We start from the raw sequence: 57,671 nt of genomic DNA on the forward strand, positions 1-57,671 counted from the left end.
ATATCGTTCTTCGAGGGAATAAGACCGCACAACTTTGCCCGAATATAGCGTACGGTGAGTTTCGCCAATTCGTCGTCCAGGCGATTGAAGGCAGCAATGTCGCTCATATGTTCGGCCGCAACAAAAGTTCTTAGCAACGGCTCACCGTCGATACCTTGGGTCGCAAACCAATAAGCATATGCTGTGACAAATGTCTCCTCAGTGGCCGAGGGCAGCAAACCGCCCTCTTCCAGAGCTTGAGCCAAATTGGCCAAACCTGCTTCGCTTGCTTGCTCTCGCACTCGGCACCAGTCGCACCATGCCTTGAGCTGTTCTTCCTGCTGTTGAATAGAGACTGAGGTGGCACGAAGGGCTGCAATGTTCGGTAGCATTTCGCTGCTCGTTGCAGCCAGTCCGGCGAATAGCCGGACTGCCTCGTCGTAACGGGACAAGGCCAGCTGCAACGTAGATAGGGCCGCACCTATTTGGTCGCCGGCCGCCAACATGTCATTGGCATCGATCACCAAACGCGCCACGGCACTGCGCAACGAAATCAAGTGATCAGGTGACTCGGCAAGCATACTGAGCTTGCTGCGCAGACGTTCCGCCAGAGTGACGGCCCGCAATGTACGTGCGGTATCACTGGCCAGCCCTTGCCAGCCTGGCATTGACTGCACGCCAGACGATAGGGTGTCCAACTCCAGTAGATGCGTGTGCAGACGCTCAAGGATCGCTAAATCGCTGAGTGTGTCTGGTAAACCCGTAGCGCCACCGACTGAGGCTAAATGTCTAGCTACTTTTTTCTTGGCGAAGGTGGCCAAGAACCAGAACTTACCCTCTGCCTCTTGCCACTCACTGTGCATTGCCTCGAAAGGAATGCGGCGACAGGCTTCATCGGCATAGGTCAACGACAGACCTTCTTCCAACTCGCGGTAATTCTCGATCAGTTGGCAGGCACGCCGGGCTCCGTCGATGCGCGTAACAGCGTCCGGGGCGAAAGCAAAGGAAAGGTTCAGGCCATGGCACTCGCCGAGCAGAGTGGCCAGCTCATTTAGCTGCTGGATGTGCGTCACTTCCGTCACCGGCAATGACAATTGTGTAAGAGCGATCAACCTTTCACTAGCGCTGTTCAGAGCGTCGAGGGCCTGAGGTAACTCACGTGAGGCGCTTGCAATCTGCGCCTGCCAGGCATTGGACCATTGTGTCTGCGCCAGAGTCCCGAACTTGCTCGACAGGTCTCGAGCGGCAGCACCGTTGAGTCCAAGCCGCCGGGAGATATCCAGCAGAAAGCCGTACTCCGCAGCATCGTGTTCAGTGCCTGTCGGCCACATCAATCGCGGCGTCAAGGGACCATGATCACGGACTACACGACCGATAGCTTGGTGCAGGGATAGACCGTTACGCCAACGCCGATGTAACACCTCGACCATTTGGTTGAGTCGCGTACGCAGTGTCTGCAATCGAGCCGCCTCGCGCTCCCAGTCCTCGGCGCTCAAGGCGTCGCGTACGTCCCAGGCACGGTCCAGCTGTTTGAGCACCTCGACCTTGGATGCCTTGCTTGAATGCAGCTCCAGGCAAAACTCGCCTAGGCCCTTTTCCGCCAGCCGGCGATAAACCACGTCGAGCGCTGCACGCTTCTCCGCCACGAACAGCACACGACGACCCAATGCCAGGTTATGGGCAATCATGTTGGCGATAGTTTGGGACTTGCCGGTACCGGGCGGACCGTCGAGCACAAAACTATGATTACCGGCAGATGCCACCACTGCTGAAAGCTGCGAGGAGTCTGCTGGCAGTGGGGTGAACAACTCTGCCGGTGTCACTGTCGCATCGAGACGCTCGGGCCGCGGAAACTCGTCTGAGCCAGAGAAACCCTCGCCCCCCGGATCACGTTCCAACAGATGCTTGACCAAAGGGCTTTGCAGCAATTGTGCTGCGTTGGCGTTCAGGTCTTTCCACATCAAGTATTTGGCAAACGAGAAGGTGCCCAACACTAGTTCGGTACTAACTTCGAATCCTGGCACATCGCGTACCGCGCGGCGCACCATGTTCCAGATGCCCATTACGTCGATGCCGCTTTCGTCGCTCGGCAATTCGCCGTCCAGCCCAGGGATGATGAGTTCGAAATCGTGGCGCAACAGCTCCAGAAGGGTCAGATTGAACCGCGGCTCCTCATCCAGCAAGCTCAGGGTCACTCCCGACAATGCGCTTTTTCGTTCGAGCTTGACCGGCAGCAAGATCAGCGGAGCGGAGTAAACTTTCGGGTCCTCTGCGCTTTTTTTCCACTTGAGAAAACCGATCGCCAGAAATAGGGTATTCGCACCACCCTCTTCCAGATCGCTGCGCGCCTTACGGAATAGCTCGATCAAGGTCGCTTCAAGCTTGGCTTTTTCCAGACTGGCGAGCACTTCGCCCCGGGCCAGGGCCTGGCGAGCAACTTCGTTGATCAGACTTTCATGGTTCTGCTGTTCATAAAGGGTAATGTCACGGCCACTGCTTTTTAGGTCAGGCACTGACACTACGCGGATCCGCTGGCCACTGGAAAGTAGGTCTTCGAGCGCCGCTGGATCCGCACATAGGAGACGCACACCTTTAGCGCTGTCGGGTAGATGTAGGAGGCGGTTGCGCGTAGTGAGATCCAGGAGCTTGCGCTGCCATAGCGTTAACTTGCCAGCAGGACCTTCGTTGCCCTCGCTGATTTCAACATCGAAACCAGGGAGTGCTGGTGCTTCCTCCAACCCTTCGGCAGCCGGTGGAGTGTCATCCGCTTCAACGGGCGCCTCGGGACCGGCCGCAAGCGCTAATGGGCGGATCTTTTGCATCCGCGCACGGTGCAGGTCGATAGCCATAATGAACTGGTCATCGTCAAGCTGCCGCTCAGCTGCGGTGACCGCCTGGCTGAAGCTAGGTGTCGGCACCTGTGTCGCCAGGGTGGTTTCGAACACCACCATTTCTTTCAGATCTAGGCGCTTGCGCACCGCCGACGCATCATCGGTCAACAACTGGGAAAACTCTTGAGGCTGCAACCAGACACCTGTAAACGCGTGCCCCTTGGTCATGATCAGCAGGGCATTTAATCCAGCCTGCTCCAAGGCACCAGCGAACAGCAGTGCAGTGTCAAGGCAGGTCGCCACGCCGTTTTCAAGAATCATGCTAGGTGGTCTGATCTTCTGCCCCTGCTGTTCGAAACTGGCTGGTGGCAAAGCGTAGCTCAGCTTAAAGCTACAAACACCGGACCAGATTGCGGATGCCAGCTCCCAAGTGCGCGTGCGTGACTTGCTTTCATAGCCATCGATGCCGTCTTTCTTCCCTGCGCGTCGCAAGACCTCAGACGCGGCCTTTAGGACACGGTCGACCGCTGGATCATTGGGCATGCAGAACGCAGCCAGCAACTCTGGCATGGCGCTCAGGCCGCCCCACTCAGTGCGAGCCAGAAGTTCGGTAGGAAAACGTTGCTCCACCAATAGGTTATTGCCCTGAGACAAGCGCAGTACTACTTCGGCGCCAAGGCTTTCACTCAGTTCAGCCAGATAACCCGCGTTCAGTTTGATGTCGCGTTCGTTGATACTCAGTCGATCACCTGGAAAGAGGCGATCAATATGCCAGGTTCGGGTTTCGACAAAGGCAGGATCGGTGCCGAGGGTCAGCACCAGATCCTGAAAGGACTGTTCGTCCTGGTTCCAGATGCTAAGTTCACGTACCAGAGGCACAGCATTCTGGTGGGAGGCAAAGCCGATCTTGCGGGCGATCAGCGCCTCAATCTTGATGCTCATTCATGGGCTCCTTGAGCTGCCAGCGCTCGCTTCGTGCCGAGGCGAGTAAATGACGCCTATAGTCCATGAGTCATCAATGATTTGGAATTTCTTTATCTAGTAAGTCAGAGGAGTCTGTATAGGACCTACACACCCGAGGGATTGCATCGTCCGCTCCACAGCGACGCCCGATATGCTTGCGCCAAAATCCTGCATACCTCGACTAGGCGATCTAGCTAAGCGACTCACTTCTATACACAGACCTCTTGCCCCCAGTCCTACACACCCGCCCTAATGGATCACTTCCGCGTAGCGGGTAAGTAGAGCAATGACCTGCTTCGCAGAAGGGATCCAGCCGGGACGAAATCACCTCCGCTGCGTCTGAGGATATGGGGGGTGATTCCGCACATCGCTATCGCATCGTGTGAAGATCAGCCTCAGCTGTATTGGCCGGAAGCTTACGTGTCGGTGGAGCATCGCAAGCGTTCTGCCTGTTTGCTACCCAACTGCTCCGGTCCGAGTAAGCACCAGGAAAAAATTGGTCATCCGTTTCCTCTCACCATTGAACATCATTTACATCGCAGGAATTCGCGAGGCCGGATCGCCAACCTACCGGTCACTCAACGCCAACTAACACCTCTCAAGCATTTAGAAACATCACCACTTCGATGGCACGACGCGGTGACACTGGGTAACCCATTTTTTCGTTTATCGAGGAATGAAAGTCTGGAAACCGCTTGTCTTTTCGAAGCTCATTCAACAAGTCCAAATACTTCAAATATCGACCGGTGGTTGCAAGTGCATGCGCTTCGTACTGGACTACGCCGCTTCATCGCGACATATTTTGTCGCGCTAGCAGTCAATCCTGCCTCCATGCTCACTGCGCTCAGGAGGTTGTATGTTTCCCTTGGTTTCCAGCTGTCACTTGAACTCCCAGGAGGGCGACACCTGTTCGTTGACCAAACACTGGATGTTTGCTCTGATCCTTGATCTCAGCGGACATCAGCAACTCATTAACGATCATGGCTTCAAGGATGACGCCATCGCTCGATACTTGGGTCTTAACGGCCTACTCGACGAACGTAGTGAGGAGGCACCAGAACGTCAAAAAAGTTTTCGTCAACGCGCGATGCGCTCGTTGCAGGAACAACGCCAGCAGATCCAACACGAGCACATAGCCGCTGAATACCCAGATCCATTGAAAGACAACCTCGCACAATTAGGACGCCTGATCGGCCTTGATGCTTTGGAACAGCGACTGCTTGGTTTTTGCGCATTGCTGCACACCGATGGGCTTCTCGAAGATGCCTGTTGTCTGCTGGAAGAAATAAGCTTCAACCGGGCCCTGTTGATACTTGCGCATTTGCTCGATGCGCCTTGTGACGCTATACGCCAGCGCCTGGCCAAAAAAGGTCTGTTGGTGTCGAGCGGACTACTCGACGTCGCCACTTACAGTGGCCGATACCGTCGAATGAGCGACATCCTAAACGCCGATAACAGCAGCATCCTGTCCCCCCTGCGCTATCAGAAAGGGACACCTGTCGAGCTATTCGCGAATGCATTCCGCAAGGCACTACCAGGCCATCTCGGACATGATGATTACCGACATATCAAATCGGCCTTGGCGATCGCTCGGCCTTATCTACGCCATGCCTTGGCGGCAAGAAGACCAGGAGTAAACATTCTCGTATATGGTCCGCCGGGCACCGGAAAAAGCCAACTGGCACGGCTGCTGGCCAAGGAACTGGAGGTGGACCTTTATGAGGTTGCCTGTACCAACTGCGACGGTGATCCGATTAATCGATATGGCAGGCTTCGAGCTTTGCGCTCAGCAATGCAAGTCCTGCGTGAACAACGCGCCTTGCTGGTGCTGGACGAAATCGAAGATCTGTTCAATGAAGGCAACCATGCGTCGCAACGGGAGGATGCAAGCGGCCAACAGAAAAACTGGATCAATCGAATGCTGGAGGAGAACCCGCTGCCCTGTTTCTGGCTGACCAACAAAATCCAGACCTTGGACCGTGCTTACCTACGCCGTTTCGATATGGTATTGGAACTGGGGAACCCACCTAAGGCGCAGCGTGAACAGATTATCCGCCAGAACGGCGGTGATCTCCTGAGCGATAATCTGATAGCCAAATTGGCTGACCACGAACAGGCTACACCCGCTGTTATCACACGTGCTCTGAGTATTGCAAAAACTCTGGCTAGATCGCCTGAAGGCCCCGCACTAGACACAACTGTCGAACAACTCGTAGATGCCACTCTCCAAGCTCAAGGCTTTAACAAGCTTGAACGCAGCCAAGCACAACAATTGCCTGAGTTCTATTCACCCCACTTGGTCAATGCTGACATGCCGTTAGAAACATTGCTGGACGGACTACGCCAACATAGTGAGGCGCGCCTGTGCTTTTACGGCCCATCCGGCACCGGCAAAACCGCCTTTGGCCAATGGCTAGCCCGCGAATTGGAAAAGCCGCTGCACGTAAAACGTGTTTCAGATTTGATTGCCCCTTATGTGGGAGAGACCGAGCGCAATCTGGCTCAAGCCTTCCAGCAAGCCAGAGAGGATGGTGCGGTACTGATGCTTGATGAGATTGATAGTTTTCTTCGCGACCGGCGCAAAGCTCAACACAGTTGGGAGATCACGGCCGTGAACGAAATGCTCACGCAGATGGAAAGTTATCAGGGGCTATTTATTGCCTCAACCAATCTGATGGATGATCTCGACGAAGCCTCTCTGCGGCGCTTCGACCTCAAAATATGCTTCGACTTTCTTCGCCCCGAACAAGCGATGGAACTATTCAATCAACATCTTCGAGAGCTGAAGTTGACACCTGCTCCCGTCGGCCTGGCGCATTCCCTGGGCCACCTTAATCGTCTTACTCCAGGCGACTTTGCGATGATTGCCCGGCGTGCTCGATTCAAACCTTTCAAGGATGCCAACGAGCTACTTGGGGCGTTACTCGCAGAGTGCCGCCTCAAGGAAAGAGGCCATTCCCGCCCAATAGGCTTCATCCATTGAAGCCCACTTAAAGATGTGACCTTCATGGACATTGTTAAACCTGCGACGAAACGTAACCGTCCGGCGAAGTCACCAACCCGATCCCAGCCATAAGGGCGATGGTGTCCACCTAAGTACACACCATGTCTTGGCCTTGCGGGGCTGGGTAGATGAGTTGGTCGGACGCATACGACTAAACGCTCATATACGACGCATTTCGTCTCGAGACAACCGCAAGCTGCAACGCCATGTACAGCGAAGTGACATGAGATGACCAGACGCTATATCCCCCGTTTGACACAAGAGCAAATCGACCGCCTGATCGCGCTCAATCGGCACATGAGTCAATTGGAAGAGTGGGCAGTGTGGCGAGCCAAACAATTGGTCGACGATTTCGCCCTGCACGCGGACAAACATCTATGGGAAGGGCTAATCGAAGACTTCGAGATGGAAAGTACGGTGCAGTATTTCGTACCAGTGGACGAAGACAGTGACGACGATCCGTCGCTCCTGAAAACTGGATTTCTAAGCATGCCGCCATTGAAGTGGTATTTCCTGAACCCGGCAGATCCAACTCGGTCCGACACGCTGAATTTCCTTAAGGAAAATTGGCACGACGGTGCGTCGTCAATCGATGGCTTGGAGAATGAACGGATCTGCCTTTCCTTCCATGACCTGCATGACCATCACGGCTTGAGTTGGGAAAAGATCCTTCAGGTAGAAACAATATGGGTCGACATCTACGCCATCCACCAGATGATCACTCCATTCCACTGGCCACCCCAAGATCACTCGCCGCCCCATGGCAAAAAAATGTAGACAACATCCCACCCTACCCCTAGGGAAGGTCTGAAGTAAGGCCTTCTTTTTACAGAAAATCGGGCGTCAGACGCTCAAAAAGAGAATACCTCGCTGAAATTTCTGAAATATCGACTTTTTTCGATGAATAAGCCGGTTTTAGGCGCTTATTAACCCTTAATTTCCATACTGCGGACGCACCTGTCCTACAGGCTCCAGCAAATGTCGGCGCGCCATCCACAGGTTCGACAACGCAAACAGTGTTACCAACTGCGCGGTGTTTTTTACCAGTCCGCGAAACCGCACTTTGGTGTAACCAAATTGGCGTTTGATGACCCGAAACGGGTGCTCAACCTTGGCCCGAGTTTGCGATTTAGCATATTCGATCTTGCGCAACGCACGGCCAATGACGCTTTTTTCACCATGTTTGCGACGGCTGCTGGGCCTGGCGGAGATCGACCAGATCATCTCGCGCCCCTCATGTTCCGGCCGCTTTTCCACCCCGGTGTAGCCCGCGTCGCCGCAGACATGGCTCTCTTCGCCGTGCAACAACTGATCGACTTGGGTAACGTCCGCGACGTTGGCTGCCGTGCCCACCACGCTATGGGTCAGGCCCGTATCAGCGTCCACCCCGATATGCGCTTTCATCCCGAAATAATATTGATTTCCTTTCTTGGTCTGATGCATCTCGGGATCGCGTTTACCCTCTTTATTCTTGGTCGAGGTCGGCGCATGAATGATCGTGGCGTCAACGATAGTGCCTTGACGAAGCATCAAGCCTCGGTCGCCCAGATAGCCATTAACGACCTCCATGATGCCCCTGGCAAGATGGTTTTTCTCCAGCAGGCGACGGAAGTTGAGGATCGTGGTTTCGTCGGGAATGCGCTCCAGATTCAAACCCGCAAACTGGCGCAGAATCGTTGTCTCATACAGCGATTCTTCCATGGCCGGATCGCTGTAGCCGAACCAGTTCTGCATCAGGTGCACACGCAACATCGCCATCAACGGATACGCCGGACGTCCCCCAACACCCTTTGGATAATGCGGTTCGATCAACGCAATAAACCCCTTCCAGGGCACGACCTTGTCCATCTCGCTCAGGAAAATCTCACGGCGGGTCCGCTTACGTTTACCTGCGTACTCAGCATCAGCGAAAGAAATCTGCTTCATGGGGCTCAACCGTTCAGCTCATGTGATGGAGGGTATTTCACCAGATTTGGAAACCTTTTTCAGAGTTTCCCTAGGACTAGGAAAGTAGTTGGCCGGACGGTTACTTAAAGATCTGGGAGAACACAGCCGTACACGGCACAGAACAAGACTAGAAGCACTAGCTTCATAGAATTTTCAAATTAAGCGCTAACGTACATCGTTGCAAAAGACCCCTACTGCAACCTCGGGCTTCAAATGAGCATTCCACCCGATGTTCCGAATGTGGATGTGCTTGCGAGATGCTATGCGTTGAATCTTGGACCGATTCTCCATATGGTCATCCCAGTGTGCATAAATCAACAGCCCTTCAATCGCCGAAATATTCTGAAGCGACACGCGTCCTCTCTTGAAAACAGGAGTCCCTAGCGAGAGCATAAATGCACGCTCGCCATGCGCTGCTTGCAGTCGAGCTAAGCGTTCGTGATGATCGCGCTGCTGATTGCGTACCGACACTGTTTGACGGTATGTCATACCAATGTAGTGAGTCTTCCACTTGGTATCGACTTGAGAGACGACGGTATAAAAGTAAGCCGTTTGGTCCTCCTGTATCGGTTGTTTGAACATATCCGCATGAGAGACGGGCTGCGTCCATTGAATGTCCGCAACTAGATCAAAGTGGTCAGGCCATGCTGCGCCAAAATTCGCACTATTCATAAAAAGAAGGTCTCTGTAATCATCATTGATTGTGAGGCTCCAACAAGCCTCTCGGACGTTGAGCCCGCGACTCTCGCCAACTCTTGGGTTCACGTTCCAGGATGCCCCGGCGTGAGACCGGATCCACCACATCAGCCCCCACATGGCGTGGGGTCGGGACGAGAGGCACAGCATTATCAACTCCACCAAGCGTATATCGGCCGGCAGCTATTCTTCCTTTAGCAGCCTACCCCGTTCATTCTCCCCAGGGCCCTAAGTCAAACGTGGATGGCCATGCATAACGCCCCCGTCCGTAAGGGGTATGACAAAATACGCCGCAGCCGATCTATTTCGTTGCGTCCCAGATCGATCATGTTGAGTGGGACAGACGAACCTATCGCGCGCATTCCGTACATTGATGCATGATTGATGGCCATTACTGAGGATCCTTCTTTGCCCGCCAACAAGAGCCGTGAAACCTTGAGCCGTCAATGGCAGCTGCTGAAGCTGCTGCCGCAACAGGGAAGTGGGGCAAGCAGCAGTGAGCTGTGGCGGAGACTAGCGGACGCAGGTCACCCGACTACTAAGCGCACGGTCGAGCGCGATCTGGATGAGCTATCCAGCATATTTGCACTGCAACGCAATGAGAAGAGCGTGCCATTCGGTTGGACCTGGACGCCACCCACAAGCCTGGAGTTAACGGCAATAAGCCTGACCGATGCACTAACGTTGCGGCTTACTGAAGAGAGTCTGCGTCCATTGATCCCTAGTTATATGCTCGCGGCGCTTGCGCCTAGGTTCCAGCAGGCTGAACGCAAGCTTACGGCACTGGAAGGACGTAATTCCGCTGCGAGCTGGCCGACCAAAGTTGCCAGCGTACAACCGGCAATCACTTTGCAGGCTCCAGAAGTGGATGTTCAGTGCCTAGAGAACATCCAGCATGCCTTGCTGGACCAGCAGAAGGTCAGGTGTAGCTATTACTCCGTCCATCGAGACAAAACCAGTCAAATGACGCTCAACCCACTTGGTCTGGTGCAAAGAGGGACCGTAACCTATGTGATTGCAACGGCCGATCCGTATGAAGATGTCCGTCAATACGCGGTCCACCGCTTGAGAGAAGTCGAGCGGCTACAAGAGACTTGCCTGTTGCCCGACGGATTCAACTTGCAAACGTATATCTCCACGGGCGCTATGCAGTTTGGTGATCAACAACTCCCAGTTGAACTCAAGGCTTGGGTCACCCCCGGCCTCGCTCGGCTGCTCCAAGAGACGCCGCTGTCCGCAGATATGCGCCTGAGCACTGAAGAAGATGGCGCCTGGTTGCTGGCCACCGTTCAAAACAGCTGGGAACTGGAATGGTGGATTTTGTCTCATACCGGCTCCATTGTCGTTCATGCACCGGTGTCCCTAAGGCAACGGGTCATCGAACGACTAGGGCGCGGCATTGAGCTTTATCGCTAGCAACTCACAGGAGACGACTATGGAGTTTGATACTCAACACCTTCGCGCTGCCTGAAGCGTCGTGTTTTTTTACCGGCGCGGGATATCGACTAAGAGTGGAACTCCGACACCTTGAAGGTAATCGCCAGATAAAGCTTCAGGTCATTGGTAGTCTATAGCTTGTGGACAGTGGGCGCCGATATGCCAGGTGCGCGAGCCCTACTTCGGCAGCTACAGCGTGGCTCGCCAATACAGGGCCTGGTGACGTGTTTGAGCACGCGACGGACGGTGGGATTTGCGCCTGCGATAGAGTTTGCTCGAGTACCCATCTAGAAGCGGTGTCCGAAAACGCTGGTTCCAACAGGTGATAGTGGGGAATAAGAAGCTGATCAGAGAAGCGATTTCCAGCCTTGAACAACCCTGAGTTGCCCGCAGGATCGCTCGGGCGCGACGGCCGTCACGCTGACTGATGGTGGCTGAGCGTACACGGCGGTTCAGTTCGGTCTGTTCTTCTGGGTTGAGGACAATCTCTTGGGCGTTCACTTGCGTCCCCCGAGAGCTGAATGATAGGAAAAGTGTAGCCAAGAGCACAGGTGAATCATTTTGAAAAAAGCGCACTAGTGGCTCATTCCGGCAAAGCCGGCTTTGCCGGAAAGTGACCAGGGGGTAGCAAGTCTCGGCTGATATGGGTCCAGGCTGTGTGAAAACGCCTATACCGTTTTGACGTCTACTTTGCTACGTAAAAGTCTGCCCGCGCTTGGTTCGTCAGCAGGCCTAAACTTTGTGTAGGAGCGCGATTTTCGTTGCGATTCTGACTGCCAGCCTAGCTCTAAAACGTTTTCACACAGTATGTAGTGGTCTAATGAAACCGGACACCCATTTAGGCGAGAATGCTCGCCAGATCGAGGTGTCAAATGACCAAACAACGCCGTACCTTTTCTGCTGAATTCAAACGCGAGGCTGCCGACCTCGTGCTCAAACAAGACTACAGCTACATCGAAGCCAGCCGTTCACTCGGCGTCGGCGAGTCGGCACTACGCCGCTGGGTCACGCAGGTTCAGCAGGAGCGCCAAGGCGTTACCCCGCAGAGCAAAGCGCTGACACCGGAACAGCAAAAAATCCAGGAGCTTGAAGCCCGGATCGCCCGCCTTGAACGGGAAAAATCGATATTAAAAAAGGCTACCGCGCTCTTGATGTCGGAAGATCACGAGCGTACGCGCTGATCACTCAGCTGAGCGTCCATGAGCCGGTTGATTGGCTGTGTAAAGTGTTTGAAATCAACCGCTCAAGCTACTACGCCCACCGTCTCAAGCGCCGAACGCCTGATGTCGAACGGCTTCGATTGCGCAGCCGAGTGAGCGAGTTGTTTTCACAAAGTCGCAGTGCTGCGGGCAGCCGTAGCATCCTCACCTTGATGCGTGACGATGGTGAGCAACTCGGCCGGTTCAAAGTGCGCAGCTTGATGCGTGAGCTTGACCTCGTGAGCAAACAGCCAGGTTCACATGCCTACAAACGAGCGACGGTTGAACGGTTAGATATTCCGAACATCTTGAATCGGGAGTTCGATGTCCCGGCACCCAACCAGGTGTGGTGCGGCGACATCACCTACATTTGGGCCCAGGGGAAATGGCACTATCTGGCTGTCGTGCTGGATCTTTGCGCACGCCGAGTGGTGGGCTGGGCGTTGTCAGAAAAGCCGGACGCCGATCTGGTTATCAAGGCGCTGGATATGGCTTACGAGCAACGAGGAAGGCCTCAGGGCCTGCTGTTTCACTCGGATCAAGGGTCGCAGTATGCGAGTCGTTTATTTCGCCAGCGTCTGTGGCGTTATCGAATACGCCAGAGCATGAGTCGCCGGGGAAATTGCTGGGACAACGCGCCAATGGAGCGCGTGTTCCGCAGCTTGAAAACTGAATGGATACCGACTCTGGGTTACAGAACCGCCCAAGAAGCCCAGCGTGATATCAGCCTTTTCTTGATGCATCGGTACAACTGGATTCGACCCCATCAATTCAACGGTGGGATGGCGCCAGCTCGGGCCGAAGAAAAACTTAACGTCGTGTCCGGGATTAGTTGACCACTACAGTATGGGACGATAGCTTCCCATCCCGAAAAGCAGCTATTAGCTAATTCTATCGGGAAAGTCGTTGGCGGTTTCGGCGGCAAAAAAAAACCGACTGAAATTGTAATCCGTATTTTATATAGGGGAACATCGGCTTAAATTTTACGTGGCAACGAGCATAATGGGAGCTTTCCAAGCTTTGTACAGGTTAAACCAACCTTCTCTGATTTTTTCAACAGAGTCAGCCAATAGCAGGCGTTCGCAGCAAACGCCCTAGAGGCAGAGACCGGGCACGATCTGATTTACCATAACTGCCGCCAACCACCAACGACTAAACCTTGCCTTTCCAGGGTACCAGCTTGCGTTCGAGCCAGCGCATACCTAGGTCGAACAGCAGTGCTATGGCGCCAATTACCAGAATGCCCATGATCACCACGTCGGTGGCCATGAACTTGGAAGCTGTCAGCACCATAAAACCCAAGCCGGCGGTGGCGGCAACCATTTCAGCGGCAACCAGAGTGGTCCATCCAAAGCCGATGGCGATGCGCATCCCCGTTAGCACGTCAGGCAACGCCGCTGGCATGATCACGTGCTTGAGCACCTGAGCGCGACTGGCACCCATGGAGTACGCTGCGTGAATCTGTTCGATGGCCACAGACTTCACACCGGCCCGCGCACTCAGGGCTAGCGGAGCGAACATGGCGAGATAGATCAGCAGAATTTTCGAGCCCTCACCGATGCCCATCCAGATCACCACCAATGGCAGATAAGCCAGCGGTGGCAGTGGACGATAAAACTCAACCAGCGGATCGAAGATACCGCGAGCCACGCGATTGACTCCCATCAGGATGCCGATCGGAATGGCGGTTAGCACAGCCAGCACAAACGCACCAAACACCCGCAAGGCGCTCCAGCCAATGTGCTTGAGCAAGGTAGCGTCGGCAAAGCCTTCCTGGAATACATCCACCAATTGCGCCCACACAGCCTGTGGCGATGGCAGGAACAGCGGTTTAATCCAGCCGCCGTTGGTGGCGACGTACCATGTGCCGAACACCACGCAGATGGTCGCCAGGCTCAATGTCAGGCTCGAGCCGTTACCTGGCGCGCCGTATTGCTCGCCGGGTTTGGCAGGTGCTGCGCGACGCAGCTCGTTCCAGGTGCGCATTACCGCGCGGCGTTGTTTATCATCGAACAGGCTCATGCAGCCACCTCATCACCATGAATGATGCTCAGAATTTGCTCGCGCAGCGCAATGAAGTCCGGGCTGGACTTAACTGATCGAGCATCGCGACAGGCGAGGAATCGCTTGCCGAAGTCCACCGGGAATTCGTGGGTGATACGGCCGGGACGCGGCGACATAATGATCAGCCGGGTCGCCATGAACAGCGCTTCCTCGACATCGTGGGTGATGAAGAACATCATTTTTTGCGTGCTGTGCCAGATGTCGAGAATCAGCTCCTGTAAGCGCTCGCGAGTCAGTGCGTCGAGCGCGCCCAGCGGCTCGTCAAGCAGCAGCATTTGTGGATCGTTGGTCAGCGCACGGGCGATGCCAACCCGTTGTTGCATGCCACCGGACAGCTGATAGATCGCGTGCCCGCTAAAATCCGCCAGCCCGGTCAGCTCAAGAAAATACATTGCCCGCTGTTCACGTTCGGTCTTGGACACGCCGCGCAACTTCAGGCCAAAGGCGACGTTGTCAAGCACGTTGAGCCACGGCAACAACGCATGCTTCTGGAACACCACCCCACGCTCGGCACCGGGGCCGGAGACTTGATCGCGCAACTCTGCGCCTGCGCCGAACTTTTCTGGCACTTGCCCGTGATAGTCGCCCAAGGTGATCAGGCCGCTGCTGGGCTGGATGAACCCCGCCATCAAATTCAGCAGCGTGGTTTTGCCACACCCCGATGCGCCCAGCGCAACGACAAAATCACCGGCGGCAATGTTCAGGTTAACTCCGGCCAGGGCGCTGACCTGTTGGCCTTTCTGTTGCCCCGGATAGAGCACCGAGACATCGTGGATTTTGAGGCTCAGGGTCATGGCAGTTTTCTCATGTTGGGTTCGGCATCGTCCGATCATTGGCTGGTCGGACGATGCAGGGTTTGCGCCGGGCTACTCGGCGGCTTGAACAAAGTCGGGGATGATGGCGACGCTGTAGTCCGGCAGCACAGCCGAGATTTTTTTCTGCGTTTTGAGGAACTCCGCCGTTGCTGCCAGCGCCTTGGCTGCGCCGCTGTCTTTCCCGTTGCCCAGCCACTTGTTGCTGGCCTGTTCGGACGCAAGCGGGAACTGATACAGCGCCAGCACCAGCGGAACTTCATCAGGCTTGGCACCAGACTGTTTGGCGATATTGATCACTTGCGGCGAGCTGGCCGTCCAGGTGTCCGGTGCCTTGACGTAATCGCCCGTGCTGGCCTGCAACACTTTGGTGAACGAGGTCATACCGTCCTTGTTTTCGGCCGCGAATTTCTTGTCGACGACAATGCCGTCGAAGGTGGCTTTGCCCCAGTTGGTCAGTTCGCCCGAGGTCAGTAACACGTGACCGCTCTGTTTCAGTCGACCCAGCGCCGGGTCCCAAATGAAGGCAGCGTCAATATCGCCACGCTCCCACGCCGCCGGAATGTCCGAGGGTTGCAAATTGATAACCTTAACCTTACCGGTCAGGCCAAACTGCTCAAGGGCAAACAAGGCATGGAAATGGGTCGTGGACACGAACGGCACCGCGAGGGTTTTACCCACCAAGTCCTGAGGCGCGACGATGCCGCTGCCATTGCGCACTACCAGTGCTTCAGCGCTGGCGATGTTGTCGAGAATCCAGAACAACTGCGCGTCGACGCCACGGCTGACCGCTGCGGCGATCGGGCTGCTGCCCGCCACGCCGATCTGCACGTCACCGGAGGCCATCGCCAGCATCACATCGCCGCCGCTGTCGAAGTTGCGCCACTGGATATCCCAGCCGGTAGCTTTCTCGAATTCCTTCTCGGCTATAGCGTTCTTCCAAGGCGCAAACATGCTCTGCACGCCGATGGTAACGGTTTGGGCATGAACGGTGGCGGCGAGGCCAATAGTCAGCGGCAACAGGAGTAATCGGCGAATCCATTTATGCAGGGGCTTGAGCATGGTGGAACTCCAGAGTGGGATGACATGTTTAAAGTCCATGCGATCTTAGTGCCGGCTCGAAGCTTGCTCTAGATCCAGTTGCTACGGCCTTTAGTGCCAGCGGGTTTCACACCCCTTGCGCGACAAGGCCTGTAGCGTTTTTGGTGCGTCATTAGGGTGCGCCCAAGCGGGAGCCTGGACTATGTTGGAGCGCTATTTTCATCCGTTCGAAGCAGGCCGGGGCTTGCAGGAACAATTGCGCGAGCGGCTGCTCAACGCGATCCTTGATGGCGCGATGCCGCCCAGCGAGGCGATGCCGTCATCGCGCAAGCTCAGCCAACTGCTGAAGGTATCGCGCAACACCGTGGTTCTCGTTTACGAGCAACTTGCGCAGGACGGTTACCTGACCCCATCCGACCGGCGGGGTTACTTCATCAACGAGAAGTTCCTGCGCCAGCAACTGAACATCAGTCTGCGTCCTTCCAGTCAGAAACTGTTCGACCGGCCGGATCATGCGCCGGACTGGGAAAGTCGCATGCAAACCGAATCGGCGCAGATGCGCGCGATAGTCAAACCGCGCAATTGGCGTGAGTACCGTTACCCATTTATATATGGGCAGATTGAAGCAGACGAGCAAACCGCAGCGCGTTGGCGTGACTGCGCGCGCATCGCGGCCATGGGCGCGCACATGCGTTCTTGGGTCGACGATCAGGTGACGCTGGATGATCCGCTACTGGTGGAACAGATCATTCAACGTGTACTGCCCAAGCGCGGAATAAAGGCCAGGCCGGAAGAGATTCTGGTGACCATCGGAACACAAAACTCGCTGTACATGCTCGCACAACTGCTGGGACGACCGGGGCTGATCATGGGCCTGGAAGATCCTGGTTACGTAGACGCTCGCAATATTTTCGGCTTGATTGGTTGTGATTTAAGGCCCTTGCGCATCGACGGCCAAGGTCTCGTAGTGGACGAGCAACTCGATGGCTGTGAAATGTTGTTTTGCACGCCCAGCCATCAATCGCCCACGGGCGTGACGATGCCGGTGTATCGCCGTTTGGAATTGCTAGCCAGCGCCCGAGAGCGGGATTTCCTGGTGGTCGAGGACGATTACGAAAGCGAGCAAAACTATTTGGGAAGCAACCATCCCTCGTTAAAGAGTTTCGATGACAGCGGTCGAGTGATCTACCTAGGCAGTCTGACCAAAAACTTGCTGCCTGGGCTGCGCCTGGGATTTATTGCGGCAGATCCGGAGCTGATTCACGAGCTGCGGGCGTTACGGCGTTACATCTACCGTCATCCCCCCTCCAACAATCAGCGCACGCTGGCGCTGTTTCTGTCGATGGGACACTACGACGCCCATGCCCGTCGCCAGCGGGATCGTTTGGCTCGCAAGTGGCTATTGATCAGCCGTGCATTGGCCGACTATTTGCCCGATTGTCACGCCAGCGGCATGGCCGGCGGCTCGTCTGTGTGGGTGACCTGCCCAGCGGAACTGGATGCGTGGGTGTTACAACGTTTGGTGGCCAAACGCGGCGTATTGATCGAGCCCGGGGATATCCATTTTTTGGGAAGTGAACGCCCGCAATACCATTTCAGGCTGGGGTTTGGGGCGATTGCAGAGGAGTTGATCGAGCCGGGGATTGCGGCGCTGGGAGAAGCTTGGCGAGAGATGAAATGCAACTTGCAGGTTGAGTCCACCGCGAGCCTGTAAACGCTGTCAAAAGGCTGCGACTGTCCATCAGAACAGATTGCAGCCTTCGGCAGTTACACAGCGTTGGGACCCGATCAGGCGTTACAGATTCTCTTGACCCAACGTGGTCTTGAGGATATCGATCATCGCATCCACATGCTGCCGCTCAGCCACCAATGCTGGGGCGAAGATGATCGCGTCCCCAGTGGTTTTCACGTGCAGGCCTGCTTCATATAAGGCTCGCTGCACACGGTTTCCTTTCGCTCCTGGTGCTTCTCCCGGGGTCAGCTGAATACCGCTGAGCATGCCGTAACCACGCAGGTCGCTGACCTGCGGCAGACCGCGCAATCCACTCACGCATTCAAGGAAGTATGGCGACAGTTTCTCGCCCTTGGCAAACAGGTCTTCATTGCGGTAGATGTCCAGCGAAGCCAGCGCTGCCGCACACGCCACGGGATGCCCCGAGTAAGTGTAGCCATGGAAGAACTCTGGCCCAGAGCCTTTACTGGCGCCGACGACGGTCTCAAAAATCGCCTGATCCACTGCCACCGCCCCCATCGGAATCGCACCGTTGGTGAGGGCCTTGGCCATGGTAATGATGTCTGGCTTCACGTTGAAGCTCTGCGCGGCGAACGCCTTACCAGTTCGACCGATCCCAGTGATGACCTCGTCGAACACCAGAAGAATACCGTGCTTGTCGCAGATATCACGAAGACGCTTCAGGTAACCGACTGGCGGCACGTAAACGCCAATGGAGCCGGCAATCGGTTCAACGAAACAAGCCGCGATGCTGTCCGCACCGTGGGTGTCGATGATGCGTTCCAGATCGCTGGCCAGATCAATGTCGCTGTTCGGCTCGCCCAGTTGAAAGCGCTGCTCTTCCTGCCAAGTGTGCCGCATGTGGCTAACATGAGGCAGTCCGCCCGCCGCGAAGGCCTGACGGTTGCGCATCATTCCAGACAAGGCCACGCCACCAAAGTTGACACCGTGATACGCCCACTCACGAGACACAAATCGTGTGCGCTGCCCCTCGCCGCGAGCGCGATGATAGGCTAGGGCAATCTTCATCGCGCTGTCCACTGACTCGGAACCTGAGTTGGTGAAGAACAGCTTGTTCAGGCCTTCAGGCAGCAATTCGCTCAGTCGCTCGGCCAGTTCGAACGAAAGCGGCGAACCGCGCTGAAAATGAGGGGTGAAGTCTAGGATCATCAATTGCTTCGACACGGCCTCGGCGATTTCCGAACGACCATGGCCCGCTGCGCTGCAAAAAAGGCCTGAACTACCATCCAGTAGTTCGCGACCATCAGCGGTCCAGTAGCTCAGTCCCTCAGCCCGAACAAACAGTTGCGGCGCACGCTGAAACTCACGGTTGTCAGTGAAAGGCATCCATTGATGATCAAGATTCGTTGTCATGGGTTCATTCCTGAAGGTGGACACGGTAAAGGCCGATGATCATCAGCTTAGCCATGCACGTCTCCAGGCCTTAGATCCAGATGGGGGATTCTATGGAGCCAGGAAGAGGCGCAGTGCTAGGTCTACACGCCGCTCTGGCCCCATAGAAATGCCTGTCTGGATCTAAAGTGAGACCTGCCGCTTGAATAGAGTGGCGTCATTCTACTGGGGAAGCCGGCCTTGAATCCTGAACTGAGCTTTGTCCTTAACGTCCTGTGTGTGCTGGTCGCGGCAGTCATTCGCGGCCTCACCGGATTCGGCTTTGCCGCCATCGCCGTTGTCGGTCTGGCAATGCTCGGCCCTCTGAATCAGGCCGTACCGCTGGTGCTGTGTCTGGAAGTATTGTCGAGTCTGATGCTCTTGCGCGGCGCCTTTCCACAAGCCAACTACCCGCAACTCAAGCGCCTGCTGATTGCCGCCGCTTGCGGTGTGCCCTGCGGCATCTGGTTGCTGACCGGAATGAACAGCGACTGGTTGACCATTGGCGTCTATTTACTCGTCGGGCTGCTGGCGTTACTCGGACTGGTCCGGGTCACGCTGCCTATGGGCAAAGGACAAGTAGGCGGCTGGGTGGTCGGCGCAAGTAGTGGCGCATTGATCGCGGCGTTCTCGATTGGCGGTCCGCTGGTTGTGGCCTGGCTCAGTCATATTGGGCTGAGCGCCGTGGCCTTGCGCGCCACCCTTATCCTGTTTTTTTTCGTCGTGGACCTGGCGGCGATTTCGGGGCTGGGGCTGGCCGGAGCGATCCCTAACCAGACACAGACTCACGTTTTATACCTGATGCCTGCCTTGCTGGTTGGCCTGTGGATCGGTCAACAGTTGTTCATCCGCATACGTGCCGAAGCGGCGGCACGTTTTACTCAATGGCTGTTGCTCGCGCTGGCAGGCTTCGGCTTGCTCGGTCATGCATGGTCCTGAATCAAAGGAAGTCCCAATGACCCCGACACTCTTTATCACTGGCGCCACGTCCGGTTTTGGCGAAGCTTGTGCTCGACGTTTTGCCACAGCAGGCTGGTCGCTGATCCTGACCGGTCGCCGCGAAGATCGTCTGACGGCGTTGGCGGATAAACTCTCGGCGCAGATTGACGTGCTGCCACTGGTGGTGGATGTGCGTGACCGACAGGCCATGCAGGAGGCCATCCTCAGTTTGCCACCGAGGTTCAGTAAGCTTCGCGGATTGATCAACAACGCTGGGTTGGCGCTCGGCACCTCGCCGACGCAGGACTGCGATCTGGATGACTGGGACATCATGGTCGACACCAACATCAAAGGCCTGCTGTATTCGACACGTTTGCTGCTACCGCGATTGATCGCCCATGGCGCGGGCGCCAGCATCGTCAATCTAGGTTCAATAGCCGGCAACTGGCCGTACCCTGGCAGCCATGTATATGGCGCCAGTAAGGCATTTGTCCGTCAGTTCTCGCTCAACTTGCGTTGCGACCTGCAAGGCACAGGCGTCCGGGTGACCAACCTCGAGCCGGGCCTGTGCGAGAGCGAATTCTCACTGGTGCGCTTCTCGGGCGATCAGTCGAAATACGATGCGGTTTATGCAGGCGCCAATCCGATCCAGCCAAAGGACATCGCCGAAACTATCTTCTGGGTCTTCAGCCAGCCTGCCCACATCAACATTAATAGCCTGGAATTGATGCCTATCACCCAATCCTGGAACAATTTTGCGATCACACGGGGCTCGTCAAATGGCGCGTAAATGTGGATCAACGAAGCTAAGGGCTTAAGGATGTCAATGAAGCATTGCGGGAAATTTCAGATATCCCTCAGCGACTCTAGAGTACGTGCGCTTTGGACACGAAAGTAAGGTGGTCGAAATGTTGTTTGCCCACCTCCAGCACATCCTGAAATTGGATCGCTTGCGACTACGTGGCATGAGTGACGCGACCGATGAATTCACGCTTGCGACAGCGGCATAGAGCCTGCGGCGTGCCGTTCGGCGTGTGCACATTAACCGGACTCGATAGCGGCAGCCAGAGTATCGGCGTCTATCTACTGATTGGTACGCTGACGATCATGGGGCTGGTCCGCCTGAACATCGCCATGGTCAATAACAGGCTCGGAGCCTGGCTGGTAGGTAGTTGCTCCGGCGCGTTGATCCGTGCGCTTTCGATTGGTGGCCCGTTGGTGGTTGCCTGGCCTCGGTAGGCGCCATCCACATTGGCACCGCGTAACAGGTCCTGTACCTGCTCCCGGCACTGCTCGCTAGCTTGTGGCTAGGGCAACAGCTATTCCTGAGCCTGCCACCGGATCGCGCAGTCCGCCTCACCCGGCTACTAATACTGCTGTCAAGCATGGGCCTGAAAGGCCGGGCATGGTCATGACGAATCCGCCCTTTCGGGGCACGCCGCCTCATGCACCCGTTGATGCGCCGTATCGGTGCATCGGCCCTCTAGCACCACCCTCGAACGGGCGCGTAAACATCACCTCCATGGGCCTACACATCGGGATGTCATTACCTCATATACCCCAAACCCACGGTACCGCAGGCCCTCACACTGGCTCTATCGAAACTCTCATCTGGCACCACGCTTTGGTCGACAACTTGCATTGTTGCTCACCAGGAGTGGGGCACCGGCTCCCTCAGCGTTTGAATACATCGCCTAGGAATTTCCATGCAAGAAAAGCCATTTGCACCTGCAACCGGGACTGTGATCCCTCGCTATGCCGGCATCGCCACATTGATGCGCTTACCCTATACCGAGCTGACAGACCCTCGCATCCATGAAGTCGACATCGGTTTGATAGGCGTGCCGTGGGATGGCGGAACCACCAACCGGCCCGGTGCTCGACATGGCCCACGGCAAGTCCGGGACATTTCGACCATGGTGCGCAATATCAACCGGGCCAGCGGTATCAACCCGTTCTCGCTGTGTGCCTGTGCTGACTTGGGTGACACCCCGGTCAACCCGATTGACCTGGTGGACTCACTTAATCGTATTGCCGGTTTCTACGACCAGGTCGTGCAAGCCGGCATTGCGCCGCTGTCCGTAGGTGGCGACCACCTTGTCACCTTGCCAATCATGCGGGCCCTAGCCAAGGACGGCCCCATCGGCATGGTGCACTTCGATGCCCACACCGATACCTGGGACCGCTATTTCGGCGACTGCAAATACACCCATGGAACCCCGTTCAGAAGAGCAATCGAAGAAGGCTTGCTGGACCCTAAGCGAACGGTGCAAATCGGTATTCGCGGAGCCCTGTACAGCGACGCCGATAACGACTGGGGCGCCCGGCAAGGTATCCGCATCATCGACATCGACGAGTTCCAGACCATGGGAGTCGAGAACGTTATCAAAGAGGCCCGAAGAGTCGTCGGCGACGGTCAGACCTATGTGTCATTCGATGTCGACGCCTTAGACCCAGTGTACGCCCCAGGTACTGGTACCCCCGAAATCGGAGGGCTTACAACTCTGGAAGCACAACACCTTATTCGCGGGCTCAGGGGCTTGAACCTGATCGGAGGCGATATTGTCGAGGTCTCCCCACCGTTCGACGCCAGCGGCAATACCGCCCTGGTCGCCGCCACGTTGCTATTCGAAATTTTGTGCGTACTGGCTGACAGCCTTGCCACCCGGAATGCGCGCTAAACGGAGCCCAGGCAAAGCCTGAGGCATTGAGTGCGATGACGTTATTAATGAGTGTTTTACATCACCCATGGAGCTTTTTATGAAAACTTTCCTACGCGTCACGGCACTTTCCTTGATGGGCGCCATTGGCCTTGGCCTCTGCACCCAAAGCTATGCACAAACGCCCGATCTGCTTGAGCGCATCAAGGCCAAGAAAGAAATAGTGATAGCCACAGAAGCTCGTTACGCCCCGTTCGAATATATCGAAAACGGTAAAATCGTCGGCTACGACGCCGACCTGATGCGCGCCGTCATGGCACAGATCTCGGATGTCAAAGTTAAGCAATTGGACCTACCATTTCAGGGCTTGCTGCCCGGCCTAGACACCAAGGCATTCGATATCGTGGTGACCGCCATCACCATCAATAAAGAACGTGCCAGCCACTTTTCGTTTACCTCGCCAGTGGCCATTTCCATGACCGGGTTACTCGTCAAAGAACGAGACAGCAAGCTTAACGCAGCCGTCGACCTCGACAACAAAACCGTTGGTTCGCAAACCGGCTCGGTACAGCTGCAAGCCTTGGTCGCACTCGACAAGCAACTGAAGGACAGCGGCAAGCCTGGCTTTAAAGCCATCAAACAATACGTCAGCTTCGACGAAGCTTATGCCGACCTTGGCTCAGGGCGACTCGACGCGGTGGCGCAATCGGTGGCCAACCTCGGCCCACTGCTCAAATCGCGCCCAGGCCTATTCAAGGTGCTCCCTGGTTCAATAGGTGAACAAAGCTACTTCGCCTGGGCGGCCCGCAAGGATGCCGACAGCGAAACCCTGGTCAAGTTGTTCAACGACGGCATTGCTCGCGCATCGGCAGATGGCACCCTCAAGCAACTGCAAACGAAGTGGTTCGGTAGCACCATGGACGTTCCGTCCAGCGTGACGCCCTGAGTCCATAGCCCATACCATCAGGTAGCCGACATGAATCTGACTGATCTTATCGCCCGATGCGTAGCCTATGCACCGCAACTGTTAGAGGGTGCCTTCACAACGCTGATGTTATCGGGGGTGGCCGTTGTCTGCGGGTTCTTTGCCGGCATCCTGATTCATACCCTGTCCACCCATGGTAGTCGCCCGATCGTTTGGGCGACAAAGGCCTACATCAGTGTGTTTCGCGGCACACCCGTGCTCGCGCAACTGTTGGTGCTCTACTACGTGCCGTCGGCGCTGGGTTTGAGCTTTCCCGGCATCGTCGTCGCGGTCATTGGGTTGACACTGAACACAGCGGCTTATCAGTCGCAAATATTACGCGCCGGCTTCCGATCAATCCCGCAAGGGCAAATCGAAGCGGCACTGACCTTCAACCTGACGCGCCGCCAGCGACTTTGGCACATTGAAATCCCGCAGGTCGTCGCTTCGACGCTTCCGGCGCTCATCAGCGAAATGATCGACATCGTAAAGGCCTCTGCCGTGGTCTCGGTAATCGCCGTGACCGACCTGATGAGGGTCGGCCAGCAACTGTCCTCGTCTAGCTACCGGCCACTGGAGGTTTATACCCTGACGGCCGTCTTCTACCTGGCCATTACCTCGTTGCTATCGCTGGGCGGGTACTGCTTCGAACAACGAATGATGCGTCGTAATGGAACTCAATGATGAATGTCATCAGCCCCGAAACCATCGAACTGCTGTGGCGGTATGTCAACGCTATGCTTGTGACTCTTGGGGTCAGCTTGCTCGCCGCGCTCATTGGCATGATCACTGGATTCACCCTGAACGCCTTGCGCATCTGCTATGCACGTCAGCTGAGCATTCCCTACCGACTGCTTGTGTGGCTCATACGTGGAACACCCTACTTTTCACAACTGATGATTGTCTATTTCGGCTTGCCGGTGATTGGGCTCACCCTGAGTGCCGCTCAAGCGACGGTCGCATCCCTGGCGCTGTACTCGTCGGTCTACTTCGCGGAAATCTTCCGTTCTGGCTGGAACAGCATCGCGCCGGGGCATCTGGAAGCCGCTCAAGCCTTCGGTATTAACCGCTGGCAGTCCCTGCGTCATATCGAAATGCCCCAGGCGCTGATCTTCGCGCTGCCTCTGTTAGGCAATCAGACGGTCCTTGTCATCAAGGAAAGCGCCGTGGCGTCTGTCATCACGCTGCCCGAACTGACCATGACCACCGGGGAAATCGTGTCCTCCACCTACAACTACGTCGGCCCCTACGCACTGCTGATCCTTGGCTATTGGCTACTTGCCCAGACCATTGCGTTGGCAGTGCGCGGCTGCGCAACCTTCATGACCTCACCGCAGAGAACCCTATGACCCTACCCATCTTGCAACTGCGCGCCGTTGGCAAGTCATATGGCGCCGTCCGCGTTCTCAAAGGTGTTGACCTGGACGTCAAGCGCGGCGAAATCGTTTCACTTATAGGCCCCTCCGGGTCCGGAAAAACCACCCTGCTGCGCTGCATCAACTTCCTAGAGGCTTATGATGAAGGTGAAGTCTGGATCAAGGGCCAGTTACTCGGTTACCACTCCAAGGGCCGCACCCCGCAGGACCGCGACAGTGAAGCAGCGATTGCCGAAGTGCGTCGTCCGGTCTCTATGGTCTTCCAACAGTTCAACCTGTGGCCCCACATGACCGTGCTGGAAAATGTCGCCGCCCCCCTGATGCTGGCCAAGAAAATCAAGAAGACCGAGGCACACCGTCTTGCGGGTCTTGCCTTGGAACGCGTTGGCTTGGCGGCCAAGGCTGATGCCTATCCGGCGCAACTGAGTGGAGGTCAACAGCAACGAGTCGGCATTGCCAGAGCACTGGCCATCGAACCGGAAGTTATGCTCCTCGACGAACCCACTTCAGCACTGGACCCCGAGTTGGTCGAAGAAGTACTCAGCGTGATTCGTGGACTTGCACACGATGGCATGACCATGGTCATGGTCACCCATGAAATGAGCTTTGCCGCGAAAATCTCAGACCATGTGGTGTTTATGGAAGCCGGACGAATCGTCGAAGCCGGGCCGCCCGCGCAGTTGTTTGGGAAGTCGGCCACCCCACGCATTCAACAATTTTTAAAGCCCTGGCTTGACCGCAACCTCTCGATATAACCCCTTCTGGGGCTACGTGACCACTACACGTGAGAGGTTGTTGTTATGTGCGAAACTGCACTACATTTGACCACCTGTTTGCATTCGACCTGACCAGTCATTTGCATTCGTTCTGACCACCGATTGCATCGGATTTGACCAGCACGCTTCGTAGCCATGACCGGCAGAGAACGGCCGATTGTGTTGAAAAAGTCGGCCTTGGTTTTTATGGCATAAAAGTACGCGTCGCAGATTGAACACGTGAATGTCCGTAGAGCCTTTCAGACTGAGATTTCACGTAGCAGCGTGCTAAAAAGGTGCTTCCACCGATCAACCTTGCGGCAGTTTGAGAAAACCGACTTTTTTCAACAGAATCCGCTGTATCCAGCCAGGCTCAAAGCGGTTGCCCCACCCGGCAAAATCCGTAATGGGGCGTCCTGTTGTAATGCGAAAACGCCGGAGGGCCAATAGGAAAGGAGCTGGTTTATTTTCGCTGCCGATATTTATCCATAAGGATGATTTCCAGCTAGATTTTAAACCCGCCAATCAGGTTCAGCCAGTCGGATGTCGGTGGGTATGCCCCTAAAGGGCGCGCAACCAAAAACACGGCTATCCGTGCGATCTCACACCCGAGATATCTTCTTCAAAGCTCCGGTGGCGGGTACGAATGGATCTGGCGGCTAAATGCACCTGCGTCTTACACACCTGGATACTCCGCCTCAATTTCCTCATCATCATCGACGCCAGTCCCCGAATAGTCCCGCGGCACTCGCTCGATATCCTCCGCCACTTTCTCAATCACCTCCCGCAACTCCAGCCCCTCTAGCCAGCGCGGCGGAATGGCTGCCGTGCCGTACTGAATGCCCAGCAAGTGGCCAGCGATCAGGCCGGTGCTGTCGCTGTCGCCGCTGTGGTTTACGGCATTGATGACGCCTTGTTCGAACGAGGTGGCGCTCAGAGCACACCAGATGCCGATGGCAAGAGCTTGTTCGGCGATCCAACCACCGCCGAGTTCGTCTATGCGTTCGGGGGTTGGGCGGTAGCCTTCGTAGAAATAGAAGAGCACGTTCTCGAGGATAGCGCGGGTTTCTTCCATACCGGGTTTGTGGCCGTGGGCGGCCAGACTTTCGGTGAGGGCATGTTCGAGGCTGTCCTGCCGGTCGGCCATGCGCTGAAGGATGTCGGCAAACAGGCCCGCGGACATATAGCCCGTAGGGTGACCATGAGTCAGACGGCCGGACTCGGCCGCGTAGTCGAAGCCGTTGCCGAAGAAGGCACAGGGCGCGACGCGCATGACGGCGCCGCAGCCTTTACTGTTGTTTTCGGCGAGAAAGCCAAAATGCTGACTGGCTTTAAGTGCGCTGATACAGGTATGACCTGGCGCGCGACGAGACCAGAGGGCGCGCTCTTTGACGAGCCAACCGTCGAGACTGACGTGGGTGGCGGACTGATAGTCCTGAGTCATAAGCCAGCGCAGCAGAGCGTGATGTATGACACTGGGCACATGACAGTTACCTCGCGAGCTGCCACGAACGTAGGCGCGCAGTAGGCCTTCAGCGGTAAAAAGCATCATTTGCGTGTCATCGGTAATGGCACCGGTCATGCCGTAAGCAGGGGCGAAATCGACGATTCCTTGTGGCCCGAACTTAGCGCGGATAGCGCTCCATTCGAGAAATTCAACGGGGGCACCCAGTACGTCACCTACTGCGCCGCCCAGCAGGCAGCCTTTGATTCGGTCAACTCTTTTCATATCCGTTTCCTTACGCCGCTGGAATCATTGCTTGCAACAGCACCAGCTTTCTTTGCAGCTGCTCGACGTGCGCCTTTTCTGCTCGCAGGGCCGAGCGCAGCTCGCGGTTTTCCATCTCCCAAATCGGCACCCAGCGGGTGGCGTTTTTACAATCTCGGATCATCTGTCCAATGCCGTACAGACTCCGGTACTGCATCGCCAGCACAAACGCGATGACGCCCATCGTCAACAAAGCCCCAGTCGAAATAACATCCGACGTCGTCATGTCCATTTCCTTATCATGAGTTCGATTGATCTCGAAGACGGGGCCAAGGATATGTAGTGTTTAACGACAGGTATAGAATGTAGACTTATACAGGTAAACAAATCACGCACATGGAGCGGTCATGAAACGCACGCAGGACATCAAGCAGGTTCGCTGGGATCTGGCACTTCGCTATCGATTGATCGAGACGGTTTCCTGGTGGGAAGGCCGGCTGACCACGGGACACCTGATCCAGAGCTTCGGGATCAGTCGTCAGCAAGCGTCGAAGGACATCAATACCTACATCAATGAACATGCGCCTAAAAATCTTACATATGACAAGCAACTGAAGGGCTATGTACCCAGTAAACACTTCAAACCGCTGTTCATCGACGACAGCGCCAACGCTTACCTGCACCTGCTGAACCAGACCCACTCGCGCGCACCGCATGTGGAGGGGCTCGCTCTGGCTTATGCCCACACCATGGTGCTCGAAGTGCCAGACAGGACGATTCGCCCCGAAGTATTGCGCCCGTTACTCAAAGCTTGCCGCAACAGCGAAGTGATTGAAGTCGAATACGTTTCACTGGCTAATCCAAACCCGGAAACTCGCCTGATTGCGCCGCATACCCTGGTCTACACCGGCATGCGTTGGCATGTGCGAGCGTATTGCGAAAAAAATCGTGGGTACCGGGACTTTGTACTGAGTCGTTTGCGCGGCAAGCCCGAGTTTGAACATAAAACCGAGAATCTAATCGGCGCAGATGAAGACTGGAACACCGAAGTCGACGTGATTATCGAACCCGACTCACGCCTCAAGCCTGAGCAGAAGGCGATCATCGAAGCCGACTTTGGGATGCTGGAGGGTGTGCTGGTGATTCCAACGCGTCGCGCGTTGGTCAAGTACGTTCTACAACGCTTTGGGATCGATCCAAAAAAGCTCGACCCCAAAGCGGCAGCACAGCAGATCGTGGTGAAGAATTTAGATGAGTTGAAACCGTGGCTTTATGAGTGACGGTCATCGCTTCAATGACCGGCACCGTGGACTTTGTCAGAACCGGCGGATCTTCATCACAAGTCGAGCGTCTTTCCACAATGGTGCGTTCAAACAAGCTGGGGGCAGACGTGCCAAAAAACGATAATCTCAACAAGCAAGTTTCGAGGGCAGCCACTAATTCCCGACCATCCGAGGATGCCATCCCATAAGCTCATAAGTGGCGCTAGACTGAAAACGTTACGTACCAGGCAAATCGCCGAGGGAAGAACAATGACCAAAAAATCTACTCGCAAGGATTGGCTGTCGCTCAAAGGCCAACCTTTGGCAGATTCGGACTTTCTCGTCGACCGGCCTGCGGTCATCCAGCCCGAATCACCATCTTCGCCGGACATCGGAGGCAGTTTGAATCGAAAGTCACCGACACTCGAACTATTACTCGCAGAAATGTCAGAAAAGTCGATGGAAATCGATAGGGACTGGGAGCAAATGGCCCCTGTAGGTCGGGAGATATTCTGATTGCGCGACCTAGGGGCACTCAGATGTCCTGCTGGATCTGGTGAAACGAACCGGCGTTGCCAGAGTAAGCCAGCGGTTGGTATTCACTTGCGACATAACCGAATCAGTTCACAGCTATTCGCTGCCAATTCGATTTTCGTACGATCTGGACGCCATTGGCAACATAATGCACGACGAGCACAGATTTTATTACGGGTGTGAATCTTGCGTTCTTCACACCCGGCGCATTGGCTGCCGATTGCTCAAAATCACAACACCCTTCAGAGTTGGGTACGTGAAATCCACTTAGGAAATGTCTACATGACACTTCATTTACCACCCACTGTTCCGAAACAGCCAGCAGCTCCGAAGAAGAAAAAAGAGAACAAAGATCCGATAGAGGTCGTTCGACCGGCGACCACAGCCGAGACCCCGGAGAGTCTGATCAGCGCGACTGTTTTTTGGGACTCTCTTGGAACTGGGACCGCCGCGGATTCCATGCTTTGGATCTCAGCGATTCGGGCGGGACTCTCCGTTGACTTCTTCCATACGCTCGCAATGTCCCTACGACTGAAGCCGAAAGCACTCGCTGCGCTAATTAACCTAAAGACGTCAGCCCTAAATCGGTGGACAAAAGTCGGCCATCTAAATGTATGCGAAGGCGATAAAATCTATCGGACGGCGTTGATTATAAGAGCCGCTCTCGGATTATTTGGTGATGACATAACCTCAACTCTGCGCTGGCTCAAACATCCAGCGATGGCGTTAGATAACCGTGCTCCGCTGGATCTATTTGACACGCTTGTCGGTTTAAGCACTGTCGAAGCTCTCATTTGGCGGATTGAGAACGGGGTCGGGAATTGATGCCAACCTTGGTTCTCCATACCTGATTCTGAAAAGCTAACTGCAATGTCATTTCAGCCGAGAGATCACGCATACCATCGAGAAGAAAAAATAAAAGCTAAGGATGCTAAATATCGAATTTTCAATAAAGCTTAGTCGACTGGCTGCACCCGAAATAATGCACAAAAAACGCACATCAACGATATAAATTATTGAACGTCACCATCTATCTAAACCAATCACCGCCGCTTCCACTCCATTGACAATACCCTTAACTGAAGCTAGCCTGTAATTTCTAACCCATGTAACATCTGCAATGTAGCACTAGCCGTCTAACACATACTAACGTCAGCCCTAGCCTTACTCACTACGCTCATCAAAACCACTTACCATTGCGAGCTAAATCTAATGTTACCAGAAATAGAATCAATGCTGGTTCAACGTCACCCTAAAATATTTTCGGTCGAACTTTCAGATAATACTCGCCCGGCCATACCATGGGGTATTCAGTGCCATGATGGCTGGTTCAATATTCTAGACACGCTATGCAGTTGTATTCAGCAATACGTTGACAACAACAAGAAGGAACAGGTAATTGTCCGGGAGATAAAAGAGAAGTTTGGAGAATTGAGGTTTTACTATGATAACGGCGACGAACATATTCGGGGGATGGTGGATTTGGCGGAAACTTGGTCGCTGCGGGCGTGCGAGGTTTGCGGAGAGATTGGCGTTCGCAAAAAAACAAAAAACGGATGGGTGATCACCCGCTGTGATCGACACGCGATAGGTTGAGGTTGCGGACTATGAGGTGTGCGGTAGAGGTCAGACTTGAGTAAGTATACTAAACACCCAGCGACGGCCCCCTACCCAACTACCGGATTGCTCTTGCGTTCGCGTATGGCAGATTTTAACCAAGCTATTTGGCACCTGGGTCGGCTTCAAAATTGTATATCAGCATCAGATCGCCCAGTTCCTCGATCATTTCCTTAAAATACCCGCTTGGATAACGTCGAGACGACACAGAGACCCTTTATCGCACGCTCTTACCTCTCGGGAAGCGACTAAAGCAAGCGTTAAGGGGGTCATACAAAAGGCCGGCTTCGCCGGAATTGGGGCGATGGTGTTACCGCGCCAGCACCGCATCAAAGTGCTCCGTTGACTTGTTGCGATCTGTGTCGTGATGGCCACGATTGAGGTCGTATTTAACTCCGCCCTAATCTTACCGGTCAGTATAGTCACCTCCGACCCCATTCTGGAGTGGCTTAATATGGACAATACCCGTGAGCGCTTGATTGACTCAGCGCTGAAGCTGTTTCTGTCACAAGGTATATACATTACTGGTGTGATGGCCATCGCCGCGATGGCAGGTGTTACCAAGATGACGCTCTACAGCCATTTCCCCTCCAAGGATGCGCTGATAGTCGCTTGCCTTGAGGAGCGTGACCGACGCTGGCGTGAAGAGGTAGCGCGCACCTTGGCAGGGCATCCTGACCCGGTCAGTGGCATGCTCGCGTTTTTCGATTTGTATCAACGCTTTCTTTTGCAAGATAGCGGGCGCGGGTGCCTGTTCGTCAACAGTGCGGCTGAATTTCCCCAATTTAGCCACCCTGTGCATTTGGCAGTGAGCAGGCATAAGCAAGGGATACGCGAAAATCTTACTGCATTGGCCATGAGCGCCGGTATAAGCGACCCTGAGGTAGTTGCTGAGGGGCTGTTTATCTTGCTGGAGGGCAGTTTTGTCAGCGGCGCCATGGGCCAGGACGTGCGGGTATTCGACACTGCCCGGCACGTAGCTCATTGCTGGATACTGAAGCAGGGCCAGCAGGAGCAGAGCGTATGACCCTGGGCTTATTAGCGGCCATTGCCGCCACTTTTTCTTGGTCGCTGCTCTACATCTTTCCGGGGCTGGTCGGCGAATACAGCCTTTTTGATCTGGCTGTGGTGAGCTATGCCTTTGCCGGTTTAGGTAGCCTGCTAGTGCTGTTTGTTTACCGCAGCGAAGTGCGGCAATTGCGACTGAGCGACTGGGCCTGCGCCGCACTGCTGGGCTTCTTGGGATACATCGGTTACTTCTTTCTGATTACCACTGCGGTCTTGGCAGCTGGGCCGGTGATCCCTCCGGTGATGATGGGGTCAGTACCGATCGTGCTCGCGATTGCCGGCAACATGCGAAGCTCCAGCGTGCCCTGGCGCGCCATTGCAGGGCCACTATTGGTCGCGGCATTGGGCATAAGTTTGGTCAACCTGAGCGTGTTTGATTTTAGCAGCGCAACGGTGGTGCTCCCGACCGGTTCGATACTGCTTGGGCTGCTCGCATCGTTAATGGCAATTGGATTTTGGACTGGTTTTGGATTGTTAAATGAAAGTGCTTTGGCTCAACGCCCAAGCATATCTCCCATGTTGTGGTCAGCCATGCTGATCTTCATGTGCAGCGTCGAAATGCTGGCCTTCATACCAGTTGGGCTGTACTTGAAACTGTCCCACTTCGCTAGCCATCCGAGCGGGTTAGCAGGTACTCAGGCGCTAATAATCTGTGGGTTAATTCAGGGGTTAGGGGCCACCCTTGCGGGTGCCTGGGCATGGTCAATCGCAACTCGGCGTCTACCTCTGGCTCTAAGCGGGCAATTGATCGCCAGCGAAACCATTTATGCAACTACGATGGGCCTGCTCATCAACCAACGCTGGCCCTCTCCTATGGAAGCGCTTGGGACAGGGTTGCTATTCGTAGGGGTGGTGTGGGCTATTCACGCCTTTTATAGCAGGCAAATACGTATTGAGAGCATGGCGGGATAGATAGCCTTAGACAAAGGCGTCACTACAGTGACCATTGAAGCCGATGACGCTGACTGCGACGTTCGAGGACTCGCCGCTATAGACGGCATACCCAGACGAAAACCACAGTTGCGCCCTTTCTAAACGCGCTGAGGCAGCGAGCCCCGAATATTCGATTCAGTACTTCCGATTGATGATCAAGGACTCCAGCTCCAGCTGGACGAGGTTATATCGACTTAGCACTGGTTACTTCTGAGGCAATTGCGTCTGGACTACACGCCAAACAGTTGTTTGACGAAAGCTATGTGTGTGTAATGCGGTCTGATAATCCGGACACCACAAAAAATACGCTTTCGTTGGATTGATTTTGCGCTTTGGATCACGTCCTACTTTCCCCATCAGGAGGAAGGTTTCTGGGAGTAACAGACGACGCGTTGAGAAAAATAGGGAGAGCACGACGGGTCACCGTATCGGTAACGAGCTTTCTGGTGCTACCTGAAATTCTGATTGTCAGCGATCTAATAGATGTAGTACCCCGCGGGCAGGCACTACGCAATGATGGGCTAGCCGTAATGGAGCCGGCTGTTGAAATTCCAGGCTTCAGCAAAATGTTGGCCTGGCATGAAAGAACGCATCATGACGCCGGTTATCGGTGGATCCACACACTCATGATGGATACCGTCAAAGCTCTATGAGTGCCATAGCTAGAAATCAATAATTCACCCTGTGTGACGGTTCTCTAAACCAGCACCAACAGCCACGTGCAGGCTGTCGAATTACCTAGTTACACCCAAGGCCCAAGTAAAAGCGTGCTGCAACGATCCTGCTTACGCAGAAGCTAAGACATTCGCGCCGCGGGCCTCTCGGCGCGAGCTGATAATCGTCGAAGGCCAACTCAGTTAAGTGCCTCCAGGTCGCAGTCTCAGCTGGATGGATCCGTGTTGACCTCGCACCAGACGAGTGCCTGCGCCGGACGCTTAAGAATGTACAAACCTAGAAGATGCAATACTGGACTGAACGGTTCCAGTAGCCGGGAAAGACTACCTACCGATTTGGGGTCTATCCGCCCTACGAGCATGAGTTGAGCAAGAATTGTAAGTGGTGTCGGTGCCCCAAGATGCCTAAACCGAAAACTTAGCCACCATTTTATTCAAGTCAACGGCAAGCGACGAGAGTTCATGGCTGGCCGCAGATGTTTGACTGGCGGCAGACGAACTCTGTATGGACAAGTCTCGAATACTGACAAGGTTCTCATCCACCGATCGAGCTACCTGTGCCTGTTCCTCAGACGCGGTAGCAATCATCAGATTTCGCTCATTGATATCGCTAATTGCAGCGGTTATTTGCTTGATCGCGACACCCGCCTCATGAGCGATTAACAGTGTCAAATCAGCTTCTTCACTGCTTTGCTTCATCGAGTGCACAGCGTTGGCGGAATCTTTCTGGATGCTTTGAATCATCTGTTCGATTTCTTGGGTCGATGATTGGGTGCGATGCGCCAGCGCCCTGACCTCATCGGCAACTACCGCGAATCCACGACCCTGCTCGCCTGCGCGCGCCGCTTCGATGGCAGCGTTCAAGGCCAACAGATTGGTCTGCTCGGCAATAGAGCGAATGACGTCAACAACCTTGGCGATGCTCTGCGCCTGATTGGCCAGACGTTCTACTTCAATACCGGTCTGTCCAACGGTGGTGCTTAGTTTCTGAAGTGACGCGATAGTCTGGCGTACTCTCTCATGACCAGTCTGAGCAGAACGTTCAGAAGCTTGGGTGGATTCAGAAGCAGAGACCGCGTTGCGCGCAACTTCCTCGACGGCAACAGTCATCTGGTTGACAGCAGTAGCGGCTTGGTCAGTTTCCAAGCTTTGGCGTTGTATTACCGCGTTCGACTCTTGGGTGATCGCGCTCATCTCTTCAGCGGCTGAAGCCAATTGACCAGAAGACTCAGAGATATGTTGGATGGTGCTCTTGAGGCTTGAGCGCATTGCTGCCGTTGCGGTTTGCAAGTCAGTGATTTCGTCCGCGCCATTAATATCAATTTTTGTACGCAGGTCGCCTTCAGCTATTTTTCGAGTGCTGCCGAGCAGCGCCAGGATAGGCTGACTGATACTCCGGATAAAAACGGTCGCTACTATCATCGTAATAAATATTGCCAGGATACTCAGCACAAAAATAATCGTTAAGCCGCTTTTGAAGCTATCATCTGATACTTGACCTGACTGCTCAGCACCCTTTTCATTAATAGCAATCTGATTTTTTATAGAGCCTTGCAGGACGATAGCTTGAGGTCTGATGGAATCGTTAAAAAAAGCTGTCATGTCTTGATAGGAGCCGCTTTTGCTTAAACTAACAAGTTCGTCAAGCTTGGCTTGATACGATGCGACGTCTGCCTTCACTCTGTTGAATATTTCTTGCTCTGCGGCGCTGGAAACTAAGCGTGTATAATCTTCAGTCGCTTGAGTTAACACATTCTTTGCTTGATTTATTTTCTGGATAGAGCTTTCGCTCAGTCTGTCATCATCCATAAGAAAGCGCCGTGCATCCAAACGGTAAAGCAGCGCGGCTGTCTCTATTTTTGCGGACTGCAAGGCACCGGGCAACCAGTCTGTCTGTAGTTGAGATGCGGATTTATGTACATCGTTGAGCTTAGAAAGAGCCGTACCTGCCAATGCGATTAAAATCAGGCAGATAACACCAAAACTGAGAACCGCTCTCATCGTTAGTCTAACGCTTCGTATATTCATATTATTTTTCCCGAGTAGTCATGGCGATCTTAGTATCGTTTTGATGCTTAAACGCTGCTAGGTAGCTTGTGTAGTACATGCCCAGATTTTTTCAGAGGGGGATTATTTGTAAATCGCAATACCGCTTATAGACGGGTCGATATTCAATAAATATCCGGATTTCGCCGACAGACTGTTTGGCGCGCGAGTTCACGCAACCCGTCGAGCGAGCAGTAGAACCCGATCATTAGCGTAGTTAAACCTAGGAAACAAACGAGGATTTTGTCCACTCCTTATACCAATTCAATATTTGATCCTCTGGTATGGGGCGGGCAATCAGATAGCCCTGGGCACTATCGCAACCCAGTCTTTGAAGTAGTCGGTACTGCGCCTCTGTTTCTACGCCCTCTGCCACTACTTTCATACCTAGGTTATGCGCCAGAGCAATCGCCGCAGAAACTATTTCACGCAATCCTGAATCGATATCAATATCCTGAATAAATGAACGATCAATTTTAATTTGAGTGGCTGGCAACCTGTGTAGATAGGCCAGCGAAGAATACCCTGTGCCAAAATCGTCAATAGAAATACAGATGGGAATGCCGCTAAGTTCTTTTAGCACGTCAATAGCTTTCTCTGGATTTCTCATAATTTCCGACTCCGTAATTTCACATTCCAGGTATCGGCTGTCGACGTCATATTCCTCTAGGGAAGGTCTGAAGTAAGGCCTTCTTTTTACAGAAAATCGGGCGTCAGACGCTCAAAAAGAGAATACCTCGCTGAAATTTCTGAAATATCGACTTTTTTCGATGAATAAGCCGGTTTTAGGCGCTTATTAACCCTTAATTTCCATACTGCGGACGCACCTGTCCTACAGGCTCCAGCAAATGTCGGCGCGCCATCCACAGGTTCGACAACGCAAACAGTGTTACCAACTGCGCGGTGTTTTTTACCAGTCCGCGAAACCGCACTTTGGTGTAACCAAATTGGCGTTTGATGACCCGAAACGGGTGCTCAACCTTGGCCCGAGTTTGCGATTTAGCATATTCGATCTTGCGCAACGCACGGCCAATGACGCTTTTTTCACCATGTTTGCGACGGCTGCTGGGCCTGGCGGAGATCGACCAGATCATCTCGCGCCCCTCATGTTCCGGCCGCTTTTCCACCCCGGTGTAGCCCGCGTCGCCGCAGACATGGCTCTCTTCGCCGTGCAACAACTGATCGACTTGGGTAACGTCCGCGACGTTGGCTGCCGTGCCCACCACGCTATGGGTCAGGCCCGTATCAGCGTCCACCCCGATATGCGCTTTCATCCCGAAATAATATTGATTTCCTTTCTTGGTCTGATGCATCTCGGGATCGCGTTTACCCTCTTTATTCTTGGTCGAGGTCGGCGCATGAATGATCGTGGCGTCAACGATAGTGCCTTGACGAAGCATCAAGCCTCGGTCGCCCAGATAGCCATTAACGACCTCCATGATGCCCCTGGCAAGATGGTTTTTCTCCAGCAGGCGACGGAAGTTGAGGATCGTGGTTTCGTCGGGAATGCGCTCCAGATTCAAACCCGCAAACTGGCGCAGAATCGTTGTCTCATACAGCGATTCTTCCATGGCCGGATCGCTGTAGCCGAACCAGTTCTGCATCAGGTGCACACGCAACATCGCCATCAACGGATACGCCGGACGTCCCCCAACACCCTTTGGATAATGCGGTTCGATCAACGCAATAAACCCCTTCCAGGGCACGACCTTGTCCATCTCGCTCAGGAAAATCTCACGGCGGGTCCGCTTACGTTTACCTGCGTACTCAGCATCAGCGAAAGAAATCTGCTTCATGGGGCTCAACCGTTCAGCTCATGTGATGGAGGGTATTTCACCAGATTTGGAAACCTTTTTCAGAGTTTCCCTAGCAAGTGAAAAACTTGCTTGGGAAACCTTTCATTATTCAGATTATGGCTGGACAAATTTACGGCAATAACGGTCAATAACCCCTGTTCTTTTAACCTATTGAATTGGATTAGCGCCGCTTCTATTGCCCAGAGGCTAAATACGTGGATCAACGCGGTTCGTTCGATCAACGGAATAAAACGATCTGGCGGTACACTCCCCAATGTAGGATGGTGCCAGCGTGAAAGCGCTTCAAAACCCACCAATTGCCCCGTCTCCAGATTTACTTTTGGCTGGAAATACAGAGTTAACTCTGAAGAGTTCAACGCATCTCGCAGACTACCCAGAAGAATTAAATTCAGGCGCTTATCTGAATTCATAGCTGAAGTATATAGCGCTGATCTCACACCCATTTTTCGAGCATATTCGCTGGCTGACTCAGCTTGATTTACTACTTCGCGCCGGCCATTGCCTGCGAGCTTGGCATAGCCGACATGTACATCAAAATGAATAGGCAAACCTTCATATATAATGGACCTCTCAAAGATAGATTCCACGCTCTGCATCTGTTTAGGTAGTTCATCATCAGAACATGAAAACAATACCGCGAGACTATCACGATTATAATGATAGACGGTCGCACCAGAGTCAAATTCACTCATGAGCACCTCCCAAAGAGAGACAATTAATATATCGGCAGATACATACCCGAAAGTGTAACTTATGTCGCGGATATTATTTATTGAAATGACCGCCAAATCACTTTTTGAATTAACTCTCGAAGAGTTTAAAAATGAGTTATCCAACGCTTCAAAAAGTGCGCGGCGACCGGGCAATCCGGTGCCCGCATCATGTTGCATTAAGTGATTTAATTTTCTACCGTAGAACTCATAAGCGTGTATTGGGATAGCAACAATCATTCCGATCAATACATATAATACCAATCTGAAAGGTAGCTCGACCGCCCAAACTATCCCATCGCTAAATAGAGTTCCTAGGGCGGTCATTAACACCGCAGCCGGTAAGGCGCTTAGCAAGCTACCCGGCACACCAAACAGCACACTAGCCATCAAGACAGGCACTAGCATGAGCGCCGGATAGCCTAGGTTAATCCCACCCGCAAGATAGATATGACCGCAAACGGCCACATAAGAGATTAAAATAACCACCAGTCCTAACCGTTTGATGTAAGGCCGTAAATTGGGTGTCCAACGATCAAAAATGTGTGGCAGCTTGTATAGACGGCTCAATTTTATTTTCTTTGTATGTTCCATCTTTTTAAACTCCGTGGAGGAATCATCCTACTACATCGCGGCAGTTATTAAAGACACTGAATAACATTCAAGTGTTCAGCATGAAAACTTACAGTTTTTTATAATATCATGTAGAACGTATACGAATAACATTTTCCGCAAGCACCCCGTTTGCAACACTGACATAAAACCACAGCACGAAAACCTATACATCCGTCATTCGCGTGCTACTTATATTCGCCAAAATAAGCTTTTTGGCGAGATAGACAGCAGAGACCACTCGCAATCAATACGTAGTAAATAGCAAGTACCAAACAGTAAATCAGAGCGGTATCAGCAGTTACGATGAGTATCATGACGCCTTAAATCAAGCACTAAATTTTAAATATATCCTACAATTTTTGTTTTTTTATTTTATTTTATTTTATTTTCCTCAAAATCTATCCATTTGGATAGCGCAATACTTTTTTATTTTAGAATAGCGTGAGGTGATCAAGATCATTGGCTAAAGAGCAGCCTAAAAAAGTAATTCAAAATGTTTAAGTGGCTTTTCTAACTACCTTCTCTTTGGAGGCGAAAACACAGGCAAGCAAAAGTGCGTCTTCAGACGCCCAAGAGTATTCAGGTTTTGGTCGCAGTAAAAAGCCCCCCCTATAAGTCGGAGCCAATATTGTACAGCGCCTGCTAGCACCGAAAGGCTTTTTTGAACTCAGCACATTATGCTGGGCTCAGCGGTTACTAAGTATACTTATATAATCAGATCTCGCCAGAATCTACACTTAATTGTATCGGCCAGAGTTAAAGTTACAAGATAGTCAGAAAACCATTGTAACGTTAGTCGATTTCATTCACGTCATTACTCTCCTATGCCCGTAGAGACTCATATTATTTATCAGACTCTGCGTATGCTATGTAGCGTGGCCGGGGCTGTAATACTTATAAAATTAGATCCAGCCTTTCGCACTAACTGGCGCCACTCACCATCACTGATAAGCCCCTCTAGTTCCATATTGTCTGCAACCTTCAACAGCTCGTGGTACTGCTGCTCTGCGTTCATCCAGGCTGCTGGGCGCTCAAGGGTCCTAACCCATGAGGCCAGCGCCCGCGTCCTTAGTTCACCCATACAACATCAACCCCTTGAAGCGTGATATCAGATAGCCACTATACACAAAAAGTCCCGACCTCTCTTCACTCTTCGCTACCAGCTAATACCGTGAGTACGGAATAAAACGGTCAAACTAAGCCTCCACATAAAGCACCACCGTAAGCTAACGTGCTTTCGGTCACGCCCGCGTGCTCCTGTTAGCAATTCAAGGTTGTCGCGGCTTGGCAGCCAGCATCATCACGGTAAATCCTGGAAGATACCGAGCCTAGGAAAATGCTCTCCCCGCCTGGCGGCAGCAAGAGAGCCTGTGTAGCTCTACTCCTATTTAACGGGCTGGACCTTTCGGCGGTTACCTTGCATATTCAAAACTCAATAGTTCAAGGCTGAGGATCATCAACACGTTCATTTCTTCAAGTCCCGAAGCAGTCAAAACATCACTCAGTACTTCAACCCCCGGCTGGAGCAGTTGAGACTCCAGCCGCCCCGCTCGTAATGACAGTGCCATTGCCCCCATCGTCCCCGCACTGCCCTTGATGGCATGCAGTACCAAACTAGCACCGGCAACATTTTGGCTGTTAATTTGGTCTTGAAGTCTCTCGAACTGTGTGTGCATTTCAGGACCAAAATCCTTTAGTCCATTTCTAATCAGTTGGAGATTACCGCCCATACGCCGAAACACCGACGCGCGTGATTCTAGAATGCAGTCGTGTTCCTCTTCTTTTTTCAGTGTCGCCCCATCAGGCAGTTTTCCGGTCTGAGCTAATAAGGTCGCAATCAGCTCCTCAAGGTCGATGGGTTTGCCGACATGCTCATTCATGCCCGCCGCAAGACACTCATCTCGGTCGGTTTTCGACGCATTCGCCGTCATCGCCACGATGGGTAGATTCGCGAAACGCGGGTCTGCGCGGATACGCCGAGTGGCTTCAAGACCGTCGATATCAGGCATCTGTATATCCATTAATACTGCATCGAAAACCTCAACTCTCGCAATTATCTGGTTGACCCCTTCAATGCCACTCTCGGCCAACTCAACAGTAGCCCCCTCGCTGCTGAGCAACAATTCAGCAATCTGCCGATTGATCATGTTGTCTTCTACGACCAATAACCGAAGCCCCGCTAGACGCGTCGAGCCTTGAAATGCTGGAAAATAGGCATCAGGGTGCAGCATAGGAACACCGTGAACTGCATCCCGAATCGTCGCGGCCAACTGCTGGGGCGTTACAGGTTTTGTAAGCACCCCAACGAAAGGTGCATTGCCCTCTTGGTAGACATCATTGAGCATCTCCCGACCGGAAGCGGTGACCATAATAATGATTGGCGAAGGGTGATTTATACCTTGACGATGAATGACTTTAGCAGCGCTCAAGCCATCCATGCCCGGCATACGCCAATCCATCAACACCAAGCCATAGCCTCGACCTAGTTTTCGAGCTTCCCGGACACGCTCAACCGCTAATGCTCCATCCATCACATAGTCTGCCTGCCAACCCAAAGCAGTGACGGTACGCATCAGGATTTCGCAAGTAATGGCATTATCGTCGACAATCAAGATACGCATTGTAGGGCTATCCACAAATTCAGCAGTCAGCAGCAAGGTGTCTTCTGGTGCGACATCCAGTGTGATGTCAAACCAGAAGCGGCTGCCTTTACCTGGCTGACTGTCAACCTGGAGCACGCTGCCCATGAGCTTGACCATATTCTGAGAGATCACTAACCCCAAACCCGTCCCACCATAGCGCCGTGAGGTCGACGCCTCACCTTGCGTAAAACCTTCGAATATTCGGTTTAGCTGTTCAGAACTAATGCCTATTCCGGTATCGGTAACCGCGATGCGTAAAACGATGCTCCCCTCATGCTGATCAAGCTGCTTGACGCTGACGACCACTTCGCCGCGAGAGGTAAACTTAAGGGCGTTACCCGATAGATTGATCAAAATTTGCTGTAAGCGAAAACTGTCTCCAATCAACATTGGAGGTAGTCCGACATCAAGATCGAACATTACTTCGACATCATTCACTCCCTGGTTGGCTGCCAGTACTACGGCAAGATCTCTCAACAACGTCTCAGGCTCGAAGGGATGCAAGTCCAGTTGCAACTTGTCGGCCTCAATTTTGGAGTAATCGAGAATGTCATTGAGGAGTCTTAGCAGTGACTTGGCGGCAGTCTGCGCCTTGGTCACATACTCGTGCTGGCGAACGTTCATGTCGGTTTGCATAACCAACTGCAACATACCCAACACTGCGTTCATCGGTGTACGGATTTCATGACTCATGTTCGCCAAAAAATAAGATTTGGCGGCACTAGCGGCATCCGCCTGCTCCTTCGCGTTCCGTAAACTGGCCTCTAGCTCCCTTCGAACCGTAATGTCGATAGCAATGCCCAGGTAACCACTGAGCTGACCGTTGATATCGCGCATAGCAGTTACGACCAATATCACTGGAAAACGTGATCCGTCCTTACGTACAAAAACCCACTCACCGGATTGGCCCGTTCCTTCAATTTCCGCCTTGTACACCAGCGCACGAAAACCCTCTAGAGGCTGGTCGAACTCGGCGCTCAGTTCAAGACTGCGGGAGATCACTTCCTCAGGAACATGGAAAATTATGGGCGAGTGCTTTCTGACAATCTCCTCAGTTGTATAGCCCAATTGCCTTTCGGCACCCTTATTGAATACTTGGATAATCCCATCAAGATCCGTTGAAATTATCGACACTTCAGAGGCAGCGTCCAATACGTTAGTCAGCAGCGTATTGAGTTCACTCAACTGTGACGTGCGCTGGTTGACCTGACCTTCAAGACTTGAGTTCAGCTCCAAAATTTTTGCTTCGGTATTTTTTTCGGAGGTAATATCCCGTACGATTTTAGAGGCACCGATAATTACCCCGGACTCATCATAAATAGGCGAGACGGTCACCGAGACATCAACAAGTCTATTGTTATGGCGTCGACGCTTAGTATGGAAGCTGGATATACACTCCCCACGACCAATCCTTTGCAGTATATCTGCCTCCTCCCATTTATAATCGTCCGGCACGATCAACTTAGATAACCATTGGCCAACTGCATCCCTAGAGCTATATCCAAATAGCTGTTCGGCGCCTTTATTCCAGCTCGTCACTATACCGTCGAGGGTCTTGCCGATAATACCGTCGGGTGAGCTTTCGACTATCGCCGCCAACAAGGCTTTCTGAGAAGCCATAAGCTGCCGACGTTGGCGACTTACGCCAATAAGGCCAACTAATACAGTGAACAGAAAGGTAATCAGGACGCCTATCCAAAATACCAGTCTGGGCGATACCAGATGTAACCCGTCGATAAACGCAGGGGGGGCGCTGACCTCTAGCTGCCAGCGGCGACCATACACATCCAGCGAAACCTTTTGAGTAAAAAGATCATTTAGGACAAGAGTGTCGGGGGCGCTATCGTAAAAAACTCTCTCTTCTTCCGGCAAGCTGATGTCACTCAGCCTTAAATGGATTGACCCATATTGTCCGGGAAGACCAGCCAATACATCGGCGATCACCAATGGAGCATAACTCCAACCAAATGCACTCTGCTCTCGTTCGGAAACGCTAGCAGGAACCAATATTTGTCGATAGATGGGCATCAGCATCAAAAAACCTTGATGCGGCTTATCATCAGCCTGAACCAAGGTAATAGGTGCGCTGAGCTGGGCCTTACCTGTGCGGACGGCCTCTTGCGCAGCGTCTCGACGGCCGGGATCCGACGCGATGTCGAGGCCAAGGGCGCGTTGATTTTTATCCAAGGGTTCGATGTACTGAATAACAAAGCGTTCATCTGATTGCGGACTGAGCTGTCTGATTGCAAAGTCGGGCTTTCCATCGGCCCTCGCGTCTGCCAGAAACTGCCGTTCTTGGGACACCGGTACTCTGCGAATAAAACCGAAGCCCCTTGCGCCAGGAAACTCCGCATCTAGATCACGCGTCTGGATATAACGGTGAAATGCGTCACGCGTAATCAAATGTTCCCCAGCAGTTAATACGACCCCGCGCGCACCACGTAGGCCATATTCGTAAAGCCTCAATCGACCTGACACTGTATCGACGGCTTCCAACGCTTCAAACCGGACAGCCGCCCGGGCTTGATCTTCATTGCCCTCGCGCAACCCCCAGGCACATAAGCCTGTGGTCAATAACCCAACCACAAGTGTTAGGAACGCTCCGAGGCTTACCTGGACCGAGCTATTGTTTTTGTTCATGCAGGAAATTCCAAATAAAACCGGGCTGTTAGAAAATCTGGTACAGGCATGCGCCAATGATGTTCTGAATCCTTACTAGTTAGTCGAAGAGTAGAGACAGCCCTGAGAATGGGATTGGGCGGCAATAGAGGTAGCCCTGCATGACACAGCAACCCAGCGATAAGAGAAGCTGTGCTTGAGCTTCGGTTTCTACACCTTCCGCCACGGGCTCAAGATTCAGCACCTGAGCTAGATTGATAATTGTCGCCACGATGGCTGCATCGCTTTTGTCTTCAAGCATCGTCCGCACAAAGCTTTGATCAATCTTCAGGACGTCAAGAGGAAAGCGCTTCAGGTACGCGAGGCTCGAATATCCCGTACCAAAATCATCCACCGAAATGCGTACCCCCATATCCCTCAGGGCAGATAATGTTTCGCAGGTGGTGTCGATATCTTGGACCAGAACACCTTCCGTTATTTCCAGCTCCAACATGCTGGGCTCCAGCCCCGATTCACCGAGAATGGCCTTAACCATGCCAAGGAAGGATTGGACTTGGAGTTGTTGGGCAGAAATATTGACGCTGACCGGAATTGCATGGCCGCGATCGAATAAGGACTTCGCGTCGTAACAAGCCCGTTTGAGAACGAATTCGCCTATGGGGATAATTAATCCCGTTTCCTCGGCTAGCGGGATGAATTGATTAGGAAGGACTATAACGCCGCTACTGTACAAACGTACCAACGCCTCAATGCCCACTATTTCTCGGGTTCTGGCGTCCACTTTACTTTGGTAAAAAACTTTAAAATCACCCTGCACGAGCGCGCTACGCATACTCAGTTCGAGTTTGTGCCTAGCGCGCATGCTGATTTCAATGTCTGCCGAAAAAAAACAGTAGCGATTTCTACCTTTTTGCTTGGCTTGATACATGGCTGTATCTGCATGCCAATACAGCGACTCCAGAGTATCGCTGTCATCTGGGAACAAACCGATTCCAATGCTTGCCGTGACTTCGTAATACTGCCCCTCAACATAAATTCGCTTACTTACGATTGAGAGCAGCTCAGCAGCAAAATTACCCACCGCGTCGAAGTTCTGCACTTCCGGCATAAGCACCATAAATGCGTCGCCGCCCTGGCGACTTACCGTATCGATCGCGCGCGCGCATTTCTTTAGGCGAGTTGCAACCTCCTGCAAGACCCTATCACCGATTGCATGACCGACCGCATCGTTGAGCGCCTTAAAATTATCCAAATCTATCAATAGCAACGCGACCTGTGCAGCGCTATGCCGAGCCTGCTGCAAAACTTGCTCAGTTCGGTCGTACAGCAAAGTACGATTGGGAAGCCCAGTCAACGCATCCTGGTTGGCGAGTTTTTTGGCTTCACTACGCAGTGCGAGATGCGCCTTGATGTGTGCACGAGCTACCGGAATGTTCAGCGGTTTTTGCAAAAAATGGACACCGCCGTAATCAAGGGCACGTAGCTCGTTTTCTGTTTGCGTGTGCGAGGTCACAAAGATAACAGCGCTGTCACAGGTCTTAGGGTCGGACTTGAGCGCTTTGCACACCGTAAACCCATCCATACCCGGCATTTGGATGTCGAGTAAAACGACATCGGGCCGCCAACGCCGGGCTGCGTCTAGAGCGGAACGCCCATCAGTGGCCAAATATACTTGGCCTAGATCACGAACCGCTTCAGTCAGAATCCCGACATCGGTAGCTTGGTCGTCGACAACTAGAATGACTGGTTCACCAAGTATTTTATTTCGCATACCGTTGCTCCTGACCCGGACCTAGTGAGCCGTCGCGAATAGATTTTATGAGGGGAAGACACAAGCTACTGGAAAAGCAACCCACCTAAAGCGATGTAATTTTGACGTCAATTAATCAAGTGCAGCATTATTAGCATGCTGAACGGCGGATTCATAGGTATCGATGACTAATGTCATGCATCACCTACCTGATAAGGCGTATCTGATGCATGAAGCCTACCTACCGCCAGAATATCGCCTCGTCTAACGCACATGTGATTCCGACAATAGTGCTAGCCGATGAGTTGGGGTTCTCTCCACTGTTCAGCGCATGCAAGCTGATGAGTACAACGCCTGCGCCAGCGCAACACGGCGATGGGAAAACGCGCTGCTGCGTAGCAATCGTTGTGCTTCGTCAATTCGTAAGCCGGTCAACCACGCTTGAGAGGCCCTTCCGAAAAGCTGCCGAAAACGTTGATGGAGTTGGCTCATGCTCATATAGGCCGTTCGAGCCATCACCTCGTTGCTCCAGCTCACTCCAGGATGTGCTCGCAGGCGGGCTATCAGTTGCTTCATGCCGGGCGATGACTGAAAAGTATCGGAGCTGAGCAATGAAAGAAGCAGAGGTGCCAGTTGCGATGCACCAACCGAGAGCTGGTCATTACCCACTAGCTCTACGAACTCGATAAGTCGGCGAGCGGCTTAAGAGATCGGGACGTAAATGCGTTGAGCGAGGCGCTTAAAATTGAGGGTCTCAAGCCTTGCAGGCGCACAGTCCAGAACCAAAAAACGGTTGTTTGAATGAGTGAGCTGCGAATGCACAGACACGAGTCACGAGGGCCGCAAGTGATTGATCTATGCAGCCGCCCTGACCGTCCACGTCGATTTCCATACGGCCGCAGATCGGCAATACCAGCTGAGCAAAGTCGTCGTGGTGGTGTCGCGGGTTTTCGGTCCTGTAACTTCGGATTTCGAGATTCAAAACCAATTTAGCGCTCCAAGCTACCCATTTGGCACTTCTAGGTGATGCGTACCACTGCTGTCACGCCCCGCACGGGTAGTCGCCTGTGGACCTGCGCTTCTAGCACTTGGGGATCGGCAGTTCATCGCGCAAGCGGTCTTGGGGCGGCGTACAGTAGAGGGCCAGCTAGGACCCGCACACTGACCAGATCTCGGTTTCTGTACCACCCCCTTGCTGGCCAGCCCCACTTCGCTGGCGCCCTTCCGCGCAGCGGGTTTGGCAATGCGGCGATGATCAACAGAGTGCGGTTTAGCGGGAAGAATGACACTGGGCAAAAATCGAGCAACTGGGTTGAGCACTGTACAAATAAACAGCTACAGTACTCCTACCTCCCCACGACCCCGGAATACCCCATGACTGATGAAGAGTTTGATCGTGACTACCTGACCATTGAAGCAATGGCGATACGTCAATTCACCCCTGAACATTGTGTAGAAGCCCGTCAGCAGCTTGGCTGGTCACATGAGGCGCTTGCGGCAGCGTCTGGCGTGTCTGTGACCGCGATTCAGAGATTTGAAGCGAAAGAGAAGTTGTTAGACGTTACTAGGCTGGCTCTGGCGTTCAGGCTAGAAGGCGAAGGACTGATCTTCTTGCCTGGAATATCGCCAATGAGGGGGGAAAACGTGAAGGGACCGTCCCCTGATCCTAGAACCCGCAATGATTTCGCTATGATCGAGTGACACTTCTTCGCAACACAGATAACGGCTATCCGCCAGCCTTTGTGCGTCTGCTCAGAGGTGATCCTGATTGCCTTGGCGCGGCCGTCATAGAGTGGCGTCTTGAGCGCTTGCTCGGCGTATTGCTTAGCAGGGAGCCCACCCGAGTGCGGTTTTTTTCGCGGTGAAGTTCATACAGGCGGGAGCCCAACGTGGGTTCACCACCAGCTTCCGAGCGGAGTAATGGGCCGGATGTAAACGGCGCTGGCCAGTCAAGTCGCGTGTCATTAGGTTTATACCTGCGCCCATGGGGATGCATGGTGCAGAGATACGCGCGGAGGGTGTACTTCAGGATGGCTTAAGGTTTGATCAGCCTGGCGGGCTAACGGAAAATTACTCCTTCTGAACCACTGTGAGGAATCTATGTCCTCCGACGGCAGGAGGGCCACATTCAAGGGATGGCAAAGATATGGAACGGACCCTACCGAACTGCGGAGCTTTGAGAACGTCAGCAGCTAGAGAGGAGCCTGAGCGAGCTTTGAATCGACCTCGATCGGCACGAACTCCAGATCGGCAATCAATGCTATTGGCGTCACTATGCTGATCCTTGTCGATCGAGAAGATCAGCAGGACATTTTGCGGTGGATCGAAGGTGCTTTCAGAAGTAGTGGCTGAAGTAGTGACTAAATAGTGAAGACAGGGGAAGAAGACGAGCAAAACCCCAATGAAATATGGTGTCCCAGGGCAGGTTCGAACTGCCAGCCTTCCCCTTAGGAGAAGCATGGAGAAAGGACAGCCCTGCATATTGACAGTGGCCTGCTGAAAATCGAGCTTCGCCACCACCAAAACTATAGGTAGGGAAATCCGAGATTTGTGATGTGCCCTATATGTGCCCTAAATCGAGATTTTCTTTAACGCACAAAAAAGCCGATCTATCTGACCGGCTCAAGTGCCTGATTTTAATCAGTAAATATGGTCGGGACGGAGTGATTCGAACACTCGACCCCTAGCACCCCATAAAGGTGAATAACCGTCCAATAGAGCCCTACAAAATCCAAGCTTACAGCTTACCCCCTTGAAATTACTGGACAATCCTCTTACATACGTCCATTGGCATCCGCTATCATCCGCTTAAAGCTCCTCTCAATTCACTACCAATTCACTACCAAGGATATAACCGTGGCCAATCTCACAGATAAGGCGATGAAGGCGAAGCCTGGCCACACTCATAAATGGATGAGTGAAGTAGCAATTTGGGGCCATGGCTCCCTTTTGGCGCGAATCACCCCGGCCGGGGATCGCCTTTTCTATTTCCAATACACAAACGAGGCAGGCAAGCGATACGCTCTGCCAATTGGTACGTATGGTCCGGGGGACGATGCCGCTACCATGACTCTGTCGGATGCACGACAAAGAGCAATGGAACTCGCGAGCCTGCACAAAACAGGCATCAAAAATATCCGTGAACATCTTGAGTCCGAAGAAGCCGCACGTATCGCTGCCCGCGACGCTAAGGTGGCACAGCTAAATGCTGAGAAAGCTACTGCAGCAACCGAGCTCGCCCGCCAAGCTGCCCGAAAGAGCGTTACTGAACTATTTGAACACTGGGCCAAAGTCGACTTGATCAATCGCAAGGACGGAGGCGCGGAGGTGCGCCGAATGTTCGAAAAAGATGTACTACCTTTTCTAGGCAACATCGCGGTAGCTGACGTGAAAAAGGGACATATCACAGAAGTAACTGATGTAATGCTCTCGCGTGGCGTCAATCGTGCTGCAAAAATAGCCTTCTCCCTTATGCGTCAGATGTTCCGATTTGCAGTAGATCGCGACCTGATCGAACACGATCCCAGTGCTGGGATTCGCAAAGCCAAAATTGGCGGTAAAGATGTCGAGCGTGATCGAGTCTTAAATGATGACGAGATACGCAACCTTTCCCAAAAAGCTCCGGAAGCCGGTCTGCTGGTGACAACCGAAGCGGCCATCTGGATTGCACTATCCACCTGCTGTCGTATTGGTGAGCTGCTGAGCAGCAGATGGGAGCATATCGATCTTGAGCAGCGCACCTGGTTAATTCCCAGCGAAAACAGTAAGAATGGAAAACCACATCTCGTCAGCCTGTCGAACTTTGCAGTTGCCCAGTTCAAGCGAACACAACAGATTAACGGCAAATCAACCTGGTGCTACCCAAATACAGATAACAGCGGCCCTGTCAGCTCCAAGACCGTGACCAAACAACTAGGGGACCGTCAACGCCAGCCTGAACAAGGGACTCTGAGCCGGCGCAGCTCCAAAGCCCAATCCCTGCTACTACCAAGTGGCAAATGGACACCGCACGACCTACGTCGCACAGGGGCCACTCTGATGACGGCACTGGGAGTATTACCAGAAGTAGCTGAGCGCTGCCTGAATCACACTGAAGATAACAAAATGAAACGAATCTATCAGCGGCACAGCTACGCCACCGAAATGGCCACCGCCTGGAATTTACTTGGCGAGCACCTGGAAACACTCAGAAACTTTGAAGCGGGTAACCCTCACGCGCCAATATCGATCTCCGCTGAGACGGAGAATTAATGCGACCGTTCTAATCGAAGCGCCTGTTGCTGCACCCGCTCGACGAGGAGATTCGTAAATCCCAAAACGGCAAGATCCGCAACATTCCTATTCGCGTGCTGTTCAATGAGCCCGATCTGAACTTCCGCGCAGAGTACAGCCTGTTCGACCGTAACACTGGACTACCGCTGTGCGCAGGCAATGGCGAAACGTGTAAACGCCAGTGTGAGGACGGCATCAAGTCCCTGCCCTGCCCTTCGCCGGACGCTTGCTCTCTGGCGAAGGGCAATGCCTGCAAACCATATGGACGATTGAACGTAGTGATCGGAGACGATGACCCGCTAGTGGCCTGAGCGGCTAGTCCATTAATTTATTTTTTATCACGCTCAGCTTCGCCTTGTGTACCGAGCTAATGATGGCCTCAGCCGTTTTATTCCACTTGAACGGCTTGGCTGAATGCTCATTGTGAGCCTCGATAAATTGTCGGATAGCCGCCCTCAGGTCGGCGACGCTGGTGAAGGCGGCCCGGTACAACGCTCGTCTTTCCAGCTGCGCAAACCAACCTTCCACGGCGTTCAGCCAAGACGCGCTGGTCGGTGTGAAGTGCAATTTGAAACGCGGGTGCTTTTCCAGCCACTGCTTGATTGCAGCAGTTTTATGGGTCGAACTGTTATCCAGAATCACATGCAGATCCAGTCCGGCTGGCGTGCTGCGGTCAATCTGTTGCAGAAAAGCCAAAAACTCCTCGGCTCGATGGCGCTGGGTAATCCGTCCGATTATTTGGCCGGTCATGATGTCGAAAGCCGCGTACAGACTCGCCGTACCATGGCGCTTGTAATCATGCGTGCGACGTTCAACTTGACCTGGGCGTAGTGGCAGCATCGGTGTGCGATCCAACGCCTGGATCTGGGTTTTCTCGTCAATCGACAACACCAAGGCATTATCCGGTGGGTTCAGATAGAGCCCGACCACGTCGACGACCTTGTCGGCGAAATGAGGATCATTGCTGATTTTGAAGGTCTTCAAACGATGGGGTTTGAGGTCGGAAGCGGCCCAGACCTGCCTAACCTGCCACGTGGTAACCCGCGCATACTTGGCCATCAAACGAACGCTCCAGTGAGTGGCTTCCTGGGGGACGCGCCGGGTGGTCAGTGTCAGGATTTCGTTGATTTTTTCGGGACCAAGTTTGAGTGGCTGGCCGCTGCGCGGCAGATCGTTCAACCCTTCGATTCCCGCCTCCAGATAACGTTTTCGCCACTTGAATACCGTCGGCGGCGTGACCTGCAACTGCTCGCTGACGGCCTTGGGCGTCAATCCATCAGCCAGTAGAAGCAGGATGCGCGCTCGCTGGACGAGGCTCTGTTCCAGTGTCCTCATACGCAACCAACCTTGCAGGGCGATGAAATCAGAAGACGTTAAAGCGAAGGGGGAAGTCGGTCGGGCCATGTGCATAACCAATCCATGACATTGGATGCACAGTATATCGTTATCTTTAGATAAATGAATTAACCGCTCAGTCCAATAGATGGTCGAGTTCGGCAACTGTGACTGAGCGAACGCTGTTTAGGTATGCCGGTCTGTAGAAGAACCCGTCCCACCCAAGCGGAAAACCGACCGAAACGAAAGGTCTTGGCATCGCCTTGTCAGTGGGTGTGCGTCAGCCGCATCGGCCTTATTCATGAGTGAGTGCAAATGGGCGTACCATTCCCGGCTTGACCAAAGAGATACATGCCCTCCCTAGGGAATCGAATATTTCTGGCCTTCCTTTCCTCACGCATGAATGCGCGAGCGCTACCTCACTTCTCTTTACGAAGCACAAGCGTTCCTCTAACCGGAACTGACACCCTTAGAAGCCGCATCTTGATTCTAAAAGGTTGCGGATTTTCATTCTGGAACAGCGCCAAAGCACCGCCACATTTTCGAAACGGGGCGATAACCGCACACACTTTTCATAACTTCAACCGCTATCCGAGACCGAGTACCTCGACCGAACTCTTCTGCCATCATGCTTTGCGGCTAACACGTGTGTCCTTCGCTGACTTTTCTTTTTTTTGTTCACGCGCAGCACTGATGCGGGCCCTTCCCTACTGACGAGATTAACCATCCTGTACATTTTCGTTAGTATATGCGTCGCTACCGGGGGTCTGCCTATGCTTGAAAAAACAATTGGGGAATCGAGCAGCAAGCAGCATCGTTAGGCGGCTGATGCGACAACCCCATGAAAAACAGAGACTCTTTGGCATGTCATTAACCATTTTCAGTCTTAACTACCTGAATTCATAGAATAACTGCAACGCTTGAAACGAGAGGCAGAGAGCCAGCCACCGGTAGAATCCAGGCTCTCACACCAAAGGATTCAAGCGCAGATGACCACGCCTTACCGGCAGCTGACTCATGGCCAACGTTACCAGATTGAAGCGGGTCTGAGGGCTAAAGAGAGCCAAGCAAACATTGCTAAACAGGTGGGCGTGCACCCTTCGACGATTAGTCGTGAGGTTCGCCGCAACCGTTCTGAAAATGTTTACGAGGCGGTTTCGGCGACCCATGAAAGTGATGTCCGGCGCGCTGGGGCTCGGAAGTTTTGCAAACCGGTTACCTGGTTGAGTCATCACCTTGCGATATGGCTCAACCATGGAATGAGCCCAGAGCAGATTTGTCATCGGCTCAAGCAAGAGCGACCAGATCAGGCGGTCAGTCATGAGTGGATTTATCGGTTTATTGCCACCGACAAACAGGGCGGCGGCGAGCTTTATACGCATCTGCGGCACCGTCGAAAGCGTTACCGTAAACGCTATGGAAGCCACGACCGGCGGGGACAGTTGCGAAATCGGGTGTCGATCACTGAACGTCCTGCTGAGGTCGAAACTCGAGAACGGCTGGGCGACTGGGAAGGTGACACAGTGCATGGGGTGGGCGGTAATTTGGTCACTCTGGTTGAGCGTAAAAGCGGCTATCTGAGCGCTTACCCGGTCAAGCGCTCAGATAGCCGCCAAGTCACTCGGGCGATCAATTTACAGTTCAATGGGCATGTGGTGCATACGTTGACGCTGGACAACGGCAAGGAGTTTGCCGGCCATGAGCGCATCGCGAACAAGAGCCGTTGCCAGGTCTATTTTGCCGACCCGTATTCGTCCTGCCAGCGCGGCACGAATGAAAATACCAACGGTTTACTCCGCCAGTATTTTCCCAAAGGCAGTGACTTCAGCAAGCTGACGGTTGCTGCTGTAAACCGTGTGGTCGCGCAGATAAATTTACGCCCTCGCAAACGCCTGGGCTGGAAGACACCGTATGAAGTCTATGCGGGGGTGAGCGTTGCACTTATGTGTTGAATTCAGGCTAGAACAAACCTGAACCAATGTTAACGATTTTGAACAAAAAAATATCACGACAAACCTGTACACTTCATATACAAAATATATTCTTGCACAAGAATTTTGCTTTTTGAAACGTACAGATAGTGACATCACTATGCCATCATTTCACTATCATGTTAACATATGAACATCTAGCTTCATGAAAGCTCTTAAACACATATTTCTGGCTGAGTGTCGACTGATTTCAGTGAAAATATCGCCTACGGCGCGATGTTTGTTTGCAAAATAAGTCGTTAGGGAAACTCTGAAAAAGGTTTCCAAATCTGGTGAAATGTCCTCCATCACATGAGCTGAACGGTTAAGCCCCATGAAGCAGATTTCTTTCGCCGATGCTGAGTACGCAGGTAAACGTAAGCGAACCCGCCGTGAGATTTTCCTGAGCGAGATGGACAAGGTCGTCCCCTGGAAGGGGTTGATCGCCTTGATCGAGCCGCATTATCCAAAAGGCGAAGGGGGCCGGCCGGCGTATCCGTTGATGGCCATGTTGCGGGTACATCTGATGCAGAACTGGTTTGGCTACAGCAATCCGGCGATGGAAGAAGCACTCTACGAGACCACGATCCTGCGCCAGTTTTCGGGGCTGCACCTGGATCGGATTCCCGATGAAACCACGATCCTCAACTTCCGCCGCTTGTTGGAAAAACATGAGTTGGCAGGCGGGATTTTGCAGGTCATCAATGGCTATCTGGGTGATCGTGGTTTGATGCTGCGCCAAGGCACGGTGGTCGATGCGACGATCATTCATGCATCGAGTGCGACCAAGAACAAAGAGGGTAAACGCGATCCCGAAATGCATCAGACGAAGAAAGGAAACCAATATTTTTTCGGGATGAAGGCGCACATCGGCGTTGATGCCGAGTCGGGTTTAGTGCATCGCCTGGTGGGCACGGTGGCGAATGTGGCGGACGTGACGTAGGTCGATCAGTTGCTGCACGGTGAGGAAACTTAAGTGTGTGGCGACGCCGGTTACACCGGCGTGGACAAACGTCCCGAGCATCAGGATCGCAAGATGACCTGGTCGATTGCCGCCCGGCCAAGCCGCTATAAAAAGCACGCAAAAAAGAGTCTGATCGGGCGCATGCGACGCAAGATCGAATACGCGAAAGTGCAGGTGCAGGTGCAGGTGCAGGTGCAGGCGAAGGTTGAGCATCGGTTTCGCGTGATCAAGCGCCAGTTTGGTTATACGAAAGTGCGCTTTCGTGGTTTGTCGAAAAACATCGCGCAGCAAACAACGTTGTTCGCTTTGTCGAACCTGTGGATGGTGCGAAAACGGCTGATGGGTATGGGCGAGGTGCGTCTGTAATGCGGGCCAATTGCCCTGAAACAGCGCGACTAGAGGAAAGAACCGTGGATTAAGGACAAGAAAGGTCTGATTTTCGCCGACTTATGATTTTTTGAGCCTCAAGTAGTGAGGGCATCAAAAATCGGTGGGTACTTCAGACCGTCCTTAGCCATAGAAGAGTTTTGAATTCCTATGCAATGGCGAGCAGCACCTACCTGACTGTGTACCGACAGATCAGTGCACATCCTGGATATTGGTAGATCAAGCTATTTCGGAATTTTTTTCGGACCGAAACAGGAAATAGATATGTCATCGATATGAAGGCACATCTCGACGTAAATACTGAATCAGCTTTTCAATAGCTTGACGGCACCTACGCCAGAGCTTTCGACCCGTGACGAAAAACACTCTGCGACTGACCATACTTTTTCCCTGCCCAACCCTTGGATGGCGGAGGCAAAGTTAATGATCAATAGAAAGCTGCACCCATCATGCAGAAATTGAGCTGAAAAGCGACGAACTTGATGAAACCAACGCTTATTCTACAACACAGCAATACAACATAGGACACCTAGGGAAACTCTGAAAAAGGTTTCCAAATCTGGTGAAATACCCTCCATCACATGAGCTGAACGGTTGAGCCCCATGAAGCAGATTTCTTTCGCTGATGCTGAGTACGCAGGTAAACGTAAGCGGACCCGCCGTGAGATTTTCCTGAGCGAGATGGACAAGGTCGTGCCCTGGAAGGGGTTTATTGCGTTGATCGAACCGCATTATCCAAAGGGTGTTGGGGGACGTCCGGCGTATCCGTTGATGGCGATGTTGCGTGTGCACCTGATGCAGAACTGGTTCGGCTACAGCGATCCGGCCATGGAAGAATCGCTGTATGAGACAACGATTCTGCGCCAGTTTGCGGGTTTGAATCTGGAGCGCATTCCCGACGAAACCACGATCCTCAACTTCCGTCGCCTGCTGGAGAAAAACCATCTTGCCAGGGGCATCATGGAGGTCGTTAATGGCTATCTGGGCGACCGAGGCTTGATGCTTCGTCAAGGCACTATCGTTGACGCCACGATCATTCATGCGCCGACCTCGACCAAGAATAAAGAGGGTAAACGCGATCCCGAGATGCATCAGACCAAGAAAGGAAATCAATATTATTTCGGGATGAAAGCGCATATCGGGGTGGACGCTGATACGGGCCTGACCCATAGCGTGGTGGGCACGGCAGCCAACGTCGCGGACGTTACCCAAGTCGATCAGTTGTTGCACGGCGAAGAGAGCCATGTCTGCGGCGACGCGGGCTACACCGGGGTGGAAAAGCGGCCGGAACATGAGGGGCGCGAGATGATCTGGTCGATCTCCGCCAGGCCCAGCAGCCGTCGCAAACATGGTGAAAAAAGCGTCATTGGCCGTGCGTTGCGCAAGATCGAATATGCTAAATCGCAAACTCGGGCCAAGGTTGAGCACCCGTTTCGGGTCATCAAACGCCAATTTGGTTACACCAAAGTGCGGTTTCGCGGACTGGTAAAAAACACCGCGCAGTTGGTAACACTGTTTGCGTTGTCGAACCTGTGGATGGCGCGCCGACATTTGCTGGAGCCTGTAGGACAGGTGCGTCCGCAGTATGGAAATTAAGGGTTAATAAGCGCCTAAAACCGGCTTATTCATCGAAAAAAGTCGATATTTCAGAAATTTCAGCGAGGTATTCTCTTTTTGAGCGTCTGACGCCCGATTTTCTGTAAAAAGAAGGCCTTACTTCAGACCTTCCCTAGCAGGCTTTTGCGGGGATGCTTATCGAGTGTATGCAAGAAACTCTCACACACGACTCTTAAAAGGGGCGAGTGCGAATAACTACGTCCGGATATCCAACAATGAGATCGATTCACGGGCTATAGCCGCCCTGACGAAATGCTGCCAGCTTGATTCTAAGGCGAAACCGCTAACCAGTGGGCTTTATTCTGTGGGTATCAGTCTACGGCATGCTCCTTATGTCTATTTTCACTATGCACTCATGCAAATGTACTAAGAGCAAGCGAGGTCACAGAGCTGCTACTGCACTGCCGCTATCGATGCAATCATGCCAGGCGCGCTTACGCATTCTGACGCACGTCGGGATACGAAATGGCAAAGACTGAGAACAATACCCCATAAAAAAATGTTATAAATTGTCGAATTTAAGAATGAACCAATATGGCAAGATGACAAACATACATATTCAAGTATTTGGGTAGTTGAAATGGATTATACATCGTGCTCGAAGGGACAAAAAAATACTGTGATTGTAGCGTTTGGTCATACGCAGGCATTGGCAGAAGGCTTAAGGCAGTTGACTGTGTCGGAAACTGTACATGTAGATGTTTTAGAATACAGTACGCCACTCGATAAGATTTCCGACATAGCCAGCGCAAGTGCAATCATCATTGAGATCGACGCACCTGCATGCTTAAATGAAGGATTAGAACTCGTAAAAAAAATCCGTACCCAGCATTTTCTTGTGAGTATTATTGTATTAATCACACACACGAAGCCATTTAAAAAGGTAAGCTGCTACATAGCAGGTGTTGACCATTGCATTACAATACCGGCCGAACGCACTGAAAAAGAAAACTTTCTTTCCAAAGCATTTCATAACTTTGAACTGGAAAAGAAAATACATCTTGTTTTAGACCGAACATGTCTATGCTTGCGCGGACATTTAAATAAACTAGAGATCTCTTATACAGAAATGAAAGTCCTGGACGCTTTGATATGTGCAAAACAGCACATTCTAAGCCATGACGATATCGCCAGAGTTCTTGAGCTGAATATAAAATTCTATGATCCTCGCGCGTTGGAAAAAAAAATCAGCAGGCTGCGTAGTAAAATAAAAAGCACCTACGACATCAATGCCATTCAAAACGTGCGGGGCTTTGGTTATAGACTGTGCCGGGGGATTATTATATAGACATAAAACACCTGACCACTACTAAAAACCTAGGCATCCATCATCTGACGAG

At 53.0% G+C, this 57,671-nt stretch carries 40 protein-coding genes and 4 pseudogenes (1 of these 44 cut by a window edge); 27 read left to right on the forward strand and 17 right to left on the reverse strand.

Going from position 1 to position 57,671, the window contains the following annotated elements:
- Positions 1-3,752, reverse strand: partial view of a DUF3320 domain-containing protein gene (locus ACVBEG_RS13930; protein ID WP_447107907.1) — the 5' portion only. The gene continues 2,086 nt to the left of window position 1, outside the view; only the first 3,752 of its 5,838 coding nucleotides appear in the window; its start codon is at positions 3,750-3,752; its stop codon lies beyond the left edge, outside the window.
- Positions 3,753-4,629: 877 nt separating this feature from the next.
- On the opposite strand from ACVBEG_RS13930, the gene ACVBEG_RS13935 reads away from it, so the two are divergent.
- A complete protein-coding gene (locus tag ACVBEG_RS13935; RefSeq protein WP_447107908.1) occupies positions 4,630-6,756 on the forward strand; it encodes an AAA family ATPase in 2,127 nt (708 codons plus the stop codon).
- A gap of 249 nt (positions 6,757-7,005) precedes the next feature.
- Complete coding sequence (locus ACVBEG_RS13940) at positions 7,006-7,554, forward strand: hypothetical protein (RefSeq protein WP_447107909.1); 549 nt, start codon at positions 7,006-7,008, stop codon at positions 7,552-7,554.
- Between the two features lie 156 nt (positions 7,555-7,710).
- Here ACVBEG_RS13940 and ACVBEG_RS13945 read toward each other — a convergent pair whose 3' ends face one another.
- Both ACVBEG_RS13945 and ACVBEG_RS13950 read right to left on the reverse strand, forming a co-directional pair.
- The gene (locus tag ACVBEG_RS13945; protein ID WP_447107587.1) at positions 7,711-8,703 is read right to left on the reverse strand and encodes an IS5 family transposase; all 993 of its coding nucleotides are present in this window, start codon (positions 8,701-8,703) and stop codon (positions 7,711-7,713) included.
- 186 nt (positions 8,704-8,889) lie between these two features.
- On the reverse strand, positions 8,890-9,396 hold the full coding sequence (locus tag ACVBEG_RS13950; RefSeq protein ID WP_447107910.1) for a hypothetical protein: 507 nt from the start codon (positions 9,394-9,396) through the stop codon (positions 8,890-8,892).
- 408 nt (positions 9,397-9,804) lie between these two features.
- Here ACVBEG_RS13950 and ACVBEG_RS13955 point away from each other — a divergent pair, with 408 nt between their 5' ends.
- Both ACVBEG_RS13955 and ACVBEG_RS13960 read left to right on the forward strand, forming a co-directional pair.
- The gene (locus ACVBEG_RS13955; RefSeq protein WP_447107911.1) at positions 9,805-10,836 is read left to right on the forward strand and encodes a helix-turn-helix transcriptional regulator; all 1,032 of its coding nucleotides are present in this window, start codon (positions 9,805-9,807) and stop codon (positions 10,834-10,836) included.
- 893 nt (positions 10,837-11,729) lie between these two features.
- Positions 11,730-12,892, forward strand: a protein-coding gene (locus ACVBEG_RS13960; RefSeq protein ID WP_447107390.1) for an IS3 family transposase whose coding sequence is annotated in 2 segments (ribosomal slippage) — positions 11,730-11,985 and positions 11,985-12,892 — 1,164 coding nt in all. Because the reading frame shifts where the segments join, the coding sequence is not laid out codon by codon here.
- Between the two features lie 316 nt (positions 12,893-13,208).
- Here ACVBEG_RS13960 and ACVBEG_RS13965 read toward each other — a convergent pair.
- The 3 genes from ACVBEG_RS13965 to tauA all read right to left on the reverse strand — a co-directional run bounded on the left by ACVBEG_RS13965 (position 13,209) and on the right by tauA (position 15,994).
- Complete coding sequence (locus ACVBEG_RS13965; protein WP_447108464.1) at positions 13,209-14,042, reverse strand: ABC transporter permease subunit; 834 nt, start codon at positions 14,040-14,042, stop codon at positions 13,209-13,211.
- Between the two features lie 32 nt (positions 14,043-14,074).
- Positions 14,075-14,914 carry a taurine ABC transporter ATP-binding protein gene (locus tag ACVBEG_RS13970; protein ID WP_447107912.1) on the reverse strand — a complete coding sequence of 280 codons (840 nt, stop codon included), beginning with the start codon at positions 14,912-14,914 and terminating at the stop codon, positions 14,075-14,077.
- Between the two features lie 72 nt (positions 14,915-14,986).
- A complete protein-coding gene (tauA, locus tag ACVBEG_RS13975) occupies positions 14,987-15,994 on the reverse strand; it encodes a taurine ABC transporter substrate-binding protein (protein WP_447107913.1) in 1,008 nt (335 codons plus the stop codon).
- Between the two features lie 181 nt (positions 15,995-16,175).
- Here tauA and pdxR point away from each other — a divergent pair, with 181 nt between their 5' ends.
- On the forward strand, positions 16,176-17,687 hold the full coding sequence (pdxR, locus tag ACVBEG_RS13980; RefSeq protein ID WP_447107914.1) for a MocR-like pyridoxine biosynthesis transcription factor PdxR: 1,512 nt from the start codon (positions 16,176-16,178) through the stop codon (positions 17,685-17,687).
- 81 nt (positions 17,688-17,768) lie between these two features.
- On the opposite strand, the gene ACVBEG_RS13985 is transcribed toward pdxR, so the two are convergent.
- Positions 17,769-19,079, reverse strand: a complete 1,311-nt coding sequence (locus ACVBEG_RS13985) for an aminotransferase class III-fold pyridoxal phosphate-dependent enzyme (protein WP_447107915.1) — start codon at positions 19,077-19,079, stop codon at positions 17,769-17,771.
- A gap of 219 nt (positions 19,080-19,298) precedes the next feature.
- Between ACVBEG_RS13985 and ACVBEG_RS13990 the strand changes: the two genes are divergently transcribed.
- From ACVBEG_RS13990 to ACVBEG_RS14025, 8 genes are all read left to right on the forward strand, one after another.
- Positions 19,299-20,036 (forward strand): TSUP family transporter, encoded by a 738-nt coding sequence (locus tag ACVBEG_RS13990; protein WP_447107916.1) that lies wholly within the window; start codon positions 19,299-19,301, stop codon positions 20,034-20,036.
- 16 nt (positions 20,037-20,052) lie between these two features.
- Complete coding sequence (locus tag ACVBEG_RS13995) at positions 20,053-20,826, forward strand: SDR family oxidoreductase (protein ID WP_447107917.1); 774 nt, start codon at positions 20,053-20,055, stop codon at positions 20,824-20,826.
- 191 nt (positions 20,827-21,017) lie between these two features.
- Complete coding sequence (locus ACVBEG_RS14000) at positions 21,018-21,275, forward strand: hypothetical protein (protein WP_447107918.1); 258 nt, start codon at positions 21,018-21,020, stop codon at positions 21,273-21,275.
- 467 nt (positions 21,276-21,742) lie between these two features.
- On the forward strand, positions 21,743-22,717 hold the full coding sequence (gene speB / locus ACVBEG_RS14005) for an agmatinase (protein WP_447107919.1): 975 nt from the start codon (positions 21,743-21,745) through the stop codon (positions 22,715-22,717).
- Between the two features lie 79 nt (positions 22,718-22,796).
- On the forward strand, positions 22,797-23,642 hold the full coding sequence (locus ACVBEG_RS14010) for a transporter substrate-binding domain-containing protein (RefSeq protein ID WP_447107920.1): 846 nt from the start codon (positions 22,797-22,799) through the stop codon (positions 23,640-23,642).
- A gap of 30 nt (positions 23,643-23,672) precedes the next feature.
- Entirely contained in the window at positions 23,673-24,344 is a 672-nt protein-coding gene (locus ACVBEG_RS14015) for an amino acid ABC transporter permease (protein WP_447107921.1), read from the forward strand.
- Complete coding sequence (locus ACVBEG_RS14020; RefSeq protein WP_447107922.1) at positions 24,344-25,009, forward strand: amino acid ABC transporter permease; 666 nt, start codon at positions 24,344-24,346, stop codon at positions 25,007-25,009. Before ACVBEG_RS14015 ends, ACVBEG_RS14020 begins: the two co-directional genes overlap by 1 nt.
- Positions 25,006-25,791, forward strand: coding sequence for an amino acid ABC transporter ATP-binding protein (locus ACVBEG_RS14025; RefSeq protein ID WP_447107923.1), 786 nt, complete (start codon positions 25,006-25,008; stop codon positions 25,789-25,791). Before ACVBEG_RS14020 ends, ACVBEG_RS14025 begins: the two co-directional genes overlap by 4 nt.
- A 676-nt stretch (positions 25,792-26,467) precedes the next feature.
- Here the strand turns inward: ACVBEG_RS14025 and ACVBEG_RS14030 are convergent.
- Together ACVBEG_RS14030 and ACVBEG_RS14035 are read right to left on the reverse strand one after the other, a co-directional pair.
- The gene (locus ACVBEG_RS14030) at positions 26,468-27,520 is read right to left on the reverse strand and encodes an ADP-ribosylglycohydrolase family protein (RefSeq protein WP_447107924.1); all 1,053 of its coding nucleotides are present in this window, start codon (positions 27,518-27,520) and stop codon (positions 26,468-26,470) included.
- A gap of 10 nt (positions 27,521-27,530) precedes the next feature.
- Positions 27,531-27,785, reverse strand: a complete 255-nt coding sequence (locus ACVBEG_RS14035) for a hypothetical protein (protein WP_447107925.1) — start codon at positions 27,783-27,785, stop codon at positions 27,531-27,533.
- A gap of 121 nt (positions 27,786-27,906) precedes the next feature.
- Between ACVBEG_RS14035 and ACVBEG_RS14040 the strand changes: the two genes are divergently transcribed.
- The 6 genes from ACVBEG_RS14040 (at position 27,907) to ACVBEG_RS14065 (ending at position 32,892) form a co-directional block, all read left to right on the forward strand.
- The gene (locus ACVBEG_RS14040) at positions 27,907-28,779 is read left to right on the forward strand and encodes a helix-turn-helix transcriptional regulator (protein ID WP_447107926.1); all 873 of its coding nucleotides are present in this window, start codon (positions 27,907-27,909) and stop codon (positions 28,777-28,779) included.
- 252 nt (positions 28,780-29,031) lie between these two features.
- The gene (locus ACVBEG_RS14045) at positions 29,032-29,277 is read left to right on the forward strand and encodes a hypothetical protein (RefSeq protein ID WP_447107927.1); all 246 of its coding nucleotides are present in this window, start codon (positions 29,032-29,034) and stop codon (positions 29,275-29,277) included.
- Positions 29,278-29,481: 204 nt separating this feature from the next.
- Complete coding sequence (locus ACVBEG_RS14050) at positions 29,482-30,120, forward strand: antitoxin Xre/MbcA/ParS toxin-binding domain-containing protein (protein WP_447107928.1); 639 nt, start codon at positions 29,482-29,484, stop codon at positions 30,118-30,120.
- 408 nt (positions 30,121-30,528) lie between these two features.
- Complete coding sequence (locus ACVBEG_RS14055) at positions 30,529-30,891, forward strand: hypothetical protein (protein WP_447107929.1); 363 nt, start codon at positions 30,529-30,531, stop codon at positions 30,889-30,891.
- A gap of 475 nt (positions 30,892-31,366) precedes the next feature.
- Complete coding sequence (locus ACVBEG_RS14060; protein ID WP_447107930.1) at positions 31,367-31,939, forward strand: TetR/AcrR family transcriptional regulator; 573 nt, start codon at positions 31,367-31,369, stop codon at positions 31,937-31,939.
- Positions 31,936-32,892 carry a DMT family transporter gene (locus ACVBEG_RS14065; RefSeq protein WP_447107931.1) on the forward strand — a complete coding sequence of 319 codons (957 nt, stop codon included), beginning with the start codon at positions 31,936-31,938 and terminating at the stop codon, positions 32,890-32,892. Before ACVBEG_RS14060 ends, ACVBEG_RS14065 begins: the two co-directional genes overlap by 4 nt.
- 1,100 nt (positions 32,893-33,992) lie before the next feature.
- On the opposite strand, the gene ACVBEG_RS14070 is transcribed toward ACVBEG_RS14065, so the two are convergent.
- The 7 genes and pseudogenes from ACVBEG_RS14070 to ACVBEG_RS14100 form a co-directional block, all read right to left on the reverse strand.
- On the reverse strand, positions 33,993-35,615 hold the full coding sequence (locus ACVBEG_RS14070) for a methyl-accepting chemotaxis protein (RefSeq protein ID WP_447107932.1): 1,623 nt from the start codon (positions 35,613-35,615) through the stop codon (positions 33,993-33,995).
- Positions 35,616-35,856: 241 nt separating this feature from the next.
- Positions 35,857-36,291, reverse strand: a pseudogene (locus tag ACVBEG_RS14075) (EAL domain-containing protein); the annotation flags it as partial.
- Between the two features lie 145 nt (positions 36,292-36,436).
- The gene (locus ACVBEG_RS14080) at positions 36,437-37,429 is read right to left on the reverse strand and encodes an IS5 family transposase (protein ID WP_447107587.1); all 993 of its coding nucleotides are present in this window, start codon (positions 37,427-37,429) and stop codon (positions 36,437-36,439) included.
- A gap of 59 nt (positions 37,430-37,488) precedes the next feature.
- Positions 37,489-38,754 (reverse strand): EAL domain-containing protein, encoded by a 1,266-nt coding sequence (locus ACVBEG_RS14085; RefSeq protein ID WP_447107933.1) that lies wholly within the window; start codon positions 38,752-38,754, stop codon positions 37,489-37,491.
- 1,433 nt (positions 38,755-40,187) lie between these two features.
- Complete coding sequence (locus ACVBEG_RS14090; protein WP_447107934.1) at positions 40,188-44,057, reverse strand: CHASE domain-containing protein; 3,870 nt, start codon at positions 44,055-44,057, stop codon at positions 40,188-40,190.
- Positions 44,058-44,136: 79 nt separating this feature from the next.
- On the reverse strand, positions 44,137-45,807 hold the full coding sequence (locus ACVBEG_RS14095) for a two-component system response regulator (RefSeq protein WP_447107935.1): 1,671 nt from the start codon (positions 45,805-45,807) through the stop codon (positions 44,137-44,139).
- Between the two features lie 339 nt (positions 45,808-46,146).
- Positions 46,147-46,774 (reverse strand): annotated as a pseudogene (locus tag ACVBEG_RS14100) (AraC family transcriptional regulator); the annotation flags it as partial.
- Positions 46,775-47,160: 386 nt separating this feature from the next.
- On the opposite strand from ACVBEG_RS14100, the gene ACVBEG_RS14105 reads away from it, so the two are divergent.
- The 4 genes and pseudogenes from ACVBEG_RS14105 to ACVBEG_RS14120 form a co-directional block, all read left to right on the forward strand.
- Positions 47,161-47,487: a helix-turn-helix domain-containing protein gene (locus tag ACVBEG_RS14105; RefSeq protein ID WP_447107936.1), complete on the forward strand. Its 327-nt coding sequence runs from the start codon at positions 47,161-47,163 to the stop codon at positions 47,485-47,487.
- Positions 47,488-47,865: 378 nt separating this feature from the next.
- Positions 47,866-47,982: a DUF7693 family protein gene (locus tag ACVBEG_RS14110; protein WP_447108465.1), complete on the forward strand. Its 117-nt coding sequence runs from the start codon at positions 47,866-47,868 to the stop codon at positions 47,980-47,982.
- A 660-nt stretch (positions 47,983-48,642) separates the two neighbouring features.
- Complete coding sequence (locus ACVBEG_RS14115; RefSeq protein ID WP_322178785.1) at positions 48,643-50,037, forward strand: tyrosine-type recombinase/integrase; 1,395 nt, start codon at positions 48,643-48,645, stop codon at positions 50,035-50,037.
- Positions 50,038-50,063: 26 nt separating this feature from the next.
- Positions 50,064-50,360 (forward strand): annotated as a pseudogene (locus ACVBEG_RS14120) (recombination directionality factor); the annotation flags it as partial.
- 13 nt (positions 50,361-50,373) lie between these two features.
- Here ACVBEG_RS14120 and ACVBEG_RS14125 read toward each other — a convergent pair.
- Positions 50,374-51,462, reverse strand: a complete 1,089-nt coding sequence (locus ACVBEG_RS14125) for an IS630 family transposase (protein ID WP_322178784.1) — start codon at positions 51,460-51,462, stop codon at positions 50,374-50,376.
- 920 nt (positions 51,463-52,382) lie between these two features.
- Here ACVBEG_RS14125 and ACVBEG_RS14130 point away from each other — a divergent pair.
- The 4 genes and pseudogenes from ACVBEG_RS14130 (at position 52,383) to ACVBEG_RS14145 (ending at position 57,619) form a co-directional block, all read left to right on the forward strand.
- Positions 52,383-53,345 (forward strand): IS30 family transposase, encoded by a 963-nt coding sequence (locus ACVBEG_RS14130; RefSeq protein WP_322178783.1) that lies wholly within the window; start codon positions 52,383-52,385, stop codon positions 53,343-53,345.
- 352 nt (positions 53,346-53,697) lie between these two features.
- Positions 53,698-54,693: pseudogene (locus ACVBEG_RS14135) on the forward strand (IS5 family transposase).
- A 624-nt stretch (positions 54,694-55,317) separates the two neighbouring features.
- Positions 55,318-56,310 carry an IS5 family transposase gene (locus ACVBEG_RS14140; protein ID WP_447107587.1) on the forward strand — a complete coding sequence of 331 codons (993 nt, stop codon included), beginning with the start codon at positions 55,318-55,320 and terminating at the stop codon, positions 56,308-56,310.
- Between the two features lie 601 nt (positions 56,311-56,911).
- Complete coding sequence (locus ACVBEG_RS14145; protein ID WP_322178782.1) at positions 56,912-57,619, forward strand: winged helix-turn-helix domain-containing protein; 708 nt, start codon at positions 56,912-56,914, stop codon at positions 57,617-57,619.
- Positions 57,620-57,671 lie beyond the last annotated feature (52 nt).

It is taken from the genome of Pseudomonas sp. GG8, assembly GCF_052976945.1.

Excerpts from the sequence above, each read along its gene's own strand:
- ACVBEG_RS13965 (WP_447108464.1), bottom strand. The coding sequence starts at position 14,042 with ATGCGCACCTGGAACGAGCTGCGTCGCGCAGCACCTGCCAAACCCGGC.
- ACVBEG_RS14065 (WP_447107931.1), top strand. The coding sequence starts at position 31,936 with ATGACCCTGGGCTTATTAGCGGCCATTGCCGCCACTTTTTCTTGGTCG.
- ACVBEG_RS14080 (WP_447107587.1), bottom strand. The coding sequence starts at position 37,429 with ATGAAGCAGATTTCTTTCGCTGATGCTGAGTACGCAGGTAAACGTAAG.
- speB (WP_447107919.1), top strand. The coding sequence starts at position 21,743 with ATGCAAGAAAAGCCATTTGCACCTGCAACCGGGACTGTGATCCCTCGC.
- ACVBEG_RS14015 (WP_447107921.1), top strand. The coding sequence starts at position 23,673 with ATGAATCTGACTGATCTTATCGCCCGATGCGTAGCCTATGCACCGCAA.
- ACVBEG_RS13995 (WP_447107917.1), top strand. The coding sequence starts at position 20,053 with ATGACCCCGACACTCTTTATCACTGGCGCCACGTCCGGTTTTGGCGAA.
- ACVBEG_RS14145 (WP_322178782.1), top strand. The coding sequence starts at position 56,912 with ATGGATTATACATCGTGCTCGAAGGGACAAAAAAATACTGTGATTGTA.
- ACVBEG_RS13985 (WP_447107915.1), bottom strand. The coding sequence starts at position 19,079 with ATGACAACGAATCTTGATCATCAATGGATGCCTTTCACTGACAACCGT.
- ACVBEG_RS14095 (WP_447107935.1), bottom strand. The coding sequence starts at position 45,807 with ATGCGAAATAAAATACTTGGTGAACCAGTCATTCTAGTTGTCGACGAC.
- ACVBEG_RS14090 (WP_447107934.1), bottom strand. The coding sequence starts at position 44,057 with ATGAACAAAAACAATAGCTCGGTCCAGGTAAGCCTCGGAGCGTTCCTA.
- ACVBEG_RS13945 (WP_447107587.1), bottom strand. The coding sequence starts at position 8,703 with ATGAAGCAGATTTCTTTCGCTGATGCTGAGTACGCAGGTAAACGTAAG.
- ACVBEG_RS14030 (WP_447107924.1), bottom strand. The coding sequence starts at position 27,520 with ATGAAAAGAGTTGACCGAATCAAAGGCTGCCTGCTGGGCGGCGCAGTA.
- ACVBEG_RS14105 (WP_447107936.1), top strand. The coding sequence starts at position 47,161 with ATGACTGATGAAGAGTTTGATCGTGACTACCTGACCATTGAAGCAATG.
- ACVBEG_RS14020 (WP_447107922.1), top strand. The coding sequence starts at position 24,344 with ATGAATGTCATCAGCCCCGAAACCATCGAACTGCTGTGGCGGTATGTC.
- pdxR (WP_447107914.1), top strand. The coding sequence starts at position 16,176 with ATGTTGGAGCGCTATTTTCATCCGTTCGAAGCAGGCCGGGGCTTGCAG.
- ACVBEG_RS14085 (WP_447107933.1), bottom strand. The coding sequence starts at position 38,754 with ATGGAACATACAAAGAAAATAAAATTGAGCCGTCTATACAAGCTGCCA.
- ACVBEG_RS14070 (WP_447107932.1), bottom strand. The coding sequence starts at position 35,615 with ATGAATATACGAAGCGTTAGACTAACGATGAGAGCGGTTCTCAGTTTT.
- ACVBEG_RS14025 (WP_447107923.1), top strand. The coding sequence starts at position 25,006 with ATGACCCTACCCATCTTGCAACTGCGCGCCGTTGGCAAGTCATATGGC.
- ACVBEG_RS14140 (WP_447107587.1), top strand. The coding sequence starts at position 55,318 with ATGAAGCAGATTTCTTTCGCTGATGCTGAGTACGCAGGTAAACGTAAG.
- ACVBEG_RS14130 (WP_322178783.1), top strand. The coding sequence starts at position 52,383 with ATGACCACGCCTTACCGGCAGCTGACTCATGGCCAACGTTACCAGATT.
- tauA (WP_447107913.1), bottom strand. The coding sequence starts at position 15,994 with ATGCTCAAGCCCCTGCATAAATGGATTCGCCGATTACTCCTGTTGCCG.
- ACVBEG_RS14055 (WP_447107929.1), top strand. The coding sequence starts at position 30,529 with ATGCTGGTTCAACGTCACCCTAAAATATTTTCGGTCGAACTTTCAGAT.
- ACVBEG_RS13950 (WP_447107910.1), bottom strand. The coding sequence starts at position 9,396 with ATGAATAGTGCGAATTTTGGCGCAGCATGGCCTGACCACTTTGATCTA.
- ACVBEG_RS13940 (WP_447107909.1), top strand. The coding sequence starts at position 7,006 with ATGACCAGACGCTATATCCCCCGTTTGACACAAGAGCAAATCGACCGC.
- ACVBEG_RS14035 (WP_447107925.1), bottom strand. The coding sequence starts at position 27,785 with ATGACGACGTCGGATGTTATTTCGACTGGGGCTTTGTTGACGATGGGC.
- ACVBEG_RS14040 (WP_447107926.1), top strand. The coding sequence starts at position 27,907 with ATGAAACGCACGCAGGACATCAAGCAGGTTCGCTGGGATCTGGCACTT.
- ACVBEG_RS13955 (WP_447107911.1), top strand. The coding sequence starts at position 9,805 with ATGGCCATTACTGAGGATCCTTCTTTGCCCGCCAACAAGAGCCGTGAA.
- ACVBEG_RS14060 (WP_447107930.1), top strand. The coding sequence starts at position 31,367 with ATGGACAATACCCGTGAGCGCTTGATTGACTCAGCGCTGAAGCTGTTT.
- ACVBEG_RS14000 (WP_447107918.1), top strand. The coding sequence starts at position 21,018 with ATGAATTCACGCTTGCGACAGCGGCATAGAGCCTGCGGCGTGCCGTTC.
- ACVBEG_RS14010 (WP_447107920.1), top strand. The coding sequence starts at position 22,797 with ATGAAAACTTTCCTACGCGTCACGGCACTTTCCTTGATGGGCGCCATT.
- ACVBEG_RS14045 (WP_447107927.1), top strand. The coding sequence starts at position 29,032 with ATGACCAAAAAATCTACTCGCAAGGATTGGCTGTCGCTCAAAGGCCAA.
- ACVBEG_RS13970 (WP_447107912.1), bottom strand. The coding sequence starts at position 14,914 with ATGACCCTGAGCCTCAAAATCCACGATGTCTCGGTGCTCTATCCGGGG.
- ACVBEG_RS13935 (WP_447107908.1), top strand. The coding sequence starts at position 4,630 with ATGTTTCCCTTGGTTTCCAGCTGTCACTTGAACTCCCAGGAGGGCGAC.
- ACVBEG_RS14125 (WP_322178784.1), bottom strand. The coding sequence starts at position 51,462 with ATGGCCCGACCGACTTCCCCCTTCGCTTTAACGTCTTCTGATTTCATC.